We start from the raw sequence: 52,019 nt of genomic DNA on the forward strand, positions 1-52,019 counted from the left end.
CACGCCGTGCAACCGACCAGGGCATCAGCCCGCAGCCGGCCGCACAACGCCGCAGCGGCAACGCCGCACAACGCTGCCGCCGCTACTGCTGCAGTTTGCGGAATTTGCTGCCGTGGAACACGATTGGGTTCACTTCACTCTGGACGTCCAGGGAATGTATGCGCAGCAACACTATTGCGTGGTCGCCCGCGGGGATTTGCTGCTCGATGGTGGTGTCGAGCCATGCGGTGGCCCCCACGATGAAGGCTGCTCCCCCGTCGGTGACGGTGAGGTCGAGGCCGGCGAATCGGTCACCGGTCTTGGCTGCCAGGGTACGGACGGCGTCGTTGTGTGCCTCGCCGAGAACGCTGACGCCGATGTTGGGTGCCAACTCGAGTTTCGGCCATGTCGTCGACGTGTTCTGGATGCACACCGCGACGAGGGGCGGGTCGATGGACACCGATACGAAGCTGCTGGCCGCCAAGCCCACCAGGACGCCGTCCATCTTCGCGGCGATCGCGACCACTCCGCTCGGGAACTGCGCGTACGCCTCACGAAGCGTCTGCTGATCGAGGACGGTACGTGTGAGCGTCATGGACGAAGCTCCCTTTCGATCTTGTGATGCAACCCCGCGTGGGCACAGTTCCGACGAGCGAACACCCACTGCAAGCAAACACCCGATCGGGCGGCAACGCCACAGTCCGAATCGACGTGATTCGAATGACCCTCTCGCGGTTGCAGCATCACTCGTCTTCTTCCGGTTCCGGAGCCGGGTCCGCCGCGGGTGCCGGGCGATCGGGCTGAACGCATCGAACGATGGGGATCGGGTCGTATTTCACCGTTCGGGTGTTCCGCGAAATTTCCCTGCCCGACGCGGCATCGCTGATCACCCTGGTGTCACTGGCGGTGAATCCTTGGCCTCCACCGGACGCGACGCAGCCTGCGCCTGCGGGCAGTGTCACCGTGTCGGGTGAGGTGAAGTTGGTTCGCGAACCGGTGATCGATTCGACGTCGACCGTCTTGGTTCCCCACAGTCGGACGGTGACGCTGGACGAGTCGGCGAACGATTGGATGACCACACCGGTGTCGTTCGGGTTGGTGAACTTCAGGTCGATGGCACCTTCGAAGACCGTCGCTTCGCGCGCCTCGGGGTATCGGCTGATGTAGTAGCTGTGCTCGGTGTGGTCGGTGTCTTCCATACCGGCGAAGTAGGACGCGTTGTAGAGCGTCGTCGCGAACTGGCTGATGCCGCCGCCGACGGCGCGATCGGGTCGACCGTTGTCGATGATCCCCGACTCGACGAAGCCCTGCGCGGTACCTCGCGGACCGGTGTACTCGTTGAGCGAGAACGTTTCTTTCGGCTTCACGAGCGCACCGTTCACGATCTGCGCCGTCAGCCCGATATTGACGCCCGACGCGTACTCGAACCCGCCGGTGGTGTACTCGGCAATCACTTCTCGCACACCGAGATTCTGCGCGGCTTCGGTGGTGAGAGCGGGCGGGGCCGGCTCGTAGATCGCCTCGGTGGTGCGGGGTCCGTCAGCGGACAGCAGGGCAGGCAACTGCTCGAGGGTCTTGCGCCACTCGACCAGCTCGCCCATCTCTCCGGGGACGACGGTCGGTGCACCGCCGGAGAAGGTGAACGACGCGTCCCTCGGCGGTACCTCGGTGCGCACGAGTTGCGGCGCGAGAATGCCTGTGGCGACGTCGGTGTCGTAGATCGGGGTCAGTCCGCCCTGGCCGTCGGGGTCGAAGCGGAGAACCTCGCCCACCCGATCCGTCGGCAGCGTCGCGTCGACGTTCTCGCGACCGGCGACAATCACCGGTGCCTCCACCGCAGGTGCGGCGATGTTCTCCAGCGCCTGGTCGACGGCTTCCTGGGTCACCGTAACGGGAGTGGACTCGTACACCGCTTCCGTTGCGCCCGAGGCCCATTCGGTCTGCAGGTTGCGACGCGTCCCGTCGGCGTCGAGTATCCGACCGGCCAACGGCGCGACGGCAATCGGTGTGCTGCCGTCGAACACGACGTCGCCTTCGACGGGGTCGCGGTCGGTTTCGACCCGCAGGCCATCGACGGCAGCGGTGAGCGCTTGCTCGTCCGTGGTCGACACGACGCCGATCTCGCGGCTGCCGAAGAACGATGTCAGTCGAGTGATCGGGTTGATCGGTTGCGATCCGGCGCGGTCGAGCGTGGCGTTCCAGTCCACACCGAGACCGGCAGCGGCAGGCAGTACCTCGACCTGTCGGTCGCCGACGTCGACCGATACGGGCTGCTCGGCGCGCGCACCGAGCTCCGAGCGCAGGAGTTCTTCGGCGTCGGAGTGGCTCTTGCCGCCGACCTCGATCCCGGCGACGGTCACACCACGGGGTACCCGGTCGCTGGAGGTGATCCAATCCGCCGCATACAGCAGCGTGAGAACCGCAACCACCGCGCCGGTCCCGATCGCGATCTTCCGCCACGGCGGCACGAACCCGGACCCGTCGGCGGCCTGCGGCGCTCCGTCCTCCGGCGGAATCACCGGTGGCTGGACCGGCGACTCGGACTGGGGAGAAACAACGGTCTGCGCAGGAGCAACGGTCTCAGCAGGAACATCGGCCTCTGCGGGAACAACGGGTTGCGCGATCGTCGGCGATTCGTCGGCTGCGGGTGGCGGTGGAGGGGCCGGGACCGCATCGGGCTTCGCGTCCCCAGCCTCAGCGGCGACGGCGGTTTCGGTGGTCTCGACATCGTCGACGGCCGGGTCTGCGACAGTGGATTCCGCGTCGTCGGACTCGGGCTCAGCGGTGTCGGCTTCCACCTCGGATGCCGGCTCGGGCTCCGTTTCCGGGATCTGCTCGGCGTCGGATGCATGTTCGGGACCGGCCGCCTCGTCGCCGATCGCACCGAAGACCTCGGTGGGAGCGTCGTACGGCGGTACGTCGGGTTTCGGTTCGGCACCATTGGGTGCGTCACCCGACCTACTGTTGCCCTCGCTCACGTTCGACCCTTCCAGGACCACCGTTGGTTGTTCGTTCCGCCCTTCTGCACGGCGTACCCCCGGCACGAGCTTACGCAAACCGAACGGTGACGCTCACTCGGAGACCATCGGCGCAGGAACGACAAAGGCTCCGCGCTGCTGCCGGGTCGGGGGTCAGGCAGCAGCACGGAGCCAACTGGAATATATGCAGGCTGTGCCACCTCGTTACAACGACTGCGAAATTGTCTCGTCAATTCATTCGGTTGAATGATCCACGGGTCGTCGAACTGTCCCCTTGCCCGACGGCTCGGGCCCAATGTCCCGTCCTGACCAGCGCGAGGGTGAGCAAGAGCCGATCTCGCGGATCGGTCAGATCGTGCCCGGTCAACTCCTCGATCCGGTGAACCCGGTAGATCACGGTGTTTCGGTGGCAGTAGAGCGCCTTGGCGGCGTTGGTGGGCGAGCCGTCCGACGCGAGCATGTGCGCCAGGGTGTCGAGCAGCGTTCCTCGATGCGGCTCCGGGTGCGTCCACAACTTTCCGAGAGCGTGGCGAACCAGCAACTCCGACGACTGGTCGTCGGCCGCCATGATCACGCGGGGCAGTCGGTCCGTCGCCAAGGCAACGCCGCTGTCCTCGGTGATGGTCTCGGCTGTCAATGCCGCAAGGCGGTACGCCGCCGCGAACGACGACAGTCCCTCCGGAGAATGCGCGACCCCCACCGGCCCGACAGCCCGAGCAGCGAGCGCGTCGACGACGGAGTTCCACGATCCGGTTCCGAGTGCGACGAGCGCGAACTGGTGGCCGTCCCTGGTGTTCCAATGCGAGACTGCACCGATCTGATCCAACGCGTCCTCGGGTGCCGGGAGCGGCGGCGACCCTTGATCGTCCAGCGGTCCGACCACACAAGCGATCTGTTGCGATGCCGAAAGGCCAAGAGTGGCACGAGCTTCCATGACGAATGCCGGATCGCCACCTCGCCCCGATCGGAGGCCGTCGAGTATCACCAGAACGTTGGCGATATCCCGCTGCTGCATTCGAGCGCTTTCCTGGCGGTATGCCTCGACGAGAGTCTCGTACTGACTGTCGAGCGCACGCCACAACTGTTGACCGGCCACCAGAAGCAGATGCTCGTCGATCCTGGTTCGACGCTGCTCGCGCTCGAGCATCAACTCCTCCCACAGCGTCCGACTCCCGAGCGTGTACGCCTTGAGCACCAACTCCATCGGAATGCCCTGGCGTGCACGCTCCCTGCCGGTACGACGCCACACCTCGCGGGTGTTGTCGTTCGCGGTACGTAGCCCCGACAACGTGCGAAGGCCCTGATTGATGTGCTCACGGGTACTGCGCCTGATCTCGCCGGCGATGTCCGGAGTGGAACTGGCCAGGTAGGCGGGCTCCTGCTCGATCAGCGCCAGCGTGATGGAGTCGGCGATCGCGTCGGCCCGTGGAGTCAACGCGGCCCACGCACTCCGAATTTTCTCCTGGTCGGAGTCCGTCACCGCTCCGCGGGCAGCCGAACGCGCCGATGCGCGTCGACCATCGGGAGCACCCACCTGGACAGTTTTGCGCACTGAGCCCACATGACAGGTCGATTTGACCGTTACTGGTGCCCAGGGACCCAAACATTCTGTGCGCAGCGCCCATATCGCCCGTTGTGCGAAACGCACCATAGTGAACGCAACAGATTGTGAGGTGGATCACTTGAACTCTCTCCAAACGAAGGACCCGGTCCTCACCATGGCGGACATCGAGGTGTCCTTCGGCGGCATCGTCGCGCTGTCCGGAGTCAGTCTCGAGGTGCGACCCGGCGAAGTTCTGGGCGTCATCGGGCCCAACGGTGCGGGCAAGACGACTCTGTTCAACGTCGCGTGCGGACTCGTTCGTCCCCGATCGGGAACACTCGGACGACTCGGCGAACCGTTGACCCGGCTACGACCGCACGACCTTCCCCGGCTCGGCATGAGCCGAACTCTCCAGGGACTCGGACTGTTCGATCGGATGACCGTGCTGGACAACGTCATGGTCGGTGCCGACCGGACAGCGCACACCGGGATCGTCGCCGGCCTCCTCGGCCTACCGTCGAGCGCCTCCGACGATGCCGCCGTCCGTTCCACCGCGATGGCCACTCTCGAACGCCTGCGCATCGACGGCTATGCGCACCGATTGCCACCGAGCCTGCCGTACGCGGTGCGCAAACGCGTTGCGCTCGCACGCGCCCTGGTGAGCGCACCGACATTGCTCCTGCTCGATGAACCCGCCTCGGGTCTGTCCAGTGACGAAATGAGCGAGCTCGGCGACGAGATCCGATCGCTCGCAACGGCACCCACCGATTCCGAACCGGAAAGACCCGCAACATCGGTGATGCTCGTCGAACACCACATGGATCTCGTGATGAGCGTGTGCGACCGAATCTACGTGCTGGATTTCGGCAAGGTCATCGCACAGGGAACGCCCGATCAGATCCGCGAGGACCCTGCCGTACTGGCGGCATATCTCGGAAACGAAGTGGCACATGAAGACTGACGCGGCACACCTGAAAATCACCGATCTGACCGTTCGCTACGGCCCGGTCACCGCCCTCGACTCGGTGTCGATGACCGTCGCGGCCGGAGCTGTCACCGCCGTACTCGGCGCGAACGGAGCAGGGAAGACGACTTTGCTGCGAACCATCTCGGGATTGCTGAAACCGGTATCGGGGAGGATCGAACTCGCCGGGGCCGACATCGTCGGCGTGGCACCGGATCGCATGTCCCGCAAAGGTCTTGCGCACGTTCCCGAGGGACGTGGCGTCATAGCCGAGTTGACCGTCGACGAGAATCTTCGACTCGGTGCGATGGGACGCAACCGAAGTCACGACGCCGTCACCCTCGACCGCATCTACGACATGTTTCCGCCCCTGACCGGCCGTCGAACGTCCTCCGCACACACCCTGTCCGGCGGAGAGCGGCAGATGCTGGTGATCGGCCGAGCACTGATGGCGACACCGTCGGTGCTTCTGCTCGACGAGCCCTCTCTCGGACTCGCACCGAAAGTCGCCGCACAGATATTCGAGACGTTGCGCGGGCTCGTCGACTCCGAGTCGATGACCGTCGTTCTCGTCGAACAGAACGCTCGCAGCGCGCTGTCGATCGCCGAACACGCCGTCGTTCTGGATCTGGGCAAGGTCGCGGTGGAAGGTCCCGCCGACACCTTGGCCGGGGACGACGCCCTCCGACACGCCTACCTCGGGTTCTAGAGCCGAAAGGACGCCTGCCACAGTGCAACAACTGCTCACCATCCTCATCAACGGCGTGACGACAGGCATGATCTACGCCGCGTTCGCGCTCGCCCTCGTCCTCATCTGGCGATCGACCCGCATCGTCAACTTCGCCCAGGCCCCGATGGCCATGATCACCACGTACGTGGCACTGGTCGTCATCGACGCCGGCTACTCGTACTGGATCGGATTCGCAGTCGCGCTGCTGTGCGGCCTGCTCCTGGGAGCCTTGACGGAGCGACTCGTCATCCGGTTCGTCGACAGCTCGTCGCACATCAACCCGGTCATTCTCACGCTCGGGTTGTTCATCATCATCCACGCGGTGGCCGCCATCATCTTCGGCAACCAATTCCGTTCCTTCCCCGCACCGTTCGGCCTCACCGGGCAGCGGATCGGCGACATGAACGTGGCGTTGACCGGCTACGACATTTTCAAGATCATAGCCGTCCTCGTGGTCCTGGGACTGCTGATCCTGCTCTTCCGGTTCACCGATCTGGGACTGAAGATGCGCGCGAGCGCCTTCGAGCAGGAGGTCGCGAAACTCCTCGGAGTCCGCGTGAGCCGAATGCTCACTCTCGGTTGGGCTCTGGCCGCAGTGGTCGGTTCGCTGGCGGGTCTGCTCATCGCAGGTGGCTCGCTGGTACATCCGGGCTACATGGACTCGATCGTCGTATTCGGTTTCGTCGCAGCAGTTCTCGGCGGACTGGACAGCCCGGCGGGCGCAGTGGTCGGCGGACTGTTGATGGGCATCGGGCTCAGTTTCGTCAGCGGCTATCTCGGTCAGGATCTGGTCTCCAGCGCGGCATTGGTGATCCTGATCGTCGTGCTTCTGCTGCGACCGAGCGGGCTCTTCGCCGGCTCCGCGGCCAGGAGGGTATGACATGAACGCGACTCTCACTCGCCTCACCGCAACACCGGTTCGACGCCACTTCCTGGGCGCTGTCATCGGGCTCGTCGTCATCGTGCTCGCCCTCGAATCTCTGAGCACCTTCCGTCAGAGCCAACTCACGTCCGTCGCCTACCTGGCGATCGCTGCCGGCGGACTGACGGTGCTGACCGGGTTGAGCGGCCAGCTGTCCCTGGGGCACGGCGCGTTCATGGCGGTCGGTGCGTACACCGCAGCATTGATGTTGCGCGCCAACGATTCGGGATGGTCGGTACCCCTCGTCCTGCTTGCCGCCACCGTGATCTCGGCAGTGGTGGGCATCGTGGTCGGAGTGGCCGCCGCCCGACTGCACGGGCCGTACCTGGCCGGTGCGACGCTGGCGCTCGCCGTCGCCGTACCGGGCCTGGCCCTGTACTTCTCGGACTACCTCGGCGGCGAACAAGGCCTCGTCGTCCCGGCACCGAAAGTGCCGGAGCTGATCGACGACATGATGTTCTTCGTCACCGGAAACGAGCTCAGCGGAACGAAATTCGTCGCGTACGTCAGCTGGATACTGCTCGTGCTGGTGTTCTTCCTGTTGGCCAACATCTCGTCGAGCCGAATCGGACGTCGCTGGCGGGCCGTCCGAGACGACGAGGTCGCCGCCGAGTTGTCCGGTATCGACCTGGGCCGCGCACGCATCCTCGCATTCGTGGTCAGTGCGGCCTGTGCCGGCGCGGGCGGTGCAGTGCTGGCGATGTCGGCACGAATCGCCGCACCGAGCGGCTTCACCCTGACCCTCTCGCTGACCCTGCTCTCCGCCGTCGTCATCGGTGGACTGGGAACCCTGTCCGGCGCATTGATCGGGGCCGTTCTGCTGACCTACATCCCGCCGGTGGTGACCAACCTCGGACTCGATCTGGGGCTGAGCAGTCTGCAATCGGCCGAACTCGCACCACTGGTGACCGGAATCTTCACCGTCCTCGTCATCCTGTTCGCCCCACTGGGTTTGGTGGGCACGTATCGCAAGTTACGTACAACCAGAAAAGGAATGAAATGAAAAAGTTCGGATCGGTGGCGTTCAGAACGACCGCACTCGTCGCCGTCGTCTCGTTGGCCGCGGCGTGCGGTGCAGGTGGCCGAGACGAGGCGACGGAGTCCTCGGAAGGATCGACGGTCGGCATCACCGACACGTCGGTGAAGATCGGTGCCCACTTCCCGTTGACCGGGGTCGCGGCTCCCGGCTACAGCGAAATCCCCACGGGCGCCCAGGCTTACTTCGATTACGTCAATGCCGCGGGCGGCATCAACGGCAGGCAGATCGAGTACGTGGTTCGAGACGATTCGTACGATCCGACCACCACCACCCAGGTGGTCAACGAACTCGTCCTGCAGGACGAGGTGTTCGCCGTCGTCGGCGGACTCGGCACCGCGACCCACAGCGCTGTCATCGACTTCCTCAACGAGGAGGGTGTGCCGGACCTGTTCGTCTCCTCCGGCGCGATCATGTGGGGCAACGATCCAGAGAAGTACCCCAACACGTTCGGCTGGCAGCCCGACTACCAGGTCGAGGGCAAGATCATCGGCGACTGGGTGACCAAGAACCGGCCCGACGCCAAGGTCGGACTGTTCCTCCAGGACGACGACCTCGGCCGAGACAGTGAGGAAGCGGTTCGCCAGTATCTCGACGACCAGATCGTCGAGGTCGTGCGCTACACCTCGGGCAACACCGATGTCGCACCTCAGATCGCGGCCCTGCAAGGTGCCGGAGCCGATCTGATCCTCGGCTTCAACGTGCCCTCGTACACCGCGCTGAGCCAGCTGACCGCCATGCGGCTCAACTACGACCCCGAGTGGTTCTACAGCTCGATCGGTTCCGACGTCGACCTCGTCGGCTCACTGCTCGGCCGCTTTTCGCAGGGTGCGGTCACCGACGGCGCACAGTCGCTCGAAGGAATGATCTCGCTGGAGTACATCCCGGGCGTCGACTCTCCGGAGAATCCGTGGACCCAACTGTGGCAGAAGGTGTGGGCGGAGAACGGAACCGGTGATCCACTGACGAACTACCGGATCTACGGTCTGAGCCAGGCCTACGCCTTCGTGCAGGCACTCGAGGCGGCAGGTGAGAATCCCACCCGTGAGGGCATCGTCGCAGCCATCCAGGACGGCGGAATGGACTTCGAGGGACCACAACTGGCTCCGTTCCGGTACTCGGAAGACAGTCACCTCGGTATCTCCGGTGCCAGTGTCTTCCAGATCCGCGGCGGAGTGCCCGAGTACCTGACTCCGGTACTGCAGACGGACATCGGCGATTCGGCTGTGGAGGAATACACCGGCGAAGAATCGACCCCGCCGGAAAGCGGCATACCCGGCTGATCACACGAGAAAGGGGCACGCGTATGCGTGCCCCTTTTTCATGTCGTGGTCGGCAGATCCGAAAACCCCTCGATTACCGGATCCGCCGACCCTGTGTCCCCCGATTCGTGAGCAGCCGAGGCTGCAGTGATCAGCGCTCGATGATCGCGGTGACGCCCTGGCCACCGGCCGCGCAGATCGAGATCAGGCCACGGCCCGAGCCCTTCTCGGCCAACATCTTCGCCAGCGAGGCCACGATGCGTCCGCCGGTCGCGGCGAACGGGTGACCCGCTGCGAGCGAGGAGCCGTTGACGTTGAGCTTGCTGCGATCGATGGAACCGAGTGCGCTGTCGAGGCCGAGCCGCTCCTTGCAGTACTCGTCGCTCTCGAAGGCCTGCAGAGTTGCGAGCACCACCGAAGCGAACGCCTCGTGGATCTCGTAGTAGTCGAAGTCCTGCAGCGTCAGGCCGTTACGAGCGAGCAGACGCGGAATCGCGTACGTCGGAGCCATCAGCAGGCCGTCCTTGAACGAGCCGTTGCCGTGGACGTAATCGACTGCAGCGGTTTCGGAATCGACCAGATGCGCGAGCACCGGCAGGTTGCGCTCGGCAGCCCACTCGTCGCTCGACAGCAGCGCAGCCGAGGCACCGTCGGTCAGCGGCGTGGAGTTTCCGGCCGTCATGGTGGCGTCGCCCAGCTTGGTTCCGAAGACCGGCTTGAGCGTCGCGAGCTTCTCCACGCTCGATCCCGGACGCAGGTTGTCGTCTCGGGTCAGGCCGAGGAACGGCGTCACCAGATCGTCGAAGAAGCCGCGGTCGTAGGCGGCAGCCATGTTCTTGTGGCTCGCTGCGGCCAGTTCGTCCTGGTCCTCGCGGCGGACGCCGAATTCCATGGCGGTGATGGCGGCGTGGTCACCCATCGACAGGCCGGTGCGCGGCTCGCCGTTGCGCGGGATCTCGATGCCGAGCATGCCGGGACGGACGTTGCCGAGAAGCTTGATGCGGTCGGTGGTGCTCTTGGCCCGGTTCAGGGAGAGCAGGAACTCGCGCAGTTCGTCGTTGACGCCGATCGGAGCGTCGGAGGTGGTGTCGACACCGCCGCCGATACCGGCATCGATGCGGCCCGACGCGATGGCGTCGCCGACGGCGATGATCGACTGAAGGCCGGTGCCGCAGGCCTGCTGGATGTCGAAGGCCGGGGTGTACGGGCTCAATGCACTGCCCAGTACGACCTCGCGAGTGAGGTTGAAATCGCGTGAATGCTTGAGCACGGCACCGGCCGCGACGAGACCGAGGCGCTCGCCCTGCAGACCGAATCGCGAGACCAGCCCGTCGATGGTCGCGGTGAGCATGTCCTGGTTGGACGCCAGCGCGTACTTCTTGTCCGAGCGCGCGAAAGGAATGCGGTTGCCACCGACGATTGCGACCGGTCGTAGCTGCTTGCTTGTCACTGACGTCTCCAAACATCGTCGAAAAAGGCCCTGGTGGAGTTTCATCTTACTGGCGAGTAAGTTGGTTGTCGACACCCGGTCGTGCGCCTCGCTCCTCGAGCGAGCAGCGCTGAATGAAAGGTACGACAGTGGCAGCCTCCAAGGGAGCCCCAGATCTCTACTCAACGTTCCTCGCGTCCGCGCCGGGAGCCTTCATCGCCAAGCAGGCAGGCCTGCCGCAGCCCGAGAAGCTGCGCCGCTACAAGGCAGGCGAGCCGCCGCTGGCCGGACCGGTCCTGATCGGTGGCAGTGGCCGCCTCGTCGAGCCGCTGCGTGAGCTGCTGTCGGACTACCCGCAGTCGCAGCCGCACGACGACAAGCACGGTGGACTGGTGTTCGACGCCACCGGAATCGGCAATGTCGCCGAGCTCGAGCAGCTCTTCAAGTTCTTCCAGCCGGTCATCCGCAACCTGGCACCGTCCGCTCGCGTCGTCGTCATCGGCACGACGCCGGAGGAGACCTGGAGCGTCGACGAGCACATCGCTCAGCGCGCCCTCGAAGGCTTCACGCGCAGCGTCGGCAAAGAGGTCAAGCGCGGCGCCACGGCGCAGCTCGTCTACATCTCCCCCAAGGCGTCGACCGGCCTGTCCGGACTCGAATCCACCCTCCGCTTCCTGCTCTCGGCCAAGTCCGCTTTCGTCGACGGCCAGGTCATCACCGTCGGAGACGCCGACTCGCAGGCACCGGCTTCGTGGGACAAGCCGCTCGCAGGCAAGGTAGCCGTCGTCACCGGAGCGGCCCGCGGCATCGGTGCCACCATCGCCGAGGTCCTCGCCCGCGACGGAGCGACCGTCATCGCAGCCGACATTCCCGCTGCCGGAGAAGCACTGTCGCAGACGGCCAACAAGGTGGGCGGCACTTCGCTCGCACTCGACGTCACCTCCCCCGACGCCGGAGAGGTCCTCTCGAAGCACCTGCTCGAGCGTCACGGCGGAGCCGACATCATCGTGCACAACGCAGGCATCACTCGTGACAAGACCCTCGCCAACATGGACGACGCCCGCTGGAACTCGGTCATCGGCGTCAATCTTGCTGCCCCGCAGCGCATCACCGACGAGCTGGTCGCATCCGGCGCACTCAAGGAGGGCGGCCGCGTCGTCGACGTCTCCTCCATCGCCGGCATCGCAGGCAACCGCGGCCAGACCAACTACGGCACCTCCAAGGCAGGCGTCATCGGCCTGGTGCATGCATCCGCACCGGTGCTGGCGAAGAAGAACATCACCATCAACGCCGTCGCACCTGGCTTCATCGAGACCGCGATGACCGCGGCAATCCCGTTCGCCACCCGTGAGGCCGGACGCCGCATGAGCTCGCTGCTGCAGGGCGGCGAGACCGTGGACGTCGCAGAATTGGTCTCGTACTTCGCTTCTCCCGCATCGAACGCCGTCACCGGCCAGGTCGTGCGCGTGTGCGGCCAGAGCCTGCTCGGCGCATGAGCACCGTCACGCTCACCGCGCAGCCGAAGACCTCCGACATCTACACCTCGGCTGCGCTCGGCGCGCTGCCGTTCCTCGGATCCCGGTCGTCGTCGGTGCCGAACACGGTGTACGAACTCAAGGGCCTGCGGGTGGACCCCGACAACCTCGCCGGGTACTGCCGGGCGACGGGGCTGCGATTCGGCGATCAGCTCCCGGTGACCTACCCCTTCACCCTCGTCTTCCCGACGGTGATGAAACTGATGGTGTCCAAGGGCTTTCCGTTCGCGGCCATCGGTTCGGTACACGCCGAGAACGTCATCGAGCAGTTCCGTGGCATCTCCGCTTCCGAACCGCTGGACATCCGAGTGCACGCGGAGAATCTGCGCGAGCATCGCAAGGGTTTGTTGGTGGACCTGATCAGCGAGGTCAAAGTGGGACGGGAACTGGTCTGGAAGCAGACCTCGAGCTTCCTGAGCCTGCAGAAGACCTCGCTGTCCGGTGGACCCCGTGAGGCACCGCCCGCCGACGAGGTCCCGCCGCCCCCGACCCGCACCCTGCGCGTCGATCAGCGGATCATCAGCCGGTACGCGGCCATCTCCGGAGACCGAAACCCGATTCACGTATCCTCGCTCGGCGCAAAGGCATTCGGATTCCCGAAGACCATCGCGCACGGAATGTGGAGCGCGGCAGCCGTCCTGCAGACCGTCGAGGGTCGAATTCCGGAAGCCGTGAACTACAGCATCCGCTTCGGCAAGCCGATCGTCCTGCCCGCGACGATCAACGCCTACGCCGACGCCGTCGGTACCGGCTGGGACCTGTCGCTGAAGAACCCGAAGAAGGGCTACCCGCATCTGACGGGAACGCTGCGGTAGCTGGCTCGAACTCGAAGTTATGGACGGATTTCCTAGGATTTTCGTCCATAACTTCGAGTTCGGCAGGAGCCTAAGTCGTGGCGGTCTTCTTTCCCGCCAGGCCGCGCCAGGCCAGGTTCTCCAACAGGTCCGCTGCGGCGTCGACCTCGATTTCGCCGCCCGCCACGCGGTCGGCCACGGCCTCGCCTGCCCCGACCAACGCGACGGCCATCAGCCCGAAATTCTGCGACTGCTCCGGATCCCTCGTGCTCATGGCGAGCAAACCGGCCGTCAGCTCGATCAGCCGATCCCGGCTGCTCTGCACCTGCGAGGCGAACGCCTGCTGGCCGATCGCCTGACGGTAGAGCACCATCCACGATTTCCGGTTCTCGCCGACGAATCCCAGGAAGCCGATCAGCGCTTTGCGCAGCTGCTCGCGCGGCGTCAGCGTCGGGTCTGCAGCAGGAGTCAGGGCCTCGACGAATTTGACGCCCTCGCGATGAATACACGCCGCGAACAACTCGTCCTTCGACCCGTAGTACAGATAGAGCATCGGCTTGGAGATGGCCGCCTTCTTGGCGATCGAATCCATCGACGTCTCGTGAAAACCGTTGTCGGAGAACACATCCACCGCCGCGTCGAGCATCTGCTGCTCGCGGACGGCGCGGGGCAATCTCTTGGTGCCGCCAGCCATGGACCCTCCAATACGTACGAAGTACTAGACGTTACTCCACAGTAAGGTCCAGTACCGCACAATCAGGCCCCGCACGCCCCCTTGAACCGGGCAACCGTCGCCGCAGCCTCGTCCACCTGCGCCGCGTCGAGGCGTCCCGTCGCCACCGCGTCTTCGAGATTGTCCAACACCGCGGGCACCTGATCGGTGGTGAGCCAGAGCGCCACATCTGCTCCCGCAACCAACGCCGCCTCGACCGCGTCGACGATCCCGAGCCTCGCCGTGATCGCCGCCATGCCGCTGAGGTCGTCGGTGAAGATCGGGCCGTCGAACGGTGCGGCACCGTATCCGACGCCGTCGCGCAACAACGCCATCGCGGCCGGGCTGATACTCGCCGGCACACCCGGCTCGGTGAGTCCCGGCACATCCAGGTGCCCGACCATGACGCCGACGCCGGTGTTGTTCAACGCCGCGAACGGCAGGAGATCCTTGGCCCTCAACTCGTCGAGCGACGGCGTCGTCACCGCGCCGGTGTGCGAGTCGCCCGATCCCGAACCGTGCCCGGGGAAATGCTTGATGACCGGCTTGACGCCTGCGTCTTCCAGACCTCGCGCGTACGCACCCGCGTACTCGATGACGACCTGCGGATCGTCGGAGAACGACCGGTCGCCGATGACGGAATCATCGGGCTGAGCGCTCACATCGACCACCGGAGCGAAGTCGACGGTGACACCGAGATCCTTCAACCCCTGGCCGCGCGTCAACGCCGCCTGATAGGCCTCGTCCACCGACATCGTCTGTGCCAACACTCGCGCCGACGGTGCCTCTCCCAACAGATCCGCGACTCGCGAGACCCGTCCACCCTCCTCGTCGATGGTGATCATCGGAGCCACCGCGGAGGCGTCGAGCACCTGCGGTACTTCCCGATTTCCGAGCATCGACTCGTCGGTCCAACTCCCGACGAACAGGCCACCGACCTGCTCGGTCGACATGATCTGCACCGCGTCCGCAGTTCCGGTGACTCCGACGGTGAGCAACTGCGCCAGTCGCTGACGCTCGGTGAGGCCGTCGACGAACGTCACGCACTCGTCGACGGGTGGGAGCGGTTGCGGGACCGTCGTCTCGGCCGCGGTCGTCGTCGAGGCAGGTGGTGCCGTCTGCGTCGACGCGCCCTGCGTGGACTCACTCGAGCACGAGACCAACAAGCCGACACCGACCGTCATCACCGCAGCGGACCGAACCGAAAACCGAAGTCGCATGGAATACGACGGTAGCCGAGACGGGGGTGTTCCTTGCGCACCCCGGGTCCGGATCAATGTGGCTTTGTTGCACTCCGACCGACTGAAACCCACATTGATCCCGAAGGGGATGGGGGTAATCTGGACGAACGCGACATGAGGAGGACCTCGAACCATGCCCGCAGACCTCATACTCATTGCCTACGACGGCTCCGACAATGCCAAACGCGCCATCGACTATGCCGGACGCTTTCTCACCACCTCACGTGCGATCGTCGTCACCGCGTGGGAGCCGATGGTGCGTCAGGCCGCGCGAATGTCCGGCCTCTCCGGCGTCATGCAGCCCGAATGGGTGCCCGACGACGAGGCCGAGGACGTTGCGCTCACCGACGCGAAGGTGACCAACAGCGAAGGCGTCGCGCTGGCCGAGGCCGCGGGCCTGAAGGTGGAGGGCCAGTGCACCGAATGCACCACCGCCATCTGGAGCGCGATCGTGGAGAAGGCCGACGAGATGAACGTCGACATCATCGTCACCGGCACGAGAGGCACCACCGGTCTTCGTGCGCTGCTCCAGAGTTCGGTGGCCGAGCACGTTCTGCGACACAGCCATCGACCCGTCCTGATCGTTCCCCCCGGCAAGTAACGCGTCCACCGGCCTGTGCTGCAGGTACGGGTGATACCGTGATGCCCGCGCGAGGGTCCACCTCGCCCGCTTCCTTCCTGAGCCGACTGACTGGAGAACCGAGATGAAGTTTGCTGTCCCGGGTGTCATTGCCGCCGTCGTCGGAGCCGTACTGGGTGCGGGCGTCGTCTTCGGAGTCACCGCAGCCGCAGCCGACAACTCTCGTCCGGATATCGATCGCTCCGGAAACGCCGACTCGTCCTTGCTGAACCAGGTTGAGTACGGCAGCCGCTGACGCTGGTCGCTTTCGTGAATCGATGATCTCGGCCGAGCCGCTCGGCCGTACATGGCTTTTCGGCGTCTCGATTCTGGCGTTCCTCCTCACTTTTCTTCAGGTCCCCGGCTTCACCGTCGCCGACACCAAGTTCGACCTGGCTCAAAACCCTCTCGGATTTCTCGAACGCGCCTCCCATCAGTGGAACAGCGCAGCCCCACTCGGCCAGGTGCAGAACCAGGCCTACGGCTACTTCTTTCCGCACGGTGCGTTCTTCGCCGGCGGCGACCTGCTGTCGATCCCGCCCTGGATCACTCAGCGCATCTGGTGGGCGCTGCTGCTCATCGCCGGATTCTGGGGAATCGTCCGGCTCGCCGAAGCCCTCGGTATCGGCAGCCGCAGTTCCCGTCTGATCGCGGCGACGGCCTTTGTTCTCTCTCCGCGAGTGATCACCACCCTCGCGTCGATCTCCTCGGAGACGATGCCGATGATGCTGGCACCATGGGTGCTGATCCCGATGGTGCGGTATCTCGGCTCCGACTCCGGGAAGTACACGGTGCGACGAGCGGCCGCGCAGTCGGCGCTCGCGGTCGCGTTGATGGGCGCAGTCAATGCCGTCGCCACCGCCGCCGCCGTTCTGGTGGCCGTCATCTGGATGTTGTCGCATCGGCCGAACAAACGTTGGGTCGTCTTCGGCGCGTGGTGGTCGGGCTTTCTCGTGCTCGCGACGCTGTGGTGGATCGTTCCACTGCTGTTGCTGGGCAAGGTCTCTCCACCGTTTCTCGACTACATCGAATCGTCCGGCACCACCACGCAGTGGACGTCACTGACGGAGGTACTGCGCGGCACCGGCAGTTGGACGCCGTTCGTCTCTCCCGAGCGAGTGGCCGGTGCGGTTCTGGTGACTCAGCCGGCGGCCGTCATCGCGACGGGCCTGATCGCGGCTGCTGGAATCGCGGGCCTGGCGATGCGCTCGATGCCCGCGCGCGGGCGATTGACGATCATGTTGTTCGTCGGTCTGGTCGGCCTCGGTGCCGGGTTCGTCGGCGAGCTGGACGGTCCGTTCGCGGGTGCCGTCCGGGTGTTCCTCGATTCGGCGGGCGCACCGCTACGCAACATCCACAAACTCGAGCCGGTCATTCGAATACCGTTGGTGCTGGGCCTGGCTCACCTGTTGGCCCGAGTTCCGCTGCCGGGTTCCGCGCCGCGGACGCAGTGGCGATCGGCCGTCGCGCATCCCGAGAAAAATCCGATGATGGCAGTGACCGCGTTGATCCTCGTGGCCTTGACGCTGTCCACCTCGTTGGCTTGGACGGGCAAGCTCGCGCCCCGAGGAGCGTACGAGGCCGTTCCGCAGTACTGGCACGACGCCGCGGACTGGCTCACCGAGAATGCCTCGGGATCGAGCCCGGACGGTTCCGACGCGCAGCGGGCCTTGATAGTGCCCGGCGCACCGTTCGCCCTGCAGACCTGGGGACTGACCCGAGACGAACCACTGCAGGCGTTGGCCACCACGCCCTGGGCCGTCCGCGACGCGGTACCGCTCACCCCGCCCGGTGCCATCCGCGCACTGGACTCCGTGCAACGACTGTTCGCCGACGGTCGGCCGTCGGCCGGGTTGGCCGATACCCTTCTGGGCCAGGGCATCAGCTACGTCGTCGTGCGCAACGACCTCGATCCCGAGGACTCCCGATCCACCCGTCCCGCGTCGGTGCACCAGGTGCTCGACGGTTCGCCGGGCCTCGAGAAGGTCGCCGAATTCGGTGAGGACGTGGCTCCGGGTCAGGTCGACGGCGTCGTACTCGACGGTGATCTTCGACCGCCGTATCCGGCTGTGGAGATCTACGCGGTCGGTGATTCGGCAGGCATTCCCGCGTCCGGTCCCTACACCGTCGATCTCGATCGTGTCCCGGTGGTCCAGGGTGGTCCGGAGTCCATCCTGCGCTCGAACGAACGGCGGAACAACGGGATTCGCAATCCTGTGCCGTCGGGTCCCACTCTGCTGGCCTCGGATGCAGCGGCGGCGGGGATCGCCGTGAACTCGGTGACGGTGACCGACACCCCGATGAATCGCGAGACGGACTTCGGTCAGGTCGACAATCACAGTTCTGCACTGCGGGCCGCCGACGAGCCGCGCCGTTCGCTCAACGAGGTCTCCGATTACCCGGTGTACGGGGCCGAGACCGTGGACGCCGAGTGGGAGGGCGCGACCCTGACGGCGTCGAGCTCGGCGTCGGACGCAACGCAGATCGGCGGCAGCGCCCCGGGTAGCGGTGTCGCCGCCGCGGTGGACGGAGATCTGGCTACCAGCTGGATCAGCAACGGTATCGAACGCGCTGTGGGGCAATGGCTTCAACTGGACTTCGATACTCCGGTGCGCGGCGGGCTGCTGCGCATGCGTACCAGCCCTGGGACGATCGGCGACCCGGTGAAGTGGGTGGAGATCACCACCCCGAACGGCTCGACCGCGGCGCGCGTCGACGAGCCGGGTGGGCCGATGACGGTGTCACTGCCGGGCGGAGAAACCCCGTGGCTGCGCATCACCGCGAAGTCGACGGTCGACGGAACCCGGGGCAGCCAGTTCGGCATCAGCGAGGTGTCGGTGGACGACTATACCGACCGGGACAACCCGACGCAGGTACCGATCGTGCACCGCGCGGTGCTGCCCGCGACTCCCGACGGGGCGAGCGTCGACGCCTGGGAACTGGGCCAGGAATTCCCCGGCCGTTCCGGGTGCCTCGACATCGAGGATCGAATCCGTTGCAGCAGTGGGCTGTCCAAGTCACCCGAGGAACTGGGCCGCTTCTCGCGCACGATCGACGTACCGATGGGCACCGCGGTCATTCCGGACCTGACGGTGCGCACGCGTCAGTCCCCCGAACTCGAAGCGCTGCTGGCGCAGCCCGGGCGGCCGTTGGCCAGCGGGGCGTCGGACGTCGCCGATCTGCACGGTTCGGCATTCGCCGCGACCGACGGTGATCCGCGCACGTCCTGGACCGCGCCGGAGAAGTCGATCACCGATCGAGCCGGCACCAACCCCACCTTGACCATCGAATTGCCTACTCCCACACTGGTGGACGGGCTCGAACTCACCCCCAGCCTCGGCGAACTTCCGGCACACCCCACCCGGGTCGCCGTCAACCTCGGCAACGGCCCGATGGTGCGCGACGTCGACACCGACGGCTCGACGACTCTCGAACTGGCACCGTTCGTGACCGACAGGATCGTGTTGTCGATCGTGGACTGGGACGGCGTCCTGGACCGAAACTCGTTGGGCTTCATCCAGTCTCAACCACCGGGTTTTGCCGAAGTGACACCACTGTCCGGTGGTGAACCGATCGGCGCACCGTACGACGGCGATCGCCGGATCACCGTCGACTGCTTCGACGGCCCCATCGTCTCCATCGCCGGGCAAACGGTGCGCACGTCGGTGACGGCCACCGCGGACCAGTTCCGTTCGGGCGAGCCGCTGAAGGCGTCGGTGTGCGACGCCGACACCCCGCTGAACGAGAATTTCGTCAACCCGGTATCACTGCCCGAGGGACGCCAGGACGTGGTGGTGCAGCCGGGAGCATCGTTCTTCGTCGACGGTATTCGGTTGCGCACCATGCCCATCCCAGCCGATTGGCCGACGAGTTCGGCACCGCAGGCCGCCCGGACCACCGCCTGGAGCGCCGATCACCGCGAGATGACGCTCACCTCCGCGACGGAGGACCGCTTGCTGGTCATCCCGGAGAGCAACAACAGTGGTTGGCGCGCAACAGCTCCCGGGGGCCTCGAGCTGTCCCCGGTAGTGGTCGACGGGTGGCAGCAGGCCTGGATCGTTCCGGCGGGGGCGTCGGGCACGATCTCGTTGGATTTCACCACCGACCGCTGGTACCGGCTCGGTATCTTCGGCGGGCTGCTCCTGCTGATCCCGTTGCTGTTCGCGGCGCTGAGTCGGCCGCGAGGAGCGCCTGATGTCGGTCCGTCGCCGCGGCCGTGGCAGAGCGTTTCGGTCGCAGTCGTGGCGCTGCTGGGAGCAACGATCGTGTTGGCCGGAATCGCCGGTGTGGTGGCCGTGGCCGTCATCGGCATCGGTGCGATGCTCCTGGACCGCCGTCACGGTCGCACGGCGTCCTCACGTGTATTGGCATGCACTGCAGGCGGACTCACGCTGCTGGCACCGGCGCTGCTCTCGCTCGGACCATGGCGATCTCCCGACGGCTACGTCGGCGGTTCCTACTGGGTGCAGCTGGCGTCCCTGATCGGAATCGTCGCGTTGGCGATCACGGCGATACGGAAGCCCTGACCGCCTTCTTGCGGGGGCCGAAGCGTCGTCGAGCAGGATCTTCCACCAGCGCGTAGCTCGCCGCTGCCACCGGAATCGACAGTGCGAGAGTCACCGGCAACACGAACCACATCCCGCCCGAGAAAGGGATGATGCCGAACACCGGGAACACGACGGCGAGCACAGCCAGATGCCAGATGAACAGCCCGTACGACCAGCGGCCCAGCGTCAGCATCACCGGATGCTCGAGGAAGCGATGCCGGCTACCGTCCTCGGCCAGAATCAGCGGGGCGAGCATCGCGAAGGCCAGTATCGCGCCGAGCAGGATCTTGATCTCGAACTGCCAGGCCGCCGGACGCACCAAGCCCTGCGGACCCGCCAGAGGAGTTGCCGATAGAGCGAACGCGGCAACCGCGATGGACGCCATGACACGTCGGCGACGAGCCAACCGATGCACCCAGGTCGTCGGCCCCACCGAGATCTCGGCGAGCAGCATCCCCGCCGCGAACCACGGGAAATAGCCGGGGAGCCAGTTGTCATGGTGAATGCCGTCGGGAGTCGACACCGGAACGAATGCCCACGACAGTGTCAGCACCGCAGCACCCAGAATGACCGGTATACGGCGGGCGGCGGCCGCACCGCGCAGGCGCACCATCGACCAGGCGAACACCGGCAGCAGAAGATAGAAAGCGATCTCGACCGACAGCGACCACATCTGCGTCAAGCCCTGGGTCAGGGTCAGCGGCACGAACACCTGAGTGAACGACAGGTTCGCCAGCCACACGCGGTAGTCACCGCCTGCATCGGGTAGAAACAGCAGGATCAGCACCACGCCGACCCAGTAACCGGGCAGAATCCTCGCGAACCGCGAACGGAAATAGCGGCCGATCGGCTGGGCAGTCCCGTGACCGCGAGCTGCCGCCGCGTGCGGACGCCACAGCAGGAATCCGGACAGCGAGAAGAAGATCGCCACCGTCAGGTCGAATCTGCCCCACACATGACCCAAGATCGGCGAGGTCGCGCCACCGGTCTGAAAGGCCACGTGGGTGACAACGATGCCGATACACGCGACGGCACGCATTCCCTCGAGTGACGGTACGAACCCACGAAGCGGGACAACGCTTGCCGAACGGGTCTGTGTGCTCATGGTGGTCTCAAGTGTGCCGTGTCGAACCGGCGCAGACGAGACCGGTGCCACTGTCGACTGTTACTGTCACCTGCGACGTGTCGTAATAAATCGGGCATCGGGTCGGGGTGAACGTCTTTCCCGCCCGCGGTGTCTTCCATGAAGCGGTCAACTAAGGAGATTCAGCATGGCGGAGCGCTCAGGGCCGAGCCGGATACTTGCCCTCGTACTCATCGGCTTGGGCGCGTTTCTGGTGGTCGCCGCCATTCTCATTCCCACGTACACCATTTCGGCACTCGAGAAGACGCCGCTGGATCTCGAGGTCACCACCGTCTCCACCGGTGAGGGCAGCGTGCTCGATGCGACTTCCCTCGCCGCCGGCCGCGCAGTCGTCGACCAGAACGTTCCCCTCGTCTCGCAGCGATTCGTCACCGTCGAGGATCCCGCCGACGCCGACATCATGACGCTGCAAGCGGGCCAGACTCTGCGTCGCAGCGACAAGCAGGCCGACACCGGACTGCTGACCGCAAGCGTCGACCGCGTCACCATCGACCGCAAGACGTCCATGCCCGTCGAGAACCCGATCGGCACCATCCAGGTTGCCGGCAACGCGCCCGCCGAAGAGGTGGCCCACACCGGTCTGCAGTACAAGTTCCCGTTCAACTCGGAGCAGAAGAGCTACCCGTACTTCGACGTCAACGCGCGTGCGACCAAGGACATCGATTTCGTCGAGGCAACCGAGATCAACGGCACGCCGGTGTACCAGTACCAGCAGACCGTCGGCCCGGTCGACCTGTCGACCGTGGTGAACCTGCCGACCAACAAGGTCACCCTGCCCGCCGACACCTGGGGTGTCGAGGGTGGAGCCGCGCCGGTGACGATGACCCGTTGGTACGAGAACACCCGCACCCTGTGGGTCGAGCCCGAGACCGGCGTCGTCGTCAAGGGCGAAGAGCAGATTCACCAGTACTACGGACGTGAAGCGGGCAACGCCGAGGTCGACGTCCTCAACGCACCGATCACGTTCGACGAGAACACCGTCGAATACCAGATCCAGCAGGCCAAGGACGGCCAGGATCAACTCTCGCTCTTCGGCCGCACCGTCCCGATCATCGCCGGAATTCTCGGTGTCATCTCGCTGATCGCCGGAGTGGTCCTGCTCCTGCGCGGCGGCGGAAACGGCGGACATCGTCAGCCGGCCCGGGCCGACAACGCGCCGCGACCGAACCCCGCAGGCGGAGCAGCACCCGCACCCGCGAGCAACCGCGACTGGACGACGGATCGCACGGAAGAGATTCCGAGGACGAACCTCAACAAGGAGTAAGTGCGCTACGCGCAGGAGTGGAGCCTGCGGAACGACCCAGATGACAGTGGCGTGGTTGAGTGCCCGTGGGGGCACGCAACCACGCCACTGGTTTATCTGGAGACGGGACCCAAACCAGTGATGCTCCCCGAATCGGTGCGGTCATGTTGGCCGGGTCTCGCAGTCGACGGTCCGTTGTCCGGTGGTGCGCGAAACGACATCCGGTCCGGGCAGCTCGACGGCGTCCGAGTCGTCATCCGACACTCACGTCGCAATCCGAATTCTCGGTCCTGGGAGTGGCACCTTCTCCGCCACCTCCAGGAATGTGGCATCCACCTACCTGTGTTCATACCGTCGTCGGCGGGCGACCTGGACGTCGACGGCTGGCACGTCTACGAATACGTGGAAGGTTCACACCCCGAACCGAAAGACCCCCGCATCGCGGACGCCTTGGCCGCGGTCCACGCCGTGACCGAGGGCTGGCCGCAGCGCCCCGGGTCGGCGAGTTCGATCGATCTTCCCGAACTCCTCGTCGGTGGCGATATCGACTTGACCGCTATGCCAACCGAATTGGCCAACCAGATAATCGATGCCTGGCGAAGGGCACGAACGCCGTCCCCCACATGTGTGGTTCACGGCGACGCACATGCGCGCAATGCGATCATCGACAAACAGGGCCGGTGTGTGTTGCTCGATTGGGACGAAGCGCGGGTGGACCAACCCCACTACGACCTTCCGGTCGGTCCCGCCGAACTCAGAGCGAACGTGGCGTGGGAGATCGCTACGTGCTGGATACCCGAACCCGATTACGCCAGGTCATTGGTGCCGGACTTCACTGGTTCAGCCTCACCTTGACCATCATCTGGGTCCGCACGGTATTGCACCTCTCGGTATCGCACACAGCGACGATGGTCTACGGTGTCGGAATGCTGACAATACGCAGAAAGAATGTCTCGGCCCACTGACTACGACGGCGCACCATCGCACGGTGTGCCCGATATCGTCGCCATGACTGGCTACATCGCCTCGTTGTACACAGACGAAATAGCGGTCTATCGAGACTTGTTGCGGCACATTGCCGCCGATCGCACGTTGTCTCATCGCGACCCCCGCTGGCCGATCGACGACCACCCGGTGGAAGGGCCCTCGCTTACCGTTCCAGGTCTGCGAATACACATGCGGCACAGCTACCAGGACGCCGGCGATCTGGGATCGTTTCCGGCAGAGGGGAATCCGCTGCTTCTACGTATCCACGTCCAAGGGTTCTCCGATGAGTACCAGGACCGCACAGCTGCACGGTCCAATCTGGTGGACTCGGTGACCGATCCAGAATCCGAGGCCTGGACGCGTGCACTCCTCGGCGAGCGGTGGGCCGATTATGCATACGAATTGGTGCGTACCCCCAACCCACCGAAGAACCCGGCGACGCTGATGAGGTTCGCACAGCGCGTGTACGTGCTGCTGCTCGATACCGACGGTCAGCCGACACTTGCGCCGGACAATTTCGCTTTCCAGCGGGTATGGGACGGGATCGATTCGGCCCGCAAGATCATCCCGACATCACCTGCTGTGGCAGCGCACCTCAGCGCCGTGGGTCCATTTTTCGAGACCGCCGACATCCGCGACCCGAATACCGAGGCCGACGGCGCATGGCGTCTGCACATCACCGGTGATGACACAGGAAGTCTCCCGACGCCAGCGTCCACGACCGCGCAGAATCTGATTCGGAGGGTGCGGGTTCGCGGACGAGTCGACACCAAGTTTCGCCCCATCCGCGTCCACGTCGAGCAGGACCAGGCCCGCGTCTATTTTCGTTGGGCGAAGAACCCGAATACATTCGCGATAACGTTGCGGCTTCCCCAGTCGGAGGACGACTTTTCCGGCCCGCCGCTGAATACGCCTGATTCCATTGTGGCCGTCTGTCTTTCGAGTTGGCAGGAGGATCTGCGAACAGGTTTGTTGGTATGGGGACAACGCACCCGAGAAGCCGACGGTGCTATTCACATCTCGTGGCCGATCACCGAGATGAGCGGAAGTCGCCAACATCGGGTGGCAGCGGTGCCTCGCCATGACACGTCAGGCTCTTGGCTCGCCGAAACCGGCTTGAACATCGGCACCGCCCGAGAAGCACTGAAGTCCGGTGTACTCGCGTGCTGGCTGCAGGCGTACCTCGACAACCGCGAGGTGCGGCCGTTCGTAGGACACGCCGCCGCGAGGTGGGTCGACGACACCACCGCGTGTATCGATGTTCTCGAAGTGGTGCCCGGCACCCGTGGGTCGGTGGCGACGCAGCTCCTGCACTCGATCACACACACTCTCGCCAACGCCGGCGCGAGAGCAATCGAGCTGCCCTTCACAGACGAGAGCTTCGCGGAGTTCGGGTATGTGCCGAATCCGACAACTGGCCGCGGCATGTACCTCGATGTCACGACAATGCCATGACAGCTCCGCCGTGAGAGCCGATTCCATCAGCGGGATCCGAGCCTCTGCCGACCGACGCCTCCTCCCCACAGCGCCAACCCACACACCACCACCATTGTCACCGCGGCGGTGACGGCCGCGACGACGACGAACTGCGCGAGTGTCGACGCCACGAACAGCAACAGCAACACCTCGACGGCGAGGGCGAACCAGGCGACGAGAGCGAGGTGGGTGCGTTCGCCCGCGATGGCCCACAGCAGTGCGCTCTGCAGCACGGCCAGGCACGCACCCTGCAGCACGAACAGCCAGACATATTCCTGCACACCGGAATACGTATCGCCCACCACCAACGGCAACAGCGGAGACGCCAGCGCACCGCCGATCACCAGGACGGTACCGAGCCCCGCGACGACGGCCAGCGCCGATCGCACAGCGGACGCAGAATGCAGCGGGTTCGCCATCCGCGGATACAGCACCACGCCGACGGCCTGCGGTAACCAGAACGCCGCCTTGGACGCAACGGCCCCGACGGCGTACAGCCCGGCTTCGTTGGAGCTGAGCAGCGTGCGCGCCAGCACCAGATCCAACGCGGACATCGCGATCAACACCAACTGCACCTGTGACGCCTGCAGCACGGCCAGAACGGTGACCTTCGTTTCCGCAACCGAGTTCACCGGCACCCCGGCCGTCCATCGCGCACCGAGTGCCACCACACCGATACCCGCGGCTGTGGCCAACAGAACCGAACCGGGACCACCGCCGAGCAACAACACCAGCACCGCCGGTGCCACCTTGCCGAATCCTGCTGCGGCCAGCACGATACTCAGGGCTCCGAATCGCCCACGCCCCTGCAGCAACCCCTGCTCGGCGGCCAGCAGCACCAATACCGGCGCAGCGATGACCGCCGACACGGTCGCCGTCATCGAGACGTCCATGGCCGCGGACAGCGCGGGTGCCAGTCCAAGAGCGAGCACCCCCACCACCGCCGCACACCGGTACCCGACAGTTCGCAATTCGCGAGAACTGCGCCCGCGCACCACTTCACGCGCAACGACGGACTGCAACGCCAACGCCGGAACCGCGAGAACCAATTGCGCAGCAAGCAGACTCGCGAATTCTCCGTAGCCCTCGACGCCGAGCATCCGGCTCGCAAGTACCTGCAGCAGGTACGCCGCGACGTTCGCGAACATCGAACCGGCCGTCACCATCCCCATCCCGGCGACCGACGCACCCGCCGTGTGGTCTGCCTCGGACGAGGCGCGGAAAGACATGTGCCCACGGTATAGGGTGCCGATCATGGCGTGGTCGAGGTCGAGGTGGACACCGCCGCTCTACAGCCTGCTGCTCGCGGTGGTGATTGTCGGCCCGCTGCTCGGCCCCGGTTACCTCCTGCTGCGCGACGCCGTCAGCACTCCCCGTTCCTACTTCACCGACTCCGCCTGGGGAATCGCCGACACGGCTGCGCGGGCCGTCCCGCAGGACGCCGCGATCGCCGCGCTGTCGACGGTGTTCGACGGCGGACTCGTGGTCAAGACCATTCTGCTGCTCGCGCTGTGGCTGACCGGGTGGGGTGCGGCGGTCATGGCACGAACGGTACTGCCGACAGCCCCACTGCCCGCGCTGCTCGTGGCGTCGACGGTGGCCGTGTGGAACCCGTACGTCGCCGAACGACTGCTGCAGGGACACTGGAGCCTGCTCGTCGGATACGCCACTCTGCCGTGGACGGTGGTCGCTGCACTCGCGGTCAGAGAGGGCCGTTCCTGGTGGGCACTCGGGGTCTGTCTCGCCGCTGCCGGGCTCACCCCCACCGGCGCGTTGCTCGCCGCGACCATCGCCCTGGTGGTCCTCGCCCTCCCCGGGGGTGCCCGACGCGGCCTGCGCGTGGTCGGTGCCCTCGGAATGGCGGCGGTGGCGTCGGCACCGTGGCTGGTGGCGACGGCCGTGTCCGGCAGTGGCGTCGAGCAGGCAGATCCGGCGGGTTGGGCGGCGTTCGCGGCGCGCGCCGAGCCGGGCTTGGGCACCCTCGGCAGCCTCGCCGGTCTGGGCGGAATCTGGAACTCCGATGCGGTACCCGATTCTCGCACAGGGTCTTTCGCGTTCGTGGGCACGGCGCTGCTGCTGACCGTGGTCGCGTTGGGAGTGCGCCCGCTGATCAGGCGTCGAAGAAATCCGGTGATCGTGGGACTCGCTGTCGTCGCGTTGCTTGCCATCGCAGCGCCCGCGCTGGCAGCGACGGGACCAGGGTTGGCGATGGCCCGCGCGCTGGGCGAGACGGTGCCCGGTGCCGGCCTGCTCAGGGACTCCCAGAAGTGGGTCGCGCTGGCGATGCCGATCTACTCTCTGGCCGCGGCGGCCGCGTTTTCTCCCCGTCGTCGACCGAATCGGGTGCAGCCAGCCGCGCTGAGCGCGGTCCAACGCACCCGATTCGGCAGTGCCGTGGCAATAGCGGCCCTGCTGATCGCACTACCCGACCTGGGCTGGGGCGTCGGGAACTCGATGCGGCCCGTGGTGTACCCGGAGTCCTGGCAGGCGGTCGCAGCCGAATTGCAGGGCGGCGACGGCGATGTCGCGGTGCTACCGGCCGGGATGTTCCGCCTCTTTCCCTACAGCGACAGTGCTCCCGTTCTCGATCCCGCGCCGCGCATGCTGCCACTGGATGTGTTGCAGACCGGCGAGCTCATCGTCGCGGGCGGCACGGTGCGCGGTGAGGGGGTGCGCGCGACGGAGGTCCAGAATGCGCTGCTCGCAGGCGAACCCGTGGACGTCGTCGCAGAGCTGGGTGTCGGCTGGGTACTGGTGGAGAACGCCACCCCCGGCGAACTCGGCAGATCCGAGCAAACACTGAATTCACTGGCCATCGTCTACTCCGACGACCAGCTCACGCTCTACCGAGTACCAGCTCCCGTGCTCACAGAAAGCAGGCCAGTGGCAGCCGTCGTCGTTGCCCACCTCGCATGGGCACTGCTACTTCTCGGCGGACTAGCGGTAGGACTGCTGAGCCGAGTCCGAGTGCTGCGCACCCACCAGACCTGACGACCACGTGCCATGCGTCGTGGCGGCGAGCACCGAGTACACACCGTCGGCGCACTGCTCCCAGGAGAACTCCCCCGCGCGCACTCGCGCCTTCTCGCCCAGGCGAGTTCGGGCTTCGGCGTCCTGCAGCAGCTCCGAGACGGCAGCGGTCAGACCGGAGACGTCCCGGTCCTCTTCACCATCCGAAAGCCCGCCCACCAGCACGCCGGTGACGCCGTCGATGATGGAATCGGTGAGGCCCTTGGAACTTCGGTAGCCGACGGTCGGCACGCCGTGCTGCGCTGCCTCGACGACCGCGAGCCCCCATCCCTCCTTGCGGGAGGGCATGACGTGCACCCAGGACCGACCGAGCAGCGCGTGCTTGCGGTCCTCGTCCACGTGCCCGTGGAAGGTGACGTACTGCTCGATGCCCAGTTCGCTCACGTAATCGCGGAGGTTCTGCTCCCACCAACCGCCGCCGATGACGTCGAGGTGGATATCGGGGATCCGTCCGCGCAGCGCAGCAACGGCGTCGAGCGCGTCCTCGATCTGCTTGTGCGGAACCAACCGGGACAGCACGGTCAGCGACGGGTGCGCGGTGCGGGTGCTCTCGTCACCCTCGGGCACCGACCGGGGAATCTCGTCGGCTCCGTTGCGCACCACGGCGATGCGCTCGCGGTCGACGCCCAGTGCGACCAACTCGTCGGCGGACGGCAACGACACCGTCAGGTACTGATTGCGGCGGTGTACCCGCGGAGACACAGTCGATTCGAGCCACCAGCCGAGCTTGGCCATCATCGGCCCCGCGACCGGCCATTGCTCCCGGTGGCAGTGGTGCACCAGCAGCGTCACCGGAACGCCGAACGCAGCACGGGAGAAGAAGGGAATGCCGTTCTGGGTGTCGATCACCGCGTCGGGTGCGATGCCCTTGAGCGGGCCGAAACCCAGCCGCCCGGCCGCGATGGCGGCCAGTGCGCGGGGATACACCGACAGGCGTCCACCACCGCGACTGATGCGAATGCCGTCGACGATCTCCTCGGCGGGAGCTCCGGGGTACGACGCCGTCCTCAGCGTGACGCGGACGCCGCGTCGAGCCAGACCTGCGCCCACCTGCTCGAGGTATCGCTCGCTGCCGCCGCCCTGCGGGTGCCCGGTATCGCGCCAGCACAGCAACAGAACCTCGCGCACAGCCCGCTTCACCCAATTTCCGCATGTTCGTTTCACGACCGCCGTCGATTACCGTTGCCACACTAACCGCTAGGGTTCGTCTTCGTGACTTCCGCCGTGACACGTTTGTTCGCCTCTCGCGCGACACTGCGTCGCTCGGTGAGTCTGCTGAAGGACTTCGGACATGAGCAGAGCGCTCCCGACATCTTCTACGGCGCACTGGCCCGCGATTCCGTGGAGCTGATCGGCGATCTGTATCGGGGCCTGACCGGCACAGACATGTCCGCGGCGACCGTGTTGGACGTAGGCGGCGGGCCCGGATACTTCGCCGAGGTCTTCGGGGCCAGCTGCGCGCGCTACCTGCCCGTCGAGCCCGATGCGTCCGAGATGCATGCGGCGGGACTGCAGATACCCGGTTCGGTGCGCGGCTCCGGGATGGCACTGCCGTTCCGCGACAACAGTGTCGACATCTGCTTCTCGTCGAACGTCGCCGAGCACGTCCGCGAACCGTGGACCATGGCCGAGGAGATGCTGCGGGTCACCAGGCCCGGCGGGTTGACGGTGCTCTCGTACACCATCTGGTTCGGTCCGTTCGGCGGCCACGAGACCCGGCCCTGGCATTACCTCGGCGGCGAGTACGCGGCCCGCCGCTACGCCCGTACCACCGGTCACGAACCGAAGAATCGATTCGGCGAATCCCTGTTCGACATCAGCGCCGCAGACGGATTGCGTTGGGCACGAAGCACTCCCAACGCCACGCTGCTGGCCGCATTCCCCCGCTACCATCCCCGCTGGGCATGGTGGATGATGCGAGTTCCAGTACTACGAGAATTCCTCGGCAGCAACCTCGTCCTCGTTCTGAAACCGAACACCTAGCCTGGAACGATGACGGCACTCGCACTCGACATCGGCGGCACCAAGATGACGGCGGCACTCGTCGGCGACGACGGGCGGCCGGAGAATCCGGTCACGGTGCCGACTCCCGAGTCCGATGTCTGGGACGCCTGTGCCGAACTGCTTCGGAACACGGCCGAACCCGCCACTGTCACCCGGATCGGCGTCGCCTGCTCCGGTCCGGTGAATCTCGAGACCGGGTCGGTTGCACCGATCAACATCGACGAGTGGAAGAACGGCTTCGGGCTGCGCGATCACCTCGCCGAACTCTTCCCCGAAGCCGACATCCGCCTCGCGATGGACGGCAGCGCAGCGGCACTGGGTGAGCACCGCTTCGGTGCCGCCGTAGGAGTTCCGGACGTGCTGAGTCTGGTGGTGTCGACCGGCATCGGCGGCGGGTTGGTGCTGGGCGGGCAGATCGTCGCCGGTGCCAGCGGCAACGCCGGGCACATCGGACACATCGTCGTCCCCGGTTCCACGACGCCCTGCGCGTGTGGCGGAATCGGATGCGTGGAAACCGTCTCGAGTGGTCCGTCGGCGGTGCGGTGGGCGCGCGAGCTGGGGTGGACCGGCAGCACCGGAACCGAATTGGCAGCCGATGCGGCCGCCGGGGAGCCGGTCGCCATCACCTCGTTGCAGCGCGCCGGAGTGGCACTGGGCCAGGCGATCGCGTCGGCCGTCGCCCTGGTGGACGTACGGATGGTGGTGATCGGTGGTGGCTTCGCCCAGGCCGGCCCGCCGCTGTGGAATCCGATTCAGGAGTCGATCGCGCTACATGCGCGTCTGAAATTCCTCGATGGCCTGCAGGTGGTCCCGGCCGCATTGGGTGGACTCGGAACGCTGGCCGGGGCAGCCGCGCTCACCGTCTGAACGGGGCATACCCACACAGCCAGAACGGGGCCCACCCCTCGGTGAGCCCCGTTCTGTGTCGTGAATACTACGCGCCCAGGCGCTGCTTGAGGGCGTCGAATTCGTCCTGAATTCCGGTGGGCAGTTTCTCGCCGACGAAGTCGAACCATTCCTGGATCAACGGGATTTCGGCCTTCCATTCGTCGGAGTTCACCGCGAGCGCCTCGGCCACGTCCTCGACGGTGGTGTCGAGTCCGTCGATGTCGAGTGCCTCGGCGGTGGGGACCACACCGATCGGTGTCTCGACGCCTGCGGCCTTGTGCTCGATGCGCTCGACGATCCACTTGAGCACACGCGAGTTCTCACCGAATCCGGGCCACAGGAAGCGCTTGTCGTCGCCGCGGCGGAACCAGTTGACGTAGAACACCTTCGGCAGCTTCGACTCGTCGGCGTTCTTGCCCAGGTCGATCCAGTGCTGGAAGTAGTCGCCCACGTTGTAGCCGAGGAACGGCAACATGGCCATCGGGTCGCGTCGGACGGTTCCGACGGTGCCCTCGGCAGCAGCGGTCTGCTCGGAGCCGACGGTGGCTCCCATGAACACGCCGTGCTGCCAGTCGCGAGCCTCGGTCACCAGCGGAACGGTGGTCTTGCGACGTCCACCGAACAGGATCGCCGAGATCGGTACGCCCTGCGGGTCGTCCCACTCGGGAGCCATCGACGGGCACTGGGCCATCGGCACGCAGTAGCGCGAGTTCGGGTGCGCGGCATCGGTTCCGGACTCGGGCGTCCAGTCGTTGCCCTTCCAGTCGATGAGGTGATCGGGCTTGCCTTCGAGGCCCTCCCACCACACGTCGCCGTCGTCGGTCATGCCGACGTTGGTGAACACCGAGTTGCCCTGGTCGATGGTCTTCATCGCGTTGGGGTTCGAGTCCCAGTTGGTGCCCGGCGCAACGCCGAAGAAGCCGTATTCGGGGTTGACGGCGTAGAGACGACCGTCCTCACCGAAGCGCATCCACGCGATGTCGTCGCCGATGGTCTCAGCGCGCCAGCCCGGGATGGTCGGCTGAATCATCGCGAGGTTGGTCTTGCCGCACGCGGACGGGAACGCCGCGGCGATGTAGTACGCCTTGTCCTCGGGAGAGATCAGCTTGAGGATCAGCATGTGCTCGGCGAGCCAGCCCTCGTCGTGGGCCATCGCCGATGCGATACGCAGCGAGTAGCACTTCTTGCCCAGCAGAGCGTTGCCGCCGTAGCCGGATCCGTAGCTCCAGATCTCGCGATCCTCGGGGAAGTGCGTGATGTATTTGGTGTCGTTGCACGGCCACGGCACATCGGCCTGGCCCTCGGCGAGCGGAGCGCCGAGCGAGTGCAGCGCCTTGACGTAGAAGCCGTCGTCGCCGATCTGGTCGAGCGCAGCCTGGCCCATGCGGGTCATCACGCGCATCGACACGACCACGTACTCGGAGTCGGTGAGCTCGACGCCCAGCTTGGGGTCGGCCGCGTCGAGCGGGCCCATGCAGAACGGCACCACGTACATGGTGCGTCCACGCATGCAACCGCGGTAGAGATCGGTCATCAGCGTCCGCATCTCGGACGGTTCCATCCAGTTGTTGGTGGGACCGGCGTCGATCTCTTCCTTGGAACAGATGTAGGTGCGTGACTCCACGCGAGCGACGTCCGACGGATCGGAGTTGCCGAGGAACGAGTTGGGCTTCTTCTCCTCGTTGAGACGAGTGAAGGTGCCGGCCTCGACCAGCTTGCCGGTCAGGCGCTCCCATTCGGCGTCGGATCCGTCAGCGAACACCACGGAGTCCGGTTCTGTCAGTTCGGCTACCTGAGCAACCCAGGCAAGCAGTTCTTTGTGTCGAGTCGGCACATTGTCGGTGCCGCTCAAACCGGGAATGGTCGCTGAGGTCATCTAACTCTCCTGGGGTTAGCCGGAACCGGGAAGAATCCGCACGGTCGCTGTGGGCGACTACGCGCGAATGAATCTCGGTTTTCCCCTCTCGGCGGGGCGCTGCTCGGCCGTTCGAGCTGCAGTACACCATGTTACCGCGTACAGCAAGCCGAGGACCGAGCGCCGGATGTCCTGTTCATCAGGTTAACGCCGAGCGACGTGAATCCAGAAACAGGGTGTTGTCCGATTGGTCACAAGACCGATTCAGATAGGGAAAGTTCCGTGCAAGAAGGCCCCCACCAGCGGCGATGCCGGGCCTGTACACACGCGCTAGAGCTCGCCCGATTCGGTCATTTCACCCCGTCCGATACCGTTCGCTTCTCGAAAAATCTCCCAGGTTCGGTATTGCCCGTCACGTCCGAAGGCCGTGAACTTGTCTGTCACACCGTCCCCGTCGACGTCGGTCGCCACCGTCATCCCGGCGTCGGTATGCCGCACGGTGGTCTCGTAGTGGCCGTCGCCGTCGAGATCGAACAGGTCCGTCGAGACCGTGGGCGCGCCCGGATCGTCGACCTCGTGGGGCTCGACCTCCTCGGTGAGGAAATCCCCTGCTGCGAAGCCATCCACCGCGATCATCGACGCTCCTCACTCGACCAACCAACCTGACGAACCGACACTGCACCTACTGACTCCGACGCACCGGCTCGTCGAACGGTTCCCCGTGCGTGGAAGAAAGAGGGACCGATCCACGAAATCGCTCGAGGCCCCGCTCCAGCGCAGACAGATCGCGATCGCAGGCAGACAACAGCGCCGATCGGTGGTCGGCGAGCCGACGCAGCTCGGCGTCCACCTCGGCCAGTGCGACGTCGATGCGGGCCACTGCGTCCCGGTCCGCACTCGCGACAGCGGCCGCGAGCATCGACTCGGCGTCGAGAATCCGCGAGAGCAACCGCTGCTCCACCGACGATTTCACCCGAGCCACCGTTTCCTGCGTCCAACCGCGCAGGTGGGCGCGGTCGGCCACCAACGACCTCGAGCGCGTGATCCACCAGGCGAGCGCACCACCGAGGACGAGAGTGATCACGGTGTTGGCAACCGCCCAGGCCGGCACCAGCGCCATCGGCGACACCACCAGCCGCCCGAGTCCCACCCCCGCCGACGCGCCGACCACGATCATGACGACATCCTCGACGCCCCGGCGCCGGGACGGCTCCCCGATATCGAGCGGGGCGTCCGCGACCGACTCCGCCTGCCGCGGCGTGAGCCCGAGCTCGGTCTCCACCGCCCGCAATCGGGCCGTGAGCGCCGCGTCGGCTCGATTCCGAGCACCGCGCGCAGACTCGGCGACGTGCGCTGGAAGGTGAGTGAGTTCGGCACGCCCGGCTCCGTCGATCGTGCGCTTGACCTCGGCGGTCAGAGCTCGAAAGTCTTCGGCGGCGGTATGGACGGACTCCACGCGTACTCGTTGAATTCGATTGTGCAGCAGCGCCCGTCGATCACCACCGAGATTGTCCCGTTCGCCGACGAGCTCGGCTCGCCGCGCACGGAGTTCGGCCGTATCACTACCGCCGGTCACCGCGCGCGCTCTCGCCACGATCGACGCTCTGGCTCCGGATGCGCAGTCCTGCACTGCCGCAGCATATTTACGCTCGGTTCCGAGAGCCGCGGTCTGCAGCAGTACAACGCCGAGCCGGTCCGCCACTGCTCCGAGACCCGACTCCGCGGACATCGCAGCGTCACCGCTCTCCCGGCCCATCCGCGCCAACCGAACCGAAATCGGATGGAACGTGCACTCCACCGCCCGTGGGACGCACTCGGCAACGACATCGGTGTCGGCAGAAACCACCTCACGCCAGTGCCGATGCACGTCGATCTTGTTCACCACGAACACGACCGGTGTGGATTCGAGGGCTGCTCGCCACTGCTCGACCTCGACGCGACCCACCGGGGCCGACGCGTCGACGACGATCATCACGACCGCCGCATCGGCCACCGAATCCGTGAATTCGATGGCGGAACCGACGAGCCGGGACAGCTCACGGCGCAGTTCGGACTTGCCCGACCCTGCAGTACCGGTGAGGTGAACCCCGGCAGGTCGACTGACCCTGGCGCGCTCGATTTCGTCCAGGGCACCGGAATTCCAGCGTCGTAGAACACTTTTCATGTCCTCCGACAGCGGGATCACCGGCGCAGCATTCGTACGTGGCCTCGGCACAGTGCGAGTGCGGCGCGACGTACGTCGGGGTCGACGGCTTCGGCCGCCCGCCTCTTCCACAGCACCGCCTGCTCCGACGCGACCTGCTCCGAACCGGTCTCGATCGGCACCCCCAGACGTAGAGCTGCACAGCGCATTTCGGCAGCCACCGCCTCGTCCGAGGCCAGGTACGACTCGACAGCGGCACGAACACGCCGATGGCCGGCGGAGATCTGTTGCATGCTGCGATGCAGCTCGGCGTCCCGAGCCGCTGCGGCCGCCGACACGGCCGTGGAGACCGCGGCGATCAGGGCATCGGCCCCGGTGGCGTCGGCCAGCATGCGCACCGCATCGCCGTCGGACACGGCGGGTCGCTGCCGCAGTACGTCGACCAGCAGGGCGAGACCACGCAGTTCGATGCATTCGATCAGAGCTTCTCTGCGACGCGTCGACACCTCGATGTCGACGGCGCGAAACCGATCGACGGTCATCAGATCGGTCGGGCGCAGATCGGCCGCCGCAACGGCTCGTACGTCGGCCATGTCCAGAGGCGCGCCGGCTCGGCCCACTCCCCGCATGCCCGCCGCGGTCGCTCCCATCACCGGCAACACCGTCCGCCCCAGCTGCTGCGAGGCCGCTGCTGCGTCTGCTGCGGGATCGTCGAGTGTGTCCGCCTTCGTCAGCACGACGACGGTCCCGTCCAGCACACCCCTCGGCCTCGAACTCAGCAATGCCATGTCGACCGGCGACACCGCTCCCGCGATCACGTGGACGAGCACTTCGCCCTCGCTGTTGTCCGTCCTGCCCTCGCGCCATCGGACATCGAGGCCGTCGGCGTCGAGCGGCACCGACTCGAGAACGGCGAGAACAGCGGATTTCCCGACGCCGGCGCGGCCGGTCACCCGTGCGGTCAGCGGCAGCAGGCGATCGTGGACGGCGTTTTCGACGGCCTCGCGTGCGTCGGTCGACGCGACCCGGTCACGCAACAGGCCCAGACCGGCCTCGGCGACATCCATGATCGATTCCCCCAGAACGATCCCGCCGCCACTTTCCGGACGCGACGCACAGCCCCCTGCTGCGGCACCGATTCTGGCACATGCGGGCGCTCGCGAGCCGATCGAAACGAATTGCATCGTTGTAATTAGTCGGGTGCGTCCCACCGCTGATCAGCGGTTGGACGGCAAGTCTCAACTTCAACTCGAGACCCACCTGTCACACGCCCCGTCGATGCGCGACAATGGACCGGTGAACGAGCCCCAGGACACCTCTGTCGACACCGAGGAGAACGCCGTGCAGACCCAGGAACGGGGCTCACGACTCTACCCACGCGTGACGAGTTTCCGCTCTCGGCGCGGAGCGCTGACCGAGGCGCAGCAGACCACCTGGGACAGCCTGTGGCCGCGCATCGGCCGCGACGTCGCCGACGAGCAGATCGACATCGACGCCTGGTTCGGGCGCAGCGGCCCGGCGATCCTCGAGATCGGCTCGGGTACCGGCACGGCCACCACGGCGATGGCCTCGGCCGAGCCGCACGTCAACCTCATGGCCGTCGAGGTCTACCGCCCCGGCCTGGCGCAGACACTGCAGCAGATCGAACGAGAAGGCATCGAGAACGTTCGATTGCTGCGCGGTGACGCGATGGACGTGCTCGAGAACATGCTGTCCTCGCAGTCGCTGACCGGCGTCCGTGTCTTCTTCCCCGACCCGTGGCCCAAGGTTCGGCACCACAAGCGTCGGCTGCTGCAGGGGCCGACTTTCGCGATGATCGCGGATCGGTTGAAGCCCGGTGGCGTTCTGCACGTGGCAACCGATCATGCCGAATACGCTGAGTGGATTGCCGAGGCCGGGAACGCCGAGCCCGGTCTGACCGTTCTCGATTGGGAATCGCCCATGACACACGAGCGACCGGTGACCAAGTTCGAGGGCAAAGCACAGCTGGTCGGTAGCTCGGTGACGGAATTGATCTGGGGAAAGAAGACAGCATGAGCGTCAGTACGGACATGCCCGACACCGTGGTCGACCCCTCAGAACTCGGTGCCATCGGTGAAACGCGCCACAGCAAACGCGTCCTGCTGGTCTGGGATGCCCCGAACCTGGACATGGGACTGGGCGCAATTCTGGGTGGCCGACCCACCGCCGCCTACCGTCCGCGCTTCGATGCCCTGGGCCGATGGCTGCTCAGCCGCACCGCCGAACTCTCCGCCTCGGGCACCGCGACGCTCGAACCCGAGGCCACGGTGTTCACCAACATCGCCCCCGGCAGCGCAGATGTGGTCCGACCCTGGGTCGAAGCATTGCGTAACGTGGGATTCGCGGTGTTCGCCAAGCCCAAGGTCGACGAAGACAGTGACGTCGACGCAGACATGCTCGACCACATCGACTTCCGCAACCGTGACGGCGGCCTTGCCGGTGTCATGGTCGCGTCCGCCGACGGTCAAGCGTTCAAGGGGCCGCTGGAGGCCATCGCAGCGACCGGAGTGCCCGTACAGGTACTGGGATTCCGGGAGCACGCAAGCTGGGCTGTCACGTCGGACATCCTGGAATTCCTCGACCTCGAGGACATCCCGGGCGTCTTCCGTGAGCCACTGCCTCGGGTGAGTCTCGATTCGCTCCCCGACGAGGGCGCGTGGCTGCAGCCCTTCCGACCGCTGTCCGCCCTGCTCGTCGGGCGCCAAGGAGTTTCTTAAGTGTTCGCCAGATGGGGAGACATCGTCTACCGGCTGCGGTACACCGTTATCGGTGTCATGGTGGCCGGACTGCTGGGCTTCGCCGCCTACGGTCTCGATCTCAACAGCCATCTCAGTCAGAGCGGTTGGGACGATCCGACGTCGGAATCGGCTGAGGCTGCCCGTCTGGCAGACACGACCTTCGGTCGCGACAAGCAGGGCGACGTCATCGTCCTCTACACCGCTCCCGAGGGCTCGACCATCGATGATCCGGCGTTCCAGTCGGCGATCACCGACAACTTGAACTCTCTGGTTGCCGACCATCCGGACCAGATAGAGAAGATCAACGGCACGTACTTTCCCGGGACGGGCGCGCCCAACCTCGCTGCACTCGGCACCACCGACAAACAGCACGCCATCGCCAGCATCGCCATCGCCGGAGCCAACGACACCGAACTGACCAACAACTTCCAGGCCGTCAAGGATGTCTTCTACATCGACGGCGTGGACGTGCAGGTGACAGGCCTGCAGGCCGTCGCGGGGGCATTGCAGTCGACGATGGCCGGCGACATCCAGCGCATGGAGATCCTCGCCATCCCTGCCGTGGCAGTACTGCTGTTCTTCATCTTCGGCGGCGTCGTAGCCGCCGCTCTTCCGCTGATCATCGGTGGCCTGACGGTCGTCGGTGCCAACGGCATCGTGAAGGTGTTCACCAACTTCACCGAGGTCAACTCGTTCGTCGCGCCCGTGGTCTCGCTCGTCGGCCTCGGCTTGGCGATCGACTACGGATTGTTCATCGTCTCGAGATTCCGAGAAGAACTCGGCGACGGCTACTCGACGCCACAGGCCGTGCGCCGGACCGTCATGACGGCCGGTCGCACCGTGGTGTTCTCGGCGACGATGATCGTCGCGTCCCTCGGTGGTCTGTTGCTGTTCCCGCAGGGCTTCCTCAAATCGGTCGCCTACGGTTCGATCGCCACCGTCGCGCTCGCCGCCCTGACGGCCATCACGATCCTGCCCGCGATGCTCGCCATTCTCGGCCCTCGCGTCGACGCGCTCGGTCTGAAGTTCATGCGCAAGACCAAGTCGAGCGAGGAGATCGAGAACGGCATGTGGGGCCGCCTCACCCGCTGGGTGATGCGCAACCCCGTCAAGGTCACCGTGCCCATCGTGCTCGGCCTGGTGCTCCTGACGCTGCCCGTCGGCAACATCAAGTTCGGCGGTATCAACGAGACCTATCTGCCTCCGGACAACGTGACCCGCGAGGCGCAGGCCGAGTTCGATTCGCTCTTCCCCGGCCAGCGCACCGAGCCGATCAAGCTGGTGATCAGCAACGCACAGGGGCCCAACCTCGCAGCGATCACCAACCAGGCCAACAATGCGCCGGGATTGATCGAGCAGTTCACTCCCAACGGGGCCAGCAAGGACGGCATCATCGTCTTCAAGGCCGGACTGGTCGATCGCAACGACTCCAAGCCCGCCATCGACTTCCTGCGCAGTATCGACGTGCCAGAGGGAGCGTCGGTTCTCGTCGGCGGTACGCCTGCCATCGAGCAGGACTCCATCAGTGCACTCATCGACAAGCTGCCGTTGATGGCCGTGCTCGTGGTGTTCATCGTGACGCTGTTGATGTTCCTGACGTTCGGATCGTTGGTGTTGCCGATCAAGGCGGTGCTCATGACCGTCCTGGGCCTCGGTGCCACCATGGGCATATTGACGTGGATATTCATCGACGGCAACGGGGCGGGGCTGATGAATTTCACCCCTGGTCCGATCATGGCTCCGGTGCTGGTGCTGATCATCTCGATTGTGTTCGGCTTGTCCACGGACTACGAGGTGTTCCTGCTCTCCCGGATGGTCGAAGCACGCGAAAAGGGTGCCAGCACAAGCGAAGCCATCCGCATCGGAACCTCGCATACCGGACGCATCATCACCGCCGCGGCCCTGATCCTCATCGTCGTCACCGGAGCGTTCGCGTTCTCCGACCTGGTGATGATGAAGTACATCGCCTACGGCATGATCGCCGCCCTCATCATCGACGCCACCCTCATCCGCATGTTCCTCGTGCCCGCCACGATGAAACTGCTCGGCGACGACTGCTGGTGGGCCCCTCAATGGATGAAGCGAATCCAGCAGAAACTCGGACTCGGCGAGACCATCCTCGAGGACGAGCTTCTCCCCATGGAAGACGTGCCCGAGCTCGCGCTCGCAGGCGGTGCACCGTCGAGTACCGTCGCGCCGCCGATGCGCCCGGCACCGCGCCGCAACGAGCCGCTCACCGAGCCCATTCCGGTGGTCGCACCGCATGGTGGGGGTCCCATTCGGGCGACCCACGCCGCGAAGGAAGAATCCCGACGCAGTGTGACGGGACGTCCGGCAACCCCACCGGAGCCGACCCGTGCGGCACCGACCACACCTCCGGCACCGGCTGCGCGCCCGACTCCTCCCCAGGGCCAGACTCCTACCCAGGCCCAGACTCCTCCCCGGGCCCAGGCTGCTCCGCAGGACCGACCCGCTGCTCGGCCCGCCCCGAGCCGGCCGGTGGCACCGCGCCCGACCGTCGAGCCGGAGCCGACCCAGGCAGCAGAGATCGTCCGGCCCGCACCGCCGGTCAACCCGGTGGCTGCTCCCCCGTCGGCGGAGCCGCCTCGTGCACCGAGCGCACCGCGTCCGACCGTCGAGCCGCCGAGCCGAACCCGTGCTGCTCGCGCACCTCGCGCGGAGGAACCGGATTCGCGTTCCATCGAGAGCTGGCTCGCCGACCTGCGAGCACCCAGCGCATCACCGCCCCCGAGCACACCGCGCAACGGCTCGACCGCGAACGGTACGAACCACAACGGTACGAACCACAACGGTTCGACCGCGAACGGCTCGGACCACAGCGGTGACGACGAGAACAGCTCGCCGCAGAACGGTTCCGAACGCAACGGGCACAGCAACGTCGAGTCCGAACGCAACGGCACCGAACGCAACGGCAGCAACGGGTCCGCGTCGAGCGAGACACCGTCCGAGAAGCCGTCGGGCCGTCGGGCCGCACCGACCACCGAGGGCGGCGACAGCGGTCGTCATCGCGGCGGGGAGAACGGACACGTTCTCAGCGTCAGTGAACTACTCGCGCGCGAGCGCAACCGTTCACGCTGACCCCGATGTGATTGGGGCGAAACAACTCCCGAGAACTCCTGACCCCACCCCCGCACCGCGTCAATGAACCACTGCACCGTCGAGACGCATGCAGTGGTCCATTGACGCAGCAGGGGGATCAGCGGGAAACTGCCGCACTTTCTCGGTCCGCGAACACCTTTGCGTATCGGGTACCGGCGATCAGGAGCAGCAATCCCACGGCGATGAAGGCGATGACTCGGAAGAGTCCGTCCAGAGCGACGAGGTCGAACAGAAACAGTTTCGCGATGGCTGCGGCGGTCAAGGACAGTCCGGCCAGCAGGGCCAGATGAGCGTGGGTGACGCTGCGCAGCCCGAAGGCCAGTAGCGCGAAGGCTGCGATCATCCACTCGATGGTTGCCGCGGTGTGGCCTGCGGTGAATCCTGTTGTTTCGCCGCCGATTCCGATGCCGAGGGTCACCGTTGCCGTCGTCAAGCCGTACAGGGCAAGTACGCCGGAGACGATGCCGAGGGTCTGCAGTCCGTCGTCGACCAGTTTCAGTTCGGCCAGCACGTAGACGAAAGCGAGTGCCGTTGCAGCGAGGAGGATTCCACCGAGAGAGATACCGACACTGCCGACGGCTAGATCGGAGTCGAGCAGCGCCTGCGGCGGGCTGACCGAGACGAACATCAACGTACCGATCACGCCGAATCCGCTGCCGATCGAGTATGCGAGAGTCGAGCGGGTGCTGTGGGCCACCGCGATCAGAGCCGAGGCGACTGCGAACATCACGACCGGGCGAATCTCGAGGGTCGTCGACTCGACTGCGGCCTGCAGCGTCGCCAGGGCTCCGACCACCGCGACGGTGATGCGAGCGTGCCCCGGCAACCAGTTCACCAGAATCACGATCGCCAGAGCCGCAGCAGCAAGAACCAACTGGAGGGCGACGGTGGCCCCGCGATCGAAAACGTCGGCGGAGACCAGCACGGGCAGAGACGTGAGAGCGATCATCACGGTGGCGACCACATCGGAGACGTTGCGGCGCAACAACTCCAATGACGTGCCGATGCCGAGGAGGGCTACCGCCACGACGACCAGGAACAGCCGGAGGTCGCCGGTGGATCCGGACAGATCGGCACTCGCGATGGCAGCCAGTACCGCGCCGACGAGCGGTACGGTCCGAACGGCCTGCAGAAGTTGCCAATTCCGACCGATCTGCGCCGGGAAACTCGAGACGTAGGTGGCGACGAGGAACGCGATCAAGGTCAGGGTCAGGCCGTCGGTCAGCACCGGTCCGCACACTGCGACACCGGCGAGGATCAGCACCGCCATCGGCTGCGACTTCCACTGCACTGCGAGTGCCGTTCCGGCTGCGGCAATTCCGAATGCGGTGATCAGACCGAGCACGGGATCGAGCCAGCCGTACAGGACGGATGTCGCGAGTACATCGAGATACAGGCCCGCGATGCCGGTGGCGGCGAGGGAGATCCCGCCGACGCGTCCACCCGAGCGACCGAAGACACGGACGCCCGCACCGATCAGCGCGAGTGAGAACACTGCGCCCGCCGCGACCCTCAGCGGAGGGCCGAACCACCCGGCCTGGGCGGCGAGAACGAGCAGCATCACGACACCGACGAGAGTGACGCCTGCGCCGGCGACAGCCAGCAGGCGGCTGATGACACCGTCACGCTGCCACCACGGTTCCCGCGGTGGAGCCGGGGGCCTGGGTGCGACGACCGGTCCCCTCGGCGGCGTGGGGTAGGGCGGGGCAGGCTGGGGCCGAACCATCTGCTGTCCCATCGGCTGACGGACAGCTTGGCCGAACGGCTGACCGTAGGGCTGCGGGGGCAACGACGGTGGCGCCACCGGCGGCGGAACGGCAGGGGCTGGAGCAGGGGCCTGACGAGGAGCGGCACCCGCGGCACCGAGTTGCGACTGCAGTGTCTGCAGATCGACGGCCACCTGGCGCATGTGGTCGCCCAGGGAATCGAAGCGGCTGGACAGTCGCGCGACGAGTTGCGGATCCAGCCCGGAGTTCTGGGAAGAAGTCATGGGTTCGATCCTGCGACCGTCGCGGCCGAAAAGCGTGAGTAGTGCTACTCGGATTCCTCGAGTAGAAGCGCCTCTCTAGCCGAACATGCGGCGGAACGAGCTACCGAACGGATGCTTGGCGGTCACCGAGCCCAGGCGGACCTTGCCCGAGACCACGAGGTGCAGTGGCCCGTACGGCGGGCCGGTGCGGACCTTGTTGGTGGCGCTGCCCGCCACCGTGTCGACACCGTTGAGATCGACGGTCGCCTCGGTCGGCACGATCAGGGTCACGGTGCTGCAGTAGTCGTCGACGTGTATTTCGACCACCTGGGTGGACATGACTGCCTGGGTGAAGTCGAGTGTCACCGTGGACATGCGGGTGGCGAGGCGCAGGTTCGACGGCACGTTCCACGGGCCCTTGCGGGTGATGGTGGACATGGTGCCGCGCAGTGTGTCCGACGCGCCGCTGCCGTGCCCCCAGTGCTCCTGAACGACGCGGCGCGGGGTCGGTTGCGGGGTGGGCGCGGCGAAGGATCTCGGTGCCGGGCGATGTTCCTCGGCGATCTGCATCCCGGGCAGGTCGGCGAGAACAGAGTTCAGTTCACCGCGGGTCTTCGACGCCAATGCGGTGTCCATTCGCTCGGTGAACTCACCGAGCGAGAGCATGCCCTGGCCCACGGCGCGCTGCAGCAGCTCTCCGACGTGCTCGCGTTCGGCATCGGACACTCGTAGATCCCTTGCCTCCATGTCATCAGGGTAGCGAAGATCTCACGCTGCGCGACCGCCCAGGACGGAGAGCATTCCGGACACCGACGCGGGCCATCCGAACTGTTCGGCGCGCAACCTGGCGGCGATGCGGCGGCCGTCGACCGGCAATTCGAGTACTCGTTCTATCTCGGCGGCGAATCCGTCTGCGGTGTTCTCGGAGGATCCACCGCAGTGCGGGGTGACGATCTGCGCCAGCGCCGAGGTCTCGGAGACGACGACGGGCGTACCTGCGGCGAGCGATTCCAACGCGGCGAGCCCGAATGTCTCGTGCGGTCCCGGCGCGAGAGCGATGTCCGCGGAAGCCAGCAGGGCTGCGACGGCCGCTCTGCCGTCGACGAACCCGAGGAATTCGACGGGTAGACCGCGGGCGCGTCGTTCGAGGCCGGCTCGGCGGGGGCCGTCGCCGGCGATGACGAGCCGCGCCCGCATTCCCGAATCACAGAGTGCAGCAAGCGAATCGATGCTTCTCTCGACGTGTTTCTCCACCGACAGTCGGCCGCAGTGCACGAGCAGCCGGTCGGCGCTGCCCAGCCATGCGGACCGTTCGCCGGCAATGCGGCGACGCGGATGGAAGAGGTCGAGATCCACACCGAGCGGTACCCGTTGCACGTTCCGAACGCCGATGCGCTCGAACTCCTGTTGCGCGAACTCGGTGGTGCACACGACGGCGTCGTACTGTTCGGCGGTACGCCGGTTGGCCAGATCGGCCAACGGACGGGCGCAGCGCATCGGCATCGTCTGGGCGAGCAGTCGGTCCAGGCGTTCGTGGGAGATCATCACGCTCCGTACGTCTCGACGCGCTGCCCAGCCGCCCATGCCGCGCAGCGTCAGACGGTCCGATACCTCGATCACGTCGGGCCGCAGTCCGGCTGCCACCGAGGACACCCGGCGCGGGTCGGCCACTCGATACCCACCGGTGAGCGGGATCTGCGGTGCAGGCACCTCGATGCGCACCACTCCCGACGGCAGAAGCGTCTCGCTCCGTCGATCTCCCGGCACGATCAGAATCACCTCGTGGCCGCTCGCGACGTACCCCGATCCGAGCTGGTCGACGGCCGTCCGCAATCCCCCGGACCTCGGTCCGTAGAAGTTGGCGAGTTGGACGATGCGCACTCGACCAGTCTTCCCAGCGACAAGTCCGCCCGACGGCGCGGCGATGGATGGTGACCGAACCTTCGCGGAATTTCTGTGTGGGGATCGCTACCAACGGGTAGGTGGAACAGATGCGAGTGACACTGCAATCCACCGGTAACGCCCCCGCCGCCGAGGTCTGGGAGCGCTACATGGAACCGACGGCCTGGAGAACCTGGGCACCGCAGATCATCGGCGTCGAGTACCGCGGCGAGCGGCTGGACGCCGACACCACCGGCCGAGTACTGGGGCCGTTGGGCGTGCCGATCGACTTCCGGGTGCATTCGGTCGACGAGCAGTCGTGGACGTGGGCGTGGTCGGCGTGGTTCCAGAACCAGGCCATCGGGGTCGACCTGACGCACGGCGTGGTCTCACGCCCCAGCGGCACCAGGGCGTGGCTGACGATCGACGGCCCACTGCCGCTGGTTCTGCCGTACGTGCCGGTCGCCAAGTTCGCGCTCGGCAGGTTGTGCGCCCAGTAGCTACTCGGACCGTGTGACGGTCTTCTCATCCGACTTGTCGGCGACGTCGGTCGGCTCGGGCGTCGGTAGCGAAGAATCCTCACCCGACCCGTCCAGATGGCCGTCGAATTCGTCGATCGCCTCGTCACGCTCGTCGCCGGTCTGATCGAGATCGGCGTCGACACCCTTCGAGTGCTTCGCCGGGTCGACGGTGGTGTCCACTGATTTTTCGTTGTCGGTCATGGGATGCAGAGTGCCCCTGAGCTACCGACGCAAACCCTCACAGCCCTTTTTCGATGACGTATCGGGTCAGTTCGACGCGGTTGGCCAGTTGCAATTTTCGCAGGGTCGCCTGGACGTGATTTTCGACGGTGCGATGGCTCAGCGTCAGTCGGGTCGCAATCTGCTTGGCGCTCAGACCCTTTGCGACCAGGCGTAGCACTTCGGTTTCGCGGTCGGTCAGCGTCGGACGGGTGTCGGATTCCGGTTGCGGCGACGACGACATCCGCCGGAACTCTCCGAGCACCAGGCCCGCGAGGCCGGGAGTGAACACCGCCTGCCCGGCCGACGTGGCGCGGACCGCGTCGAACAGCTCCTCGGCCGATGCACTCTTGACCAGGTAACCCGTCGCTCCCGCCTTGATGGCGTCGAGCACGTCGTTGCGTTCCGCGGACGCCGAGAGCACCAGAATCCTCGTCTGCGGCGACGCCTCCAGGACGGCGACGGTGGCGTCGGCTCCGTTGCCGTCCGGCAGATGCATGTCCATCAGCACGACGTCGGGAGTGGTGGCTCGCGCGCGGCGGCCGGCAGCGGCGACACCGTCTGACGTGGCGACAACCCTGAATCCGGCAGCGTCGAGATCTCGGGCGACGCCGTCGCGCCACATCGGGTGATCGTCGACGACCATCACCGCGATGTCGGCATTCGTGTCCTCGGTCATCGAAGTCCCTTCGTTCGAGGAATGCGGATCTCCCATTCGGTTCCCTCGCCCTCCTCGGTGTCGAGTATCGCAGTACCACCGAGAGATTCGACGCGGCCGAGTATCGATTTCGAGACGCCCATCCGGCCTTCCGCTTCGGCGGCGGCGAGCCGTCCGGCCGGGATTCCGCGGCCGTCGTCGCGAATGCTGACGATCAATTCCCCGTCGACGTCCTCGAGCAGCACGTAGGCCTTCGCATCGGCACCGGCGTGCAGCTCGACGTTGGACAGTGCGGTCGCCACGACAGCGGCGAGCTCCTCGGCGACGTCGGAGTCGACGAGCACCGGATCGGCCGGAGTCGAGACAGCCACTGAGGAACCCGCCTGAGTTCGCAGCAGCGCCCGCACATCGACGATCGAATCGGCGTGATCGCCACGCGGAGCCGCCTGTTCCGAGATCAGCACCCGCAGAGCGACCTCCTGCTCGCCGGCCAGCTCGGCGAGTTCGGCTGCCGGCCCGCCTATTTCGAGCCCGCGCCGTCGCACCAGAGCCAGTACCTGCAACACTCCGTCGTGCACCTGCCGCGCCAGCCGTTCCCGCTCTTCGGTGATCGCCGCCGACCGTGCTGCCCGACGCAGTTCTTCGTGGGCCCGCCGGGCGGTGTTCGACGCCATCCCCAGCGCCAGTCCGGCCGAGAGCAGCACCGGGGCGGTGGCGTCGGACCAGAGGTCGGAGTCGAAGCGGTCGCGGACGAGTGCGCTGACCACCGACATCGCCACTCCCGACGCGATCCCGCCCTTGGGGCCCAACAGGATTGCGGCGGAGATGACCGCGTTGGTGGCCCACAGTGTGGTCGGCAATGTTTGCCGGGTGCTGTACCAGTCGTAATCGGCCACCAGCCGTGTCGACGCCATCAGGGCGACGACGATGATCTGATCGGCGAGTACCACCTGCCAGCGCGGAAGCGATGCGCGCGCGAGCATCAGAGCCGACGCCCCCGACCACACGGCCATCGACGCCACCAACATCCAGCTCAACCGCGGATTGGTGTAGTTGTCGACGGTGGCCACCTGGTAGCCGACGGCGTAGACGAGGGTGACCAGCCGAAAGACCTGGGAGGCACGCCACAGCGGGGTGTCGGGATCGGACGAGGTGAGCGTGGTCCCGACCCGATCAGCCGTCTGCATCGGTCTTCTTGTTCGGAGTCTTCAACTCTCGCTTGGGGAGTCGCTCCGGCTCGTCGCTTCCGGGAGGAGTGTGCGGGTCGCTCGGCTCGGCGGAGTACAGCGGGTCGGGCACCTCGAGTTCCTCGTAGACCTCGTCCGGGTCGGCGGCCAGCAGCGACCGCACAGCGGTGTTGAGGACGGCGACGATCGGTACGGCCAGCAGGCCTCCGACGATGCCCGCGAGCAGAATGCCGACGGTGATGGACAGGACTACCGCCAGCGGGTGCAGCCGCACGGCACGGCCCAGCAGGAGTGGTTGCAGCACATGGCCTTCGAGCTGCATGACGGCCACCACGATGCCGAGGGTGATGACCGCGGTGATCAGGCCCTTGGTGACGAGTGCGATGAACACCGCGACGAATCCGGTCAACACCGCACCGATGATCGGTATGAACGCGCCGATGAACACCAACGAGGCCAACGGAAGTGCCAGTGGTACACCGAGAATGGCCAGCCCGGCTCCGATGCCGATGGCATCGGCGGCCGCGACGGCAACCGTCGCCCGGACGTATCCCACCAGCGACCCGAAGCCCTGGATGCCCGCGGTGCGGATTTTTCTGCGGGCCGCGGTCGGTGCCAGCCGGGTGACGAACTGCCAGATCTGATCTCCGCCGTACAGGAAGAAGATGAGGACGAAGAGTGTGAGCAACGCGCCGGTGAGTATCTCGCCGATCACCGCCGCAGTTGTCAGCGCTCCGCTGGTGACGGCCTCCTGATTGTCCTGAACGACCTTCACGAGGCTGTCCGTGGCCTGCCTGATCTGATCCTCGCTGATGTGCAGCGGGCCGTTGCTGAGCCATTCCTCGATGCCGTTGATGGACTGGGTGAACTGATCACCCACCTGCGGTAGGCCCTCGATGAACTGCTCGACGATGAAGGTCATGATGCCGGCGACGACACCGATGCTGGCGATGATCACGACGATCACCGCGACGGCGCGTGGCACTCCGCGTCGGTGCATCCAATCGACGACGGGAACAAGCATCGCCGACGCCAGGAGCGCAAGACCGAGCGGAATGACGACGGTGCTGAGTTTGGCCACCACCAGGCAGAACGTGATGAATCCGGCAAACAGGACAAGCAGTCGCCATGTCCATTCCGCGCCGACCCGCACCAGCGGATGCACCGAATCCGCAGCCGAACCGGGGCCCGGGGACGCCCCCGTACCTTGCGCCCGCAACTCGTCGGTGCTCACCCGCTAAATTTAACCCGTGCTGGCATCTTTCCGAGCGGTCTCGCTCACCCTGAAGAGTCGCTGGCCGCTCTATATGCTCTCGATGCTCATCGCCAACGTCTTCGGTGCGGTGCTCGTGTTCGCCTTCGTGCGATACGGCCTGCCCATCCCCGAATCGCAATCGATCGTCGCCGACCGCGTCCGCAATGTGTACATCTTCGGGGCGTACCTCCTGGTGGCCCTGGTCGTCAGCCTGATCTACGCGTACTTCCTCCTGCGCTCGGTGATCCGGTGGCAGCTCCGCGGTGGCCCACCCACCCGCAAGGAGCAGATGACGACGCTGCACGCGCCGCTGCGTCAGGCGATCGTGCACCTCATTCTGTGGATCATCGGCGGCATCATCTTCGTGCTGTTGACCATCGCGGAGATGCCGTCGTTGTCCATCGCCGTCATCGTCACCGTCGGTATGGCGGCCACCGTGACGTTCGGATTCACCTACATGCTCGGCGAGCGCATCCTGCGACCGGTCGCGGCCCTGGCGTTGAGCGAGGGCAGATTCGACCGCACGATGACCCCCGGCGTCGGTACCCGCATGGCGATGACCTGGGGCCTGGGCACCTTGATGCCCGTCATCGGCATCATTCTGCTGTGCGCCACGCAGCTGACCACCGATCTGGTGTTCTCCCCCAACGCGCTCGCCGTGGCCATCATCCTGCTCAGCGTGCTGGCCATCGTGCAGGCATTCGTACTCTCGATGCTGACCGCGAGCCAGATCTCCGACCCGATCAGTCAGCTGCACAGCGCCATCGAGCGAGTTCAGCGCGGCGAGACCGATGTCGAGGTCGACGTGTTCGACGGTTCCGAGATCGGACGCCTACAGGTGGGCTTCAACCGCATGATGGAGGAATCGGCCGAACGACGCGTCCTGCGAGAGTTGTTCGGCCAGCACGTCGGTGAGGACGTGGCGCGTCGGGCATTGCAGTTCGGAACCGAGCTCGGCGGCGAGACACGATTCGTCGCAGTGCTGTTCGTCGACATGGTCGGCTCCACCGCCACCGCCTCCGAGCGCCCACCGAGCGAGGTCGTGGTGTTGCTCAACGAGTTCTTCCGGGTGGTCGTCGACGTCGTCGGACGTCATCACGGGTTCGTCAACAAATTCATGGGCGACGCGGCCCTCGCGATCTTCGGTGCCCCACTGGATCGTCCCGACGCGCCGACCGCCGCGCTCGCCGCCGCGCGTGAACTGCGATTCGCGTTGGACGAGATCACCGGCCTCGACATCGGCATCGGCGTATCGGCAGGACTGGCCGTCGCAGGCAACATCGGTGCGTCGGAGCGCTTCGAGTACACGGTCATCGGAGACCCGGTCAACGAGGCGTCGCGACTGACCGAGCTGGCAAAACTGCGTCCCGGACGCGTCCTGGCGTCGACCTCGGCCCTGTACTTCGCCGACGACGAGGAACAGGAACAGTGGGAGCTGGGAGACCAGGTACAACTACGTGGTCGACGACGTGCCACCCATCTGGCCTGGCCGGTGGAGTATCCCGACTCCTCTTCCAGCGACGGTTAGTCTGACAGGGTGCCCGACCCCAGCTCCACCAGCGGACCCGCAGTACGGCGTCCGCGCAACCGACTCCGGTGGGTCAAGTGGATCGCCGGAATCGCCCTGGTGGCCCTGCTGGTGGGCGAGGCGATCTATCTCTGGCCGCGGCTGCACGAATCCTGGACCGCCGTCCGCGAAATCCACTGGGGTTGGCTGGCGGCCTGCGTCTTCGCCCAGGCCGTGTCGCTGAGTGCATTCGGCCGAGTGCAGAAGCAACTGCTCGACGCAGGCGGTGTGAAGGTACGCCAACGCAAGTCCGTGTCCGTCATCTACGGCAGCACCGCAATGGCGCTCACCCTCCCCGCAGGCCAGGTGTTCTCCACCGCGTTCACCTACCGCGAGACCCGCCGCTGGGGTGCGAGCCCGGTCGTCGCGTCGTGGCAACTGGCCATCTCGGGCGTGATCGCCGCTGCCGGTCTTGCCGTCCTCGGCGTGGCAGGCGGACTGGTGGTCGGAAGTTCGTTCAACACCTTCACGCTGGTTCTGCCGATCGCCGGTGTCATCGCGATCGTCGTCGCCGTTCGCTACATCTCGAACCATCCGCAGTCGATCAAGAACATCGCGCGCTGGGGACTGCGTCGATACAACGCGTTCCGCAACCACGAGCTCGACGCCGGTGCCGAGGGCATCGACAAGATCATCGGTCAGATCCAGTCCGTCCAACTCGGCAAGCGCGACGGCGCGCTCACTCTGTCGTGGTCCGCCGTGCATCGACTCGCCGACGTCGCCTGCCTGGCGTTCGCATGCTTCGCCGTCGGCGCGGATCCCCGGTTGTCGGGATTGCTGATCGCGTTCGCTGCGGGCAAGGCCGTGGGATCGGTTCCTCTCGCACCCGGCGGCCTGGTGGTGGTCGACGCGACCCTCATCGCGTTCCTCACCAGTGCTGCCTCGATCAGCGCATCGCAGGCCGTGGCCTCGGCGTTGGTGTATCGCGGCGTGAGCTTCATTCTCGTCGCCATCGTCGGATGGATCGTGTTCCTCGTGCTGTTCCGGGGGCATCAGCACGCCGATCTGGAATTCGACATCGCGCTGGAACAGCAGGAGACCGCAGCGCTCGAGCAGCAGGAGACCGCCGAGCTGCGGCGCACCGAGGGCATCCGCGACGCCAAGGGCGATCCGGAAACCGCCTAGCCACTCCCCACACGGTATGGCGTCCGTCACTTTCTGTTCATCCGGAATATATACGGACCCCGGTCCGCTTGTGTACTATGAGTTTGAACCTTCAACCCATACAGGAGTCCTCATGACCACCGCCATCGCACTTCCCGAGCTCACCGCAGGTACCTGGGCCATCGACCCGGCTCACTCCACCGTCGGATTCACCGTCCGCCACCTGGTGGTCAGCAAGGTCCGTGGCCGTTTCCAGGCCTTCACCGGCACCATCACCGTCGACGCCGACGGCACCCCGTCCGTCGACGCCGAGATCGACGTCGCGTCCATCACCACCGACAACGCGCAGCGCGACGGCCACCTCAAGACCGCCGACTTCTTCGAGGTCGAGAAGTTCCCCACCGCGACGTTCAAGTCCACCTCGGTCAAGGCCGACGGCGGAGACTTCGTCGTCACCGGCGACTTCACCCTCCACGGCGTCACCAACTCCATCGACCTGAAGCTCGAGTTCAACGGCGTCAACGCCGGCATGGGCAACGGACCGGTCGCCGGCTTCGAGGCCAGCACCGTCATCAACCGCAAGGACTTCGGCATCAGCATCGACATGCCCCTCGAGGGTGGCGGCGCTGTCGTCGGCGACAAGATCACGCTGAACCTCGAAATCGAAGCGGGCCTGCAGGCGTAATCCCGCCCCGCATCACCCCTCCCCCGCGTCGGG

The 52,019-nt window shown here is 65.9% G+C and carries 43 protein-coding genes; 23 read left to right on the forward strand and 20 right to left on the reverse strand.

Going from position 1 to position 52,019, the window contains the following annotated elements; translation table 11 throughout:
* Positions 1 to 82 precede the first annotated feature (82 nt).
* The 3 genes from CH283_RS19410 to CH283_RS19420 all read right to left on the reverse strand — a co-directional run bounded on the left by CH283_RS19410 (position 83) and on the right by CH283_RS19420 (position 4,491).
* Positions 83 to 574, reverse strand: a complete 492-nt coding sequence (locus CH283_RS19410; RefSeq protein WP_094639202.1) for a flavin reductase family protein — start codon at positions 572 to 574, stop codon at positions 83 to 85.
* 148 nt (positions 575 to 722) lie between these two features.
* Positions 723 to 2,957, reverse strand: a complete 2,235-nt coding sequence (locus tag CH283_RS19415; protein ID WP_255183265.1) for a VanW family protein — start codon at positions 2,955 to 2,957, stop codon at positions 723 to 725.
* A 229-nt stretch (positions 2,958 to 3,186) separates the two neighbouring features.
* Positions 3,187 to 4,491: a PucR family transcriptional regulator gene (locus tag CH283_RS19420; RefSeq protein ID WP_231893769.1), complete on the reverse strand. Its 1,305-nt coding sequence runs from the start codon at positions 4,489 to 4,491 to the stop codon at positions 3,187 to 3,189.
* Between the two features lie 148 nt (positions 4,492 to 4,639).
* Between CH283_RS19420 and CH283_RS19425 the strand changes: the two genes are divergently transcribed.
* From CH283_RS19425 to CH283_RS19445, 5 genes are read left to right on the forward strand one after another with little or no spacing between them, the layout of a single operon-like run.
* Positions 4,640 to 5,461 (forward strand): ABC transporter ATP-binding protein, encoded by an 822-nt coding sequence (locus CH283_RS19425; protein ID WP_255183266.1) that lies wholly within the window; start codon positions 4,640 to 4,642, stop codon positions 5,459 to 5,461.
* Positions 5,451 to 6,173 carry an ABC transporter ATP-binding protein gene (locus CH283_RS19430; protein WP_068049166.1) on the forward strand — a complete coding sequence of 241 codons (723 nt, stop codon included), beginning with the start codon at positions 5,451 to 5,453 and terminating at the stop codon, positions 6,171 to 6,173. The genes CH283_RS19425 and CH283_RS19430 overlap by 11 nt, the downstream gene beginning before the upstream one ends.
* Before the next feature lie 22 nt (positions 6,174 to 6,195).
* A complete protein-coding gene (locus tag CH283_RS19435; RefSeq protein WP_094639203.1) occupies positions 6,196 to 7,074 on the forward strand; it encodes a branched-chain amino acid ABC transporter permease in 879 nt (292 codons plus the stop codon).
* A 1-nt stretch (position 7,075) separates the two neighbouring features.
* Positions 7,076 to 8,119 carry a branched-chain amino acid ABC transporter permease gene (locus CH283_RS19440; protein ID WP_068049160.1) on the forward strand — a complete coding sequence of 348 codons (1,044 nt, stop codon included), beginning with the start codon at positions 7,076 to 7,078 and terminating at the stop codon, positions 8,117 to 8,119.
* Complete coding sequence (locus tag CH283_RS19445) at positions 8,116 to 9,435, forward strand: ABC transporter substrate-binding protein (RefSeq protein WP_094639204.1); 1,320 nt, start codon at positions 8,116 to 8,118, stop codon at positions 9,433 to 9,435. Before CH283_RS19440 ends, CH283_RS19445 begins: the two co-directional genes overlap by 4 nt.
* Positions 9,436 to 9,565: 130 nt before the next feature.
* Here the strand turns inward: CH283_RS19445 and CH283_RS19450 are convergent, their stop codons facing one another.
* On the reverse strand, positions 9,566 to 10,909 hold the full coding sequence (locus CH283_RS19450) for an acetyl-CoA C-acetyltransferase (protein ID WP_094639205.1): 1,344 nt from the start codon (positions 10,907 to 10,909) through the stop codon (positions 9,566 to 9,568).
* Positions 10,910 to 10,992: 83 nt separating this feature from the next.
* On the opposite strand from CH283_RS19450, the gene CH283_RS19455 reads away from it, so the two are divergent.
* Entirely contained in the window at positions 10,993 to 12,339 is a 1,347-nt protein-coding gene (locus CH283_RS19455) for a 3-oxoacyl-ACP reductase (RefSeq protein WP_094639225.1), read from the forward strand.
* Positions 12,336 to 13,193 (forward strand): MaoC/PaaZ C-terminal domain-containing protein, encoded by an 858-nt coding sequence (locus CH283_RS19460; protein ID WP_094639226.1) that lies wholly within the window; start codon positions 12,336 to 12,338, stop codon positions 13,191 to 13,193. The genes CH283_RS19455 and CH283_RS19460 overlap by 4 nt, the downstream gene beginning before the upstream one ends.
* Positions 13,194 to 13,263: 70 nt before the next feature.
* Here CH283_RS19460 and CH283_RS19465 read toward each other — a convergent pair whose 3' ends face one another.
* Together CH283_RS19465 and CH283_RS19470 are read right to left on the reverse strand one after the other, a co-directional pair.
* Positions 13,264 to 13,866 (reverse strand): TetR/AcrR family transcriptional regulator, encoded by a 603-nt coding sequence (locus tag CH283_RS19465; RefSeq protein WP_032396646.1) that lies wholly within the window; start codon positions 13,864 to 13,866, stop codon positions 13,264 to 13,266.
* Positions 13,867 to 13,928: 62 nt separating this feature from the next.
* Positions 13,929 to 15,104 carry a glycoside hydrolase family 3 N-terminal domain-containing protein gene (locus CH283_RS19470; RefSeq protein ID WP_094639206.1) on the reverse strand — a complete coding sequence of 392 codons (1,176 nt, stop codon included), beginning with the start codon at positions 15,102 to 15,104 and terminating at the stop codon, positions 13,929 to 13,931.
* A 154-nt stretch (positions 15,105 to 15,258) separates the two neighbouring features.
* Between CH283_RS19470 and CH283_RS19475 the strand changes: the two genes are divergently transcribed.
* The 3 genes from CH283_RS19475 (at position 15,259) to CH283_RS19485 (ending at position 20,270) form a co-directional block, all read left to right on the forward strand.
* Positions 15,259 to 15,726, forward strand: coding sequence for a universal stress protein (locus CH283_RS19475; protein ID WP_094639207.1), 468 nt, complete (start codon positions 15,259 to 15,261; stop codon positions 15,724 to 15,726).
* Positions 15,727 to 15,829: 103 nt separating this feature from the next.
* The gene (locus CH283_RS19480) at positions 15,830 to 16,000 is read left to right on the forward strand and encodes a DUF2613 domain-containing protein (protein WP_082073827.1); all 171 of its coding nucleotides are present in this window, start codon (positions 15,830 to 15,832) and stop codon (positions 15,998 to 16,000) included.
* Between the two features lie 22 nt (positions 16,001 to 16,022).
* Positions 16,023 to 20,270 (forward strand): alpha-(1->3)-arabinofuranosyltransferase, encoded by a 4,248-nt coding sequence (locus tag CH283_RS19485; protein ID WP_094639208.1) that lies wholly within the window; start codon positions 16,023 to 16,025, stop codon positions 20,268 to 20,270.
* On the opposite strand, the gene CH283_RS19490 is transcribed toward CH283_RS19485, so the two are convergent.
* Positions 20,248 to 21,396 (reverse strand): acyltransferase family protein, encoded by a 1,149-nt coding sequence (locus CH283_RS19490; RefSeq protein WP_255183267.1) that lies wholly within the window; start codon positions 21,394 to 21,396, stop codon positions 20,248 to 20,250. The two genes, CH283_RS19485 and CH283_RS19490, sit on opposite strands and share 23 nt — an antisense overlap.
* A 166-nt stretch (positions 21,397 to 21,562) precedes the next feature.
* Here CH283_RS19490 and CH283_RS19495 point away from each other — a divergent pair, with 166 nt between their 5' ends.
* From CH283_RS19495 to CH283_RS19505, 3 genes are all read left to right on the forward strand, one after another.
* Complete coding sequence (locus tag CH283_RS19495; protein ID WP_094639210.1) at positions 21,563 to 22,699, forward strand: DUF3068 domain-containing protein; 1,137 nt, start codon at positions 21,563 to 21,565, stop codon at positions 22,697 to 22,699.
* 120 nt (positions 22,700 to 22,819) lie between these two features.
* Positions 22,820 to 23,533, forward strand: coding sequence for a phosphotransferase enzyme family protein (locus CH283_RS19500; RefSeq protein ID WP_094639211.1), 714 nt, complete (start codon positions 22,820 to 22,822; stop codon positions 23,531 to 23,533).
* A gap of 93 nt (positions 23,534 to 23,626) precedes the next feature.
* Complete coding sequence (locus CH283_RS19505) at positions 23,627 to 25,120, forward strand: hypothetical protein (protein WP_094639212.1); 1,494 nt, start codon at positions 23,627 to 23,629, stop codon at positions 25,118 to 25,120.
* A 26-nt stretch (positions 25,121 to 25,146) separates the two neighbouring features.
* Here CH283_RS19505 and CH283_RS19510 read toward each other — a convergent pair whose 3' ends face one another.
* The gene (locus CH283_RS19510; RefSeq protein WP_176460172.1) at positions 25,147 to 26,370 is read right to left on the reverse strand and encodes a polysaccharide biosynthesis protein; all 1,224 of its coding nucleotides are present in this window, start codon (positions 26,368 to 26,370) and stop codon (positions 25,147 to 25,149) included.
* 25 nt (positions 26,371 to 26,395) lie between these two features.
* Between CH283_RS19510 and CH283_RS19515 the strand changes: the two genes are divergently transcribed.
* Positions 26,396 to 28,132 carry a hypothetical protein gene (locus tag CH283_RS19515; RefSeq protein WP_094639213.1) on the forward strand — a complete coding sequence of 579 codons (1,737 nt, stop codon included), beginning with the start codon at positions 26,396 to 26,398 and terminating at the stop codon, positions 28,130 to 28,132.
* On the opposite strand, the gene CH283_RS19520 is transcribed toward CH283_RS19515, so the two are convergent.
* On the reverse strand, positions 28,079 to 29,299 hold the full coding sequence (locus CH283_RS19520; RefSeq protein WP_094639228.1) for a glycosyltransferase family 4 protein: 1,221 nt from the start codon (positions 29,297 to 29,299) through the stop codon (positions 28,079 to 28,081). The genes CH283_RS19515 and CH283_RS19520 overlap by 54 nt on opposite strands.
* An 84-nt stretch (positions 29,300 to 29,383) precedes the next feature.
* Between CH283_RS19520 and CH283_RS19525 the strand changes: the two genes are divergently transcribed.
* Positions 29,384 to 30,154 (forward strand): class I SAM-dependent methyltransferase, encoded by a 771-nt coding sequence (locus tag CH283_RS19525; RefSeq protein ID WP_231893765.1) that lies wholly within the window; start codon positions 29,384 to 29,386, stop codon positions 30,152 to 30,154.
* Positions 30,155 to 30,163: 9 nt separating this feature from the next.
* Positions 30,164 to 31,042 (forward strand): ROK family protein, encoded by an 879-nt coding sequence (locus CH283_RS19530; protein WP_094639214.1) that lies wholly within the window; start codon positions 30,164 to 30,166, stop codon positions 31,040 to 31,042.
* Positions 31,043 to 31,109: 67 nt separating this feature from the next.
* On the opposite strand, the gene CH283_RS19535 is transcribed toward CH283_RS19530, so the two are convergent.
* From CH283_RS19535 to CH283_RS19550, 4 genes are all read right to left on the reverse strand, one after another.
* On the reverse strand, positions 31,110 to 32,939 hold the full coding sequence (locus CH283_RS19535) for a phosphoenolpyruvate carboxykinase (GTP) (RefSeq protein ID WP_094639215.1): 1,830 nt from the start codon (positions 32,937 to 32,939) through the stop codon (positions 31,110 to 31,112).
* Between the two features lie 309 nt (positions 32,940 to 33,248).
* Entirely contained in the window at positions 33,249 to 33,554 is a 306-nt protein-coding gene (locus CH283_RS19540; RefSeq protein WP_094639216.1) for a DUF6802 family protein, read from the reverse strand.
* 46 nt (positions 33,555 to 33,600) lie between these two features.
* A complete protein-coding gene (locus CH283_RS19545) occupies positions 33,601 to 35,103 on the reverse strand; it encodes a hypothetical protein (RefSeq protein WP_094639217.1) in 1,503 nt (500 codons plus the stop codon).
* Positions 35,100 to 36,245, reverse strand: a complete 1,146-nt coding sequence (locus CH283_RS19550) for a hypothetical protein (protein ID WP_141215203.1) — start codon at positions 36,243 to 36,245, stop codon at positions 35,100 to 35,102. Before CH283_RS19550 ends, CH283_RS19545 begins: the two co-directional genes overlap by 4 nt.
* A gap of 94 nt (positions 36,246 to 36,339) precedes the next feature.
* Here CH283_RS19550 and trmB point away from each other — a divergent pair, with 94 nt between their 5' ends.
* The 3 genes from trmB to CH283_RS19565 are packed head-to-tail and all read left to right on the forward strand — an operon-like array spanning position 36,340 to position 40,919.
* Complete coding sequence (trmB, locus tag CH283_RS19555) at positions 36,340 to 37,098, forward strand: tRNA (guanosine(46)-N7)-methyltransferase TrmB (protein ID WP_094639229.1); 759 nt, start codon at positions 36,340 to 36,342, stop codon at positions 37,096 to 37,098.
* A complete protein-coding gene (locus CH283_RS19560; protein ID WP_068049106.1) occupies positions 37,095 to 37,799 on the forward strand; it encodes an NYN domain-containing protein in 705 nt (234 codons plus the stop codon). The genes trmB and CH283_RS19560 overlap by 4 nt, the downstream gene beginning before the upstream one ends.
* On the forward strand, positions 37,800 to 40,919 hold the full coding sequence (locus CH283_RS19565) for an MMPL family transporter (protein ID WP_094639219.1): 3,120 nt from the start codon (positions 37,800 to 37,802) through the stop codon (positions 40,917 to 40,919).
* A gap of 118 nt (positions 40,920 to 41,037) precedes the next feature.
* Here CH283_RS19565 and CH283_RS19570 read toward each other — a convergent pair whose 3' ends face one another.
* The 3 genes from CH283_RS19570 to CH283_RS19580 all read right to left on the reverse strand — a co-directional run bounded on the left by CH283_RS19570 (position 41,038) and on the right by CH283_RS19580 (position 44,790).
* A complete protein-coding gene (locus CH283_RS19570) occupies positions 41,038 to 42,930 on the reverse strand; it encodes a DUF2339 domain-containing protein (protein WP_176460171.1) in 1,893 nt (630 codons plus the stop codon).
* 75 nt (positions 42,931 to 43,005) lie between these two features.
* Complete coding sequence (locus CH283_RS19575) at positions 43,006 to 43,656, reverse strand: DUF1707 SHOCT-like domain-containing protein (protein WP_094639220.1); 651 nt, start codon at positions 43,654 to 43,656, stop codon at positions 43,006 to 43,008.
* A gap of 21 nt (positions 43,657 to 43,677) precedes the next feature.
* The gene (locus CH283_RS19580) at positions 43,678 to 44,790 is read right to left on the reverse strand and encodes a glycosyltransferase (protein WP_068049066.1); all 1,113 of its coding nucleotides are present in this window, start codon (positions 44,788 to 44,790) and stop codon (positions 43,678 to 43,680) included.
* A gap of 110 nt (positions 44,791 to 44,900) precedes the next feature.
* Between CH283_RS19580 and CH283_RS19585 the strand changes: the two genes are divergently transcribed.
* On the forward strand, positions 44,901 to 45,290 hold the full coding sequence (locus tag CH283_RS19585; protein WP_068049094.1) for a MarR family transcriptional regulator: 390 nt from the start codon (positions 44,901 to 44,903) through the stop codon (positions 45,288 to 45,290).
* Here CH283_RS19585 and CH283_RS19590 read toward each other — a convergent pair whose 3' ends face one another.
* From CH283_RS19590 to CH283_RS19605, 4 genes are read right to left on the reverse strand one after another with little or no spacing between them, the layout of a single operon-like run.
* Positions 45,291 to 45,512, reverse strand: a complete 222-nt coding sequence (locus tag CH283_RS19590; protein WP_068049063.1) for an autophagy-related protein 2 — start codon at positions 45,510 to 45,512, stop codon at positions 45,291 to 45,293. It lies immediately after the preceding gene.
* A gap of 37 nt (positions 45,513 to 45,549) precedes the next feature.
* Positions 45,550 to 46,176, reverse strand: coding sequence for a response regulator (locus CH283_RS19595; RefSeq protein WP_176460202.1), 627 nt, complete (start codon positions 46,174 to 46,176; stop codon positions 45,550 to 45,552).
* Positions 46,177 to 46,205: 29 nt separating this feature from the next.
* Complete coding sequence (gene macS / locus CH283_RS19600) at positions 46,206 to 47,375, reverse strand: MacS family sensor histidine kinase (protein WP_068049057.1); 1,170 nt, start codon at positions 47,373 to 47,375, stop codon at positions 46,206 to 46,208.
* Positions 47,362 to 48,540, reverse strand: coding sequence for an AI-2E family transporter (locus CH283_RS19605; protein WP_094639231.1), 1,179 nt, complete (start codon positions 48,538 to 48,540; stop codon positions 47,362 to 47,364). The genes macS and CH283_RS19605 overlap by 14 nt, the downstream gene beginning before the upstream one ends.
* 142 nt (positions 48,541 to 48,682) lie before the next feature.
* On the opposite strand from CH283_RS19605, the gene CH283_RS19610 reads away from it, so the two are divergent.
* The 3 genes from CH283_RS19610 to CH283_RS19620 all read left to right on the forward strand — a co-directional run bounded on the left by CH283_RS19610 (position 48,683) and on the right by CH283_RS19620 (position 51,986).
* Positions 48,683 to 50,158, forward strand: coding sequence for an adenylate/guanylate cyclase domain-containing protein (locus CH283_RS19610; protein WP_068049088.1), 1,476 nt, complete (start codon positions 48,683 to 48,685; stop codon positions 50,156 to 50,158).
* Between the two features lie 9 nt (positions 50,159 to 50,167).
* Entirely contained in the window at positions 50,168 to 51,322 is a 1,155-nt protein-coding gene (locus tag CH283_RS19615) for a lysylphosphatidylglycerol synthase transmembrane domain-containing protein (protein ID WP_094639222.1), read from the forward strand.
* 112 nt (positions 51,323 to 51,434) lie between these two features.
* Positions 51,435 to 51,986 (forward strand): YceI family protein, encoded by a 552-nt coding sequence (locus tag CH283_RS19620; RefSeq protein WP_094639223.1) that lies wholly within the window; start codon positions 51,435 to 51,437, stop codon positions 51,984 to 51,986.
* Positions 51,987 to 52,019 lie beyond the last annotated feature (33 nt).

Origin of the sequence: Rhodococcus sp. 05-2254-2, assembly GCF_002259095.1 — a bacterium.
Taxonomy (GTDB): Bacteria; Actinomycetota; Actinomycetes; order Mycobacteriales; family Mycobacteriaceae; genus Rhodococcoides.

Excerpts from the sequence above, each read along its gene's own strand:
- CH283_RS19445 (WP_094639204.1), top strand. The coding sequence starts at position 8,116 with ATGAAAAAGTTCGGATCGGTGGCGTTCAGAACGACCGCACTCGTCGCC.
- CH283_RS19590 (WP_068049063.1), bottom strand. The coding sequence starts at position 45,512 with ATGACCGACAACGAAAAATCAGTGGACACCACCGTCGACCCGGCGAAG.
- CH283_RS19490 (WP_255183267.1), bottom strand. The coding sequence starts at position 21,396 with ATGAGCACACAGACCCGTTCGGCAAGCGTTGTCCCGCTTCGTGGGTTC.
- CH283_RS19450 (WP_094639205.1), bottom strand. The coding sequence starts at position 10,909 with ATGAAACTCCACCAGGGCCTTTTTCGACGATGTTTGGAGACGTCAGTG.
- CH283_RS19585 (WP_068049094.1), top strand. The coding sequence starts at position 44,901 with ATGCGAGTGACACTGCAATCCACCGGTAACGCCCCCGCCGCCGAGGTC.
- CH283_RS19485 (WP_094639208.1), top strand. The coding sequence starts at position 16,023 with ATGATCTCGGCCGAGCCGCTCGGCCGTACATGGCTTTTCGGCGTCTCG.
- CH283_RS19560 (WP_068049106.1), top strand. The coding sequence starts at position 37,095 with ATGAGCGTCAGTACGGACATGCCCGACACCGTGGTCGACCCCTCAGAA.
- CH283_RS19575 (WP_094639220.1), bottom strand. The coding sequence starts at position 43,656 with ATGGAGGCAAGGGATCTACGAGTGTCCGATGCCGAACGCGAGCACGTC.
- CH283_RS19530 (WP_094639214.1), top strand. The coding sequence starts at position 30,164 with ATGACGGCACTCGCACTCGACATCGGCGGCACCAAGATGACGGCGGCA.
- trmB (WP_094639229.1), top strand. The coding sequence starts at position 36,340 with ATGCGCGACAATGGACCGGTGAACGAGCCCCAGGACACCTCTGTCGAC.
- macS (WP_068049057.1), bottom strand. The coding sequence starts at position 47,375 with ATGCAGACGGCTGATCGGGTCGGGACCACGCTCACCTCGTCCGATCCC.
- CH283_RS19620 (WP_094639223.1), top strand. The coding sequence starts at position 51,435 with ATGACCACCGCCATCGCACTTCCCGAGCTCACCGCAGGTACCTGGGCC.
- CH283_RS19440 (WP_068049160.1), top strand. The coding sequence starts at position 7,076 with ATGAACGCGACTCTCACTCGCCTCACCGCAACACCGGTTCGACGCCAC.
- CH283_RS19495 (WP_094639210.1), top strand. The coding sequence starts at position 21,563 with ATGGCGGAGCGCTCAGGGCCGAGCCGGATACTTGCCCTCGTACTCATC.
- CH283_RS19540 (WP_094639216.1), bottom strand. The coding sequence starts at position 33,554 with ATGATCGCGGTGGATGGCTTCGCAGCAGGGGATTTCCTCACCGAGGAG.
- CH283_RS19535 (WP_094639215.1), bottom strand. The coding sequence starts at position 32,939 with ATGACCTCAGCGACCATTCCCGGTTTGAGCGGCACCGACAATGTGCCG.
- CH283_RS19550 (WP_141215203.1), bottom strand. The coding sequence starts at position 36,245 with ATGCAATTCGTTTCGATCGGCTCGCGAGCGCCCGCATGTGCCAGAATC.
- CH283_RS19505 (WP_094639212.1), top strand. The coding sequence starts at position 23,627 with ATGTCTCGGCCCACTGACTACGACGGCGCACCATCGCACGGTGTGCCC.
- CH283_RS19610 (WP_068049088.1), top strand. The coding sequence starts at position 48,683 with ATGCTCTCGATGCTCATCGCCAACGTCTTCGGTGCGGTGCTCGTGTTC.
- CH283_RS19465 (WP_032396646.1), bottom strand. The coding sequence starts at position 13,866 with ATGGCTGGCGGCACCAAGAGATTGCCCCGCGCCGTCCGCGAGCAGCAG.
- CH283_RS19510 (WP_176460172.1), bottom strand. The coding sequence starts at position 26,370 with ATGTCTTTCCGCGCCTCGTCCGAGGCAGACCACACGGCGGGTGCGTCG.
- CH283_RS19570 (WP_176460171.1), bottom strand. The coding sequence starts at position 42,930 with ATGACTTCTTCCCAGAACTCCGGGCTGGATCCGCAACTCGTCGCGCGA.
- CH283_RS19475 (WP_094639207.1), top strand. The coding sequence starts at position 15,259 with ATGCCCGCAGACCTCATACTCATTGCCTACGACGGCTCCGACAATGCC.
- CH283_RS19595 (WP_176460202.1), bottom strand. The coding sequence starts at position 46,176 with ATGGTCGTCGACGATCACCCGATGTGGCGCGACGGCGTCGCCCGAGAT.
- CH283_RS19515 (WP_094639213.1), top strand. The coding sequence starts at position 26,396 with ATGGCGTGGTCGAGGTCGAGGTGGACACCGCCGCTCTACAGCCTGCTG.
- CH283_RS19500 (WP_094639211.1), top strand. The coding sequence starts at position 22,820 with ATGCTCCCCGAATCGGTGCGGTCATGTTGGCCGGGTCTCGCAGTCGAC.
- CH283_RS19460 (WP_094639226.1), top strand. The coding sequence starts at position 12,336 with ATGAGCACCGTCACGCTCACCGCGCAGCCGAAGACCTCCGACATCTAC.
- CH283_RS19470 (WP_094639206.1), bottom strand. The coding sequence starts at position 15,104 with ATGCGACTTCGGTTTTCGGTTCGGTCCGCTGCGGTGATGACGGTCGGT.
- CH283_RS19410 (WP_094639202.1), bottom strand. The coding sequence starts at position 574 with ATGACGCTCACACGTACCGTCCTCGATCAGCAGACGCTTCGTGAGGCG.
- CH283_RS19480 (WP_082073827.1), top strand. The coding sequence starts at position 15,830 with ATGAAGTTTGCTGTCCCGGGTGTCATTGCCGCCGTCGTCGGAGCCGTA.
- CH283_RS19430 (WP_068049166.1), top strand. The coding sequence starts at position 5,451 with ATGAAGACTGACGCGGCACACCTGAAAATCACCGATCTGACCGTTCGC.